Source organism: Streptomyces palmae (assembly GCF_004684805.1).
GTDB lineage: Bacteria > Actinomycetota > Actinomycetes > Streptomycetales > Streptomycetaceae > Streptomyces > Streptomyces palmae.
In genome coordinates this window covers 1-45,247 of sequence record NZ_SRID01000011.1, presented here as the reverse complement: position 1 = coordinate 45,247, position 45,247 = coordinate 1, and the positions used below count along the sequence as shown (strand labels likewise).

The 45,247-nt window shown below is 73.6% G+C and carries 32 protein-coding genes and 1 pseudogene; 16 read left to right on the top strand and 17 right to left on the bottom strand.

What is annotated here, in order from left to right; all coding sequences use genetic code 11:
• A partial coding sequence (locus E4099_RS02660; protein WP_135337263.1) for a serine hydrolase occupies positions 1–382 on the bottom strand: 382 nt, incomplete at its 3' end.
• 14 nt (positions 383–396) lie between these two features.
• Positions 397–704 (bottom strand): annotated as a pseudogene (locus tag E4099_RS34780) (LysR family transcriptional regulator); the annotation flags it as partial.
• A 128-nt stretch (positions 705–832) separates the two neighbouring features.
• On the opposite strand from E4099_RS34780, the gene E4099_RS02650 reads away from it, so the two are divergent.
• From E4099_RS02650 to E4099_RS02640, 3 genes are all read left to right on the top strand, one after another.
• Positions 833–2,461, top strand: a complete 1,629-nt coding sequence (locus E4099_RS02650; RefSeq protein WP_135337260.1) for a penicillin-binding transpeptidase domain-containing protein — start codon at positions 833–835, stop codon at positions 2,459–2,461.
• Positions 2,462–2,536: 75 nt separating this feature from the next.
• Positions 2,537–3,469 carry a class A beta-lactamase gene (gene bla / locus E4099_RS02645; protein ID WP_135337259.1) on the top strand — a complete coding sequence of 311 codons (933 nt, stop codon included), beginning with the start codon at positions 2,537–2,539 and terminating at the stop codon, positions 3,467–3,469.
• 83 nt (positions 3,470–3,552) lie between these two features.
• The gene (locus tag E4099_RS02640; RefSeq protein WP_135337258.1) at positions 3,553–6,129 is read left to right on the top strand and encodes a heavy metal translocating P-type ATPase; all 2,577 of its coding nucleotides are present in this window, start codon (positions 3,553–3,555) and stop codon (positions 6,127–6,129) included.
• Between the two features lie 80 nt (positions 6,130–6,209).
• On the opposite strand, the gene E4099_RS02635 is transcribed toward E4099_RS02640, so the two are convergent.
• From E4099_RS02635 to E4099_RS02625, 3 genes are all read right to left on the bottom strand, one after another.
• Entirely contained in the window at positions 6,210–6,821 is a 612-nt protein-coding gene (locus tag E4099_RS02635; protein ID WP_135337257.1) for a PadR family transcriptional regulator, read from the bottom strand.
• 315 nt (positions 6,822–7,136) lie between these two features.
• Positions 7,137–9,158: an NADPH-dependent 2,4-dienoyl-CoA reductase gene (locus E4099_RS02630; protein WP_135337256.1), complete on the bottom strand. Its 2,022-nt coding sequence runs from the start codon at positions 9,156–9,158 to the stop codon at positions 7,137–7,139.
• A 176-nt stretch (positions 9,159–9,334) separates the two neighbouring features.
• Positions 9,335–9,655: a putative quinol monooxygenase gene (locus E4099_RS02625; RefSeq protein WP_135337255.1), complete on the bottom strand. Its 321-nt coding sequence runs from the start codon at positions 9,653–9,655 to the stop codon at positions 9,335–9,337.
• Positions 9,656–9,728: 73 nt separating this feature from the next.
• Here E4099_RS02625 and E4099_RS02620 point away from each other — a divergent pair, with 73 nt between their 5' ends.
• The 3 genes from E4099_RS02620 (at position 9,729) to E4099_RS02610 (ending at position 13,725) form a co-directional block, all read left to right on the top strand.
• The gene (locus E4099_RS02620; RefSeq protein WP_135337254.1) at positions 9,729–10,076 is read left to right on the top strand and encodes a winged helix-turn-helix transcriptional regulator; all 348 of its coding nucleotides are present in this window, start codon (positions 9,729–9,731) and stop codon (positions 10,074–10,076) included.
• Positions 10,077–10,288: 212 nt separating this feature from the next.
• Entirely contained in the window at positions 10,289–12,247 is a 1,959-nt protein-coding gene (locus E4099_RS02615; protein WP_245244532.1) for a hypothetical protein, read from the top strand.
• A 5-nt stretch (positions 12,248–12,252) separates the two neighbouring features.
• On the top strand, positions 12,253–13,725 hold the full coding sequence (locus E4099_RS02610) for an ABC transporter substrate-binding protein (RefSeq protein ID WP_135337252.1): 1,473 nt from the start codon (positions 12,253–12,255) through the stop codon (positions 13,723–13,725).
• 33 nt (positions 13,726–13,758) lie between these two features.
• Here the strand turns inward: E4099_RS02610 and E4099_RS02605 are convergent, their stop codons facing one another.
• Positions 13,759–14,052 carry a hypothetical protein gene (locus tag E4099_RS02605; RefSeq protein WP_135337251.1) on the bottom strand — a complete coding sequence of 98 codons (294 nt, stop codon included), beginning with the start codon at positions 14,050–14,052 and terminating at the stop codon, positions 13,759–13,761.
• A 260-nt stretch (positions 14,053–14,312) separates the two neighbouring features.
• Here E4099_RS02605 and E4099_RS02600 point away from each other — a divergent pair, with 260 nt between their 5' ends.
• A complete protein-coding gene (locus tag E4099_RS02600) occupies positions 14,313–15,461 on the top strand; it encodes a CapA family protein (protein WP_135337250.1) in 1,149 nt (382 codons plus the stop codon).
• 145 nt (positions 15,462–15,606) lie between these two features.
• Here E4099_RS02600 and E4099_RS02595 read toward each other — a convergent pair whose 3' ends face one another.
• On the bottom strand, positions 15,607–16,149 hold the full coding sequence (locus E4099_RS02595) for a DUF6328 family protein (RefSeq protein WP_135337249.1): 543 nt from the start codon (positions 16,147–16,149) through the stop codon (positions 15,607–15,609).
• Between the two features lie 145 nt (positions 16,150–16,294).
• A complete protein-coding gene (locus E4099_RS02590) occupies positions 16,295–17,278 on the bottom strand; it encodes a helix-turn-helix transcriptional regulator (protein ID WP_135337248.1) in 984 nt (327 codons plus the stop codon).
• A 61-nt stretch (positions 17,279–17,339) separates the two neighbouring features.
• On the opposite strand from E4099_RS02590, the gene E4099_RS02585 reads away from it, so the two are divergent.
• Positions 17,340–18,908 carry an MFS transporter gene (locus E4099_RS02585; RefSeq protein WP_135337247.1) on the top strand — a complete coding sequence of 523 codons (1,569 nt, stop codon included), beginning with the start codon at positions 17,340–17,342 and terminating at the stop codon, positions 18,906–18,908.
• A 218-nt stretch (positions 18,909–19,126) separates the two neighbouring features.
• Here E4099_RS02585 and E4099_RS02580 read toward each other — a convergent pair whose 3' ends face one another.
• The gene (locus tag E4099_RS02580) at positions 19,127–19,633 is read right to left on the bottom strand and encodes a DinB family protein (RefSeq protein WP_135337246.1); all 507 of its coding nucleotides are present in this window, start codon (positions 19,631–19,633) and stop codon (positions 19,127–19,129) included.
• A gap of 501 nt (positions 19,634–20,134) precedes the next feature.
• On the opposite strand from E4099_RS02580, the gene E4099_RS02575 reads away from it, so the two are divergent.
• From E4099_RS02575 to ctaF, 4 genes are all read left to right on the top strand, one after another.
• The gene (locus tag E4099_RS02575; RefSeq protein WP_245244530.1) at positions 20,135–21,454 is read left to right on the top strand and encodes an MFS transporter; all 1,320 of its coding nucleotides are present in this window, start codon (positions 20,135–20,137) and stop codon (positions 21,452–21,454) included.
• 318 nt (positions 21,455–21,772) lie between these two features.
• Entirely contained in the window at positions 21,773–23,407 is a 1,635-nt protein-coding gene (gene abc-f, locus E4099_RS02570) for a ribosomal protection-like ABC-F family protein (protein ID WP_135337244.1), read from the top strand.
• A gap of 373 nt (positions 23,408–23,780) precedes the next feature.
• Positions 23,781–25,499 carry an aa3-type cytochrome oxidase subunit I gene (ctaD, locus tag E4099_RS02565; protein WP_135337243.1) on the top strand — a complete coding sequence of 573 codons (1,719 nt, stop codon included), beginning with the start codon at positions 23,781–23,783 and terminating at the stop codon, positions 25,497–25,499.
• Complete coding sequence (gene ctaF, locus E4099_RS02560) at positions 25,496–25,888, top strand: aa3-type cytochrome oxidase subunit IV (RefSeq protein ID WP_135337242.1); 393 nt, start codon at positions 25,496–25,498, stop codon at positions 25,886–25,888. Before ctaD ends, ctaF begins: the two co-directional genes overlap by 4 nt.
• Positions 25,889–25,890: 2 nt before the next feature.
• On the opposite strand, the gene qcrB is transcribed toward ctaF, so the two are convergent.
• Complete coding sequence (qcrB, locus tag E4099_RS02555) at positions 25,891–27,537, bottom strand: cytochrome bc1 complex cytochrome b subunit (protein WP_135337241.1); 1,647 nt, start codon at positions 27,535–27,537, stop codon at positions 25,891–25,893.
• Between the two features lie 425 nt (positions 27,538–27,962).
• Here qcrB and E4099_RS02550 point away from each other — a divergent pair, with 425 nt between their 5' ends.
• Positions 27,963–29,453: an AMP-dependent synthetase/ligase gene (locus E4099_RS02550; protein WP_135337240.1), complete on the top strand. Its 1,491-nt coding sequence runs from the start codon at positions 27,963–27,965 to the stop codon at positions 29,451–29,453.
• 52 nt (positions 29,454–29,505) lie between these two features.
• On the opposite strand, the gene E4099_RS02545 is transcribed toward E4099_RS02550, so the two are convergent.
• A complete protein-coding gene (locus E4099_RS02545; protein ID WP_135337239.1) occupies positions 29,506–29,784 on the bottom strand; it encodes a YciI family protein in 279 nt (92 codons plus the stop codon).
• 98 nt (positions 29,785–29,882) lie between these two features.
• Between E4099_RS02545 and E4099_RS02540 the strand changes: the two genes are divergently transcribed.
• The gene (locus E4099_RS02540) at positions 29,883–30,764 is read left to right on the top strand and encodes a LysR family transcriptional regulator (RefSeq protein ID WP_245244528.1); all 882 of its coding nucleotides are present in this window, start codon (positions 29,883–29,885) and stop codon (positions 30,762–30,764) included.
• A gap of 90 nt (positions 30,765–30,854) precedes the next feature.
• Here the strand turns inward: E4099_RS02540 and E4099_RS02535 are convergent, their stop codons facing one another.
• Both E4099_RS02535 and E4099_RS02530 read right to left on the bottom strand, forming a co-directional pair.
• Complete coding sequence (locus tag E4099_RS02535) at positions 30,855–32,462, bottom strand: ABC-F family ATP-binding cassette domain-containing protein (RefSeq protein ID WP_167828276.1); 1,608 nt, start codon at positions 32,460–32,462, stop codon at positions 30,855–30,857.
• Positions 32,463–32,680: 218 nt separating this feature from the next.
• Positions 32,681–33,319, bottom strand: a complete 639-nt coding sequence (locus E4099_RS02530) for a ScbR family autoregulator-binding transcription factor (protein ID WP_135337237.1) — start codon at positions 33,317–33,319, stop codon at positions 32,681–32,683.
• 112 nt (positions 33,320–33,431) lie between these two features.
• Between E4099_RS02530 and E4099_RS02525 the strand changes: the two genes are divergently transcribed.
• Together E4099_RS02525 and E4099_RS02520 are read left to right on the top strand one after the other, a co-directional pair.
• The gene (locus tag E4099_RS02525; protein ID WP_245244527.1) at positions 33,432–34,352 is read left to right on the top strand and encodes a ScbA/BarX family gamma-butyrolactone biosynthesis protein; all 921 of its coding nucleotides are present in this window, start codon (positions 33,432–33,434) and stop codon (positions 34,350–34,352) included.
• A 280-nt stretch (positions 34,353–34,632) separates the two neighbouring features.
• The gene (locus E4099_RS02520) at positions 34,633–35,448 is read left to right on the top strand and encodes an HAD family hydrolase (RefSeq protein ID WP_135337236.1); all 816 of its coding nucleotides are present in this window, start codon (positions 34,633–34,635) and stop codon (positions 35,446–35,448) included.
• Here E4099_RS02520 and dhaL read toward each other — a convergent pair.
• The 4 genes from dhaL to E4099_RS02500 form a co-directional block, all read right to left on the bottom strand.
• A complete protein-coding gene (gene dhaL, locus E4099_RS02515) occupies positions 35,400–36,092 on the bottom strand; it encodes a dihydroxyacetone kinase subunit DhaL (RefSeq protein WP_135337235.1) in 693 nt (230 codons plus the stop codon). The genes E4099_RS02520 and dhaL overlap by 49 nt on opposite strands.
• A complete protein-coding gene (locus E4099_RS02510; protein WP_135337234.1) occupies positions 36,014–37,117 on the bottom strand; it encodes a dihydroxyacetone kinase subunit DhaK in 1,104 nt (367 codons plus the stop codon). Before E4099_RS02510 ends, dhaL begins: the two co-directional genes overlap by 79 nt.
• A gap of 599 nt (positions 37,118–37,716) precedes the next feature.
• Positions 37,717–38,409 carry a class I SAM-dependent methyltransferase gene (locus E4099_RS02505; protein ID WP_135337233.1) on the bottom strand — a complete coding sequence of 231 codons (693 nt, stop codon included), beginning with the start codon at positions 38,407–38,409 and terminating at the stop codon, positions 37,717–37,719.
• A 40-nt stretch (positions 38,410–38,449) separates the two neighbouring features.
• Positions 38,450–45,247: type I polyketide synthase (locus E4099_RS02500; RefSeq protein ID WP_135337232.1), on the bottom strand; the 6,798-nt coding region annotated here is incomplete at its 5' end.

Genomic DNA, 45,247 nt, shown 5'->3' with positions numbered 1-45,247 from the left:
GGGTGGGGGTGAGCCCGAGGCGGCGCGTGGTGCGGTTGACGGTGTGCAGGCCGACGCGTCGCAGCAGGAGGTCGGCGGCGGCGTTGTCGCTGACGGCCGTCATCAGGTACGCGGCGTCGCGCAGCGACATCCGGACCGGGTCGAGCATGGCAGCCGGCCCGGTGGGGCCCCAGGTGCGGTCGGCCGGCGCGCATTCGACCTGTTCCCCGAGGTCCAGACGGCCTTCGGCGGCCTGCTGGTGGAGGGTGACCAGCAGGCAGAGTTCGTGGACGCTGGCGGTGGGGACCGGCTGGTCCGCGCCGGCGTCGAGCTGCGCGCCGGAGCCGATGTCCAGCGCGTGCAGCCAGCCGGTGACTCCGGCTTCGGTGAAGGCCGCGCGGATCCGGCCGAGGGTGTCGAGATGTCGGGTGGCAGTGCGGCGCGCAGCAGGCCGGTCTCGCCGTCCCGTATCCGGCGGGCGGTGGCCAGGAACGCCTCGGAGCGGGCGAGCAGTTCACGGGCCTCGGCCAGCAGCAGGGTTCCGGCCTCGGTGATCACCACCGCCGGCTGGTGCGCTCGAACAGCCGGACGCCCAGCTCCCGCTCCAGGCACTGGATGCGCTGGGACAGGGGCGGCTGCGCCATGCCCAGATACGCCGCGGCACGTCCGAAGTGTGACTGTTCTGCAACAGCCGCAAAGCACTCCAGGTGCCGTACCAGGTCCATGACCAGCCACCATATCGTCGATCGAATGATCCAAGATCGATAGCGAACTTGGACAGGCGCCTTGGGGCGTTGCTGTCCTCGGGGCAGCACCACGCCGTTCGAGAGCATCGACTGACAAGGACTCCCCCATGCCGGAATTCGGGCCCGCCACCTCCGTCCGCCGCACGCCGCGCACCGCGGTTCGGGCCGCCACCGCGGTGGCCGTGGTGCTCGCGCTGGCCGCGGGCGGGACGTATCTGGCCGAGGCCGGCCCCTTCGCCCCGGGCTCCGAGGACCTCGATCCCGCGGCCCTGGCCCAGGCACGGGCCTTCCTCGACGACTGGGCGGCCGGCCGCCTGCCGAGCGCCGCCGCCCGCACGACCAGCCCCGGCAGGGCGCGGGAGGTGCTGCGCAATTTCACCACCGGGCTGGACATCGGCAAGCCGAAGCTCACGGCGGCGGAGCCCGCCGAGGCCGAAGGCGGCGCCGTCCAGGTGCCGTTCACCGCCAAGATGCCCGTCACCGGCCTGGGAACCTGGACATACCGCTCGGAACTTCCGGTCCGCAAGCAGGATGACGGCCGATGGAAGGTGGACTGGTCGCTGCCGCTGGTCCATCCGCGTCTGAGCGCGACCAAGAGGTTCCACCTCCGTCGAGAGGAGCCGCGCGTCCCCGAGGTCACCGACCGGCGGGGAGTGGCGCTCTCCGGCGAGGACCTCCCCTCGCTGCGCCCCGTGCTGACCCAGCTCGACGGCGGCGGGAGCGCGGGCCCGCGCGGTGCGATCGAGCTGGTCGACCGGGCCACCGGGCGGGTCGAGCGCACCGAGGCCTCGTTCGGGGCGAGATCCGCCGCGCCGACCGGCCGCCCCGTCCGTACCACCCTCGACGCCGGCTGGCAGTCCGCCGCGGAGAAGGCCCTGGCCGCCAAGACCGGCGGAAAGAACGCCGCGCTCGTCGCGCTGCGGATCGACAACGGCGAGATCCTGGCCATGGCGAACTCCCCGGCATCCGGGTTCAACCGCGCCGTCCTCGGCACCTACGCCCCGGGCTCCACCTGGAAGATCGTCACCAGCGGCACCCTGCTGCTCAAGGACGCGGTCGCGCCGGAGGACGTCGTGGACTGCCCCAAGTACCTCACGGTGGGGAAGGAGTTCCACAATGTGGAGACCTCCGAGCACCGCGGCGCCACCTTCCTGAAGGACTTCACGGAGTCGTGCAACACCGCGTTCATCAGCCTGCGCGGCAGACTCGGTGACCAGGAGCTGGGCGACACCGCCCGCACGTACTTCGGGGTCGGCCAGGAGTGGCACGTCGGCATCCCCTCCTACGACGGTTCGGTGCCCGTGCCGCGTGACCAGACCGAGAAGGCCGCCTCGATGATCGGGCAGGGCCGCCTCCAGGCCAACCCGCTGATCATGGCGTCGGTCACCGCCACCGCGGTCTCCGGCCGATTCCACCAGCCCTCGATCACCCGCGGGAACAAGGACACCACCAGCACCACTCCGCTCCCACCGAAGGTCGTCGACCAACTGCGCCGGCTGATGCGCGCCACCGTCACCGACGGCACCGCCAGGGTCCTGTCCGACCTTCCCGGCGCGATCGGTGCGAAGACCGGCACCGCCGAGGTATCCGAGGAGGAACCCAACAATGGCTGGCTCGTCGCCTACCGCGGCAACGTTGCCGTGGCCTGCGTGGTGGAGCAGGGCGTCACCGGCGGCGGCTCCGCCGGGCCGGTCATCCGCGACCTGCTGGCCGCCGTCCCCACCGACCCCGCGTGACCGGCCCGCCGGGCGCGGCCGCTCCGTCCGAAGCGCCTCCGTCCCGCCCACCGTTCCCAAGGCAGGTGCCATCCCATGTCCGTCTTGCCGTCCGGCCCGGCCCGCCGCGCCCTGCTGGCAGCGACCGCGCTGCTGCCACTGGCGGGGTGCGGGGACGACGATCGCCCGGCCTCCCGCTCGTCCTCGTCCCCGGCGCGCGGCAACCGCCCCGCCACCCGCTCCCCGGACCCCGCGCGGTTCGCCGCGCTCGAACGCGAGTACGGTGCCCGCCTGGGCGTGTACGCGCTGGCCACCGGCAGCGGCGCCGCGGTCGCCTACCGCGCGGACGAGCGTTTCGCGTTCTGCTCCACCTTCAAGGCGCTCGCCGCGGCGGCGGTCCTGGACCGGAACCCGCTCAGCCACCTGGACAAGCGCGTCACCTACAGCAGGGCCGATGTGGACTCCATCTCGCCGGTCACCGAGAAGCACATCGCGACCGGAATGACCATCCGGCAGCTGTGCGACGCCGCCGTCCGCTTCAGCGACGGTACGGCCGGCGATCTGCTGATGCGCGACATCGGTGGCCCGGCCCGGTTGACCGCCTATCTGCGGGGGCTGGGGGACACCGTCAGCCGCATGGACGACCACGAGCCCGAGCTGAACCGGATCCCCCCGCACGACCCGCGCGACACCACCACCCCCCGCGCGATCGCCGCCGACTACCGCGAGCTGATCCTGGGCAGCGCGCTGGCCCCCGAAAAGCGCGCCCTGCTCAAGGGCTGGCTCCAGGGCAACGCCACGGCTGTCGGCGCCAAGCGCGTCCGGGCCGGACTTCCCCGGGGCTGGGTGGCGGCCGACAAGACGGGAACCGGCGACTACGGCAGGGCCAACGACATCGCCGTCGTATGGCCGCCGCACGCCGCCCCACTCGTGCTGGCCGTCATGTCCGACCGCCGCGGGTACGGCGCCTCGCCCAAGGACGCCCTGCTCGCGGATGCCGCCCGGCTGGTCGTCTCCGACCTCACCTGAGCCGGGGGCCGGTCATCCCTCGGCTATCGGGTACCCGTGTCCGCGAGCGAGCCCGGGAAGCAGGGGGAAGGGAAAGGCCTGCCATGAACAGCCTGGATCTTGTGGTCATCGCCGCCGCCGCTGCCCTGATCGCCGGGCTGGGCGGATACTTCTTCGGGCCCCGCCGGGCCCGCGCGGCAACCGTCGAGGACGGGGTGCAGCGCGTCGGCATCACGGTGCGCGGCGGCTACCGGCCGAACGTCGTCCGGGTGCGCCAGGGAACGCCGGTGGAGCTGGTCTTCGACCGGCAGGAGTCCGGGGAGTGCACCTCGCGCGTGGTCTTCCCCGACCTGCGGGTCAGCGCGAGCCTGCCCGCCCACACGCGCACCACCGTCCGGCTGAGGCCCGAGAGAGCCGGCTCCTTCGGGTTCGCCTGCGGGATGAACATGATCCACGGCACCCTGCTGGTCGATCCGGCCGCGCCCCCGCGGGACGGGCAGACCTCCTCGGAGACCGGCCAGGCTCCGCCCGCGGCGGCCAGGCCGGCCGGCTCTCCGGCGCAGGACGAGAGCGGGGCGGACGCGCAGGCCGCGGAGGCCGCCGAGCGGAGCGCGGAGATCGCGGACCTGACCCGGCGGGTCTCGGTGGGCGCGGTGCTGACACTGCCGGTGCTCTTCGCGGTCATGGCGCACGAGCTGTTCGGCGCTTCCTGGGTACCGGGATGGATGCTGAACCACTGGCTCCAACTGGCACTGATCACGCCCGTGATGTTCTACGTCGGCCGTCCGATCCACACCACCGGCTGGCCGGCCCTGCGGCACCGCTCCGCCGACATGAACTCCCTGATCACCCTGGGCACGTCCGCCGCCTACGGCTACAGCCTGCTGGTGACCCTGGCCCCCGGCTGGTTCCCGCCCGAGGTGCGCGCGGTGTACTTCGAGGCGGTGGGAGTGATCCTCACCCTGATCCTGCTGGGCCGGCTGCTGGAGGCCCGGGCCAGGGCGGGCACCGGCGAGGCCATTCAGGCCCTGCTCGGGCTGCGGGCCCGCACCGCACGTGTGACGCGCGGCGACACCACGGCGGAGATCCCGGTCGACGATGTCGCCGTGGGCGATGAGCTGCTGATCCGCCCCGGGGAGAAGGTGCCGGTCGACGGCGATGTGCTGGCCGGCTCCTCGGCGGTGGACGAGTCCATGGTCACCGGCGAACCCATGCCGGTGACCAAACGCCCCGGGGACACCGTCGTCGGCGCCACCGTCAACGGCACCGGGTCCCTGCGGGTACGCGCGGCCAAGGTCGGCGCCGACACCATGCTGGCCCAGATCGTCCGGCTGGTTCAGCAGGCCCAGGCGTCCAAAGCCCCGATCCAGCGGCTCGCCGACGCCGTCTCCGCCTACTTCGTGCCCTCCGTGATCGCCGTCGCGGTCGCCACCTTCGCCGTCTGGTTCACCGTGGGGCCCTCCCCGGCGCTGACCCTCGCACTGGTCTCCGCCGTCGCCGTACTGATCATCGCCTGTCCCTGCGCGCTGGGTCTGGCCACTCCCCTGTCGGTCATGGTCGGCACCGGCAAGGGTGCGCAGGCGGGCATCCTCATCCGCTCCGCCGAGGCCCTGGAGACCGCCCACAAACTCGACACCGTGGTCCTGGACAAGACCGGGACCGTCACCGCGGGCAAGCCCGTCCTCACCGACGTACGCCCGGCCGGCGGCTACCAGGAGAGCGAACTGCTGGCGCTGGCCGCGGCCACCGAGGAGATGAGCGAGCACCCCCTCGGGACGGCGATCACGGCCGGCGCCCGGCAGCGGGGCCTGGAGCTGCCCTCGGCCGAGGCCTTCGACTCGGTCACCGGCAAGGGCGTCCGCGCCACGGCCGGCGGCCGCGCCGTCCTGGTCGGCAACGCCCGCCTGCTCCGCGACGCCCGGGTCGACACCGGTCCGCTCGACCGCGTCGCCGCCGAGCTGTCGGCCCAGGGCAAGACCCCGGTACTCGCCGCTGTCGACGGGGCACCCGCCGGGGTGCTCGCCGTCGCCGACACCGTCAAGGAGGACTCCCCCGCCGCCATCGCCGCCCTGCGGCGGCTCGGCCTGGACACCGTCCTCATCACGGGCGACGACACCCGCACCGCCGAGGCCATCGCCCGTCAGGTCGGCGTGGCCCGGGTGCTGGCCGAGGTACTGCCCGAGCACAAGGCGGAGGAGATCCGCCGCCTGCAGGGTGAGCACCGCACGGTCGGCATGGTCGGCGACGGTGTCAACGACGCCCCGGCCCTGGCCGCCGCCGATGTCGGACTCGCCATCGGGACCGGCACCGACGTCGCCATCGAGGCCGCCGACATCACCCTTGTCTCCGGCTCCCTCAGCGGTGTCGCCACCGCGATCCGGCTCTCCCGGGCCACCATGCGCAACATCCGCCAGAACCTGTTCTTCGCCCTGATCTACAACGCCGTCGGCATCCCCGTCGCCGCCGGGGCCCTCTACCCGCTGTGGGGCATCCGCCTCAGCCCTGTCCTCGCCGCCGCCGCCATGGCCCTGTCCTCCCTGTCGGTCGTCACCAACTCCAACCGCCTGCGCCGCTGGCACGCCGCCCCGCCGCCACCCGCCGTCGCCGGGCCTCGAACGGAGCCCGCACCGCATCACACCGACGCCGCGAGCGGCACGGGCGAGACGGGGCCACCTCGATGACCCCGCTCACCGCGCGCCGCCCGCGTCCACCGTCCCCACGCCCGACCTGACCGGGCTCCGGCGCGGACCACGGGGCGCGGTCACGCCGATCCGTCGACCTCGGCGGGTTCCGTGCTTCCCTCGTCCGCTGCGTCCCGCGCGTCCTGCGCCTCCTCCGCGGAGAGTTCCCGGAGTTCGCCGAGGGCCTGGGTGAGCCATTCGATGCGCATGACCTCCAGCCCGATGCCCGCTCGCAGCACCAGATGGCGCAGCCGGTCCTCCTGAGCGTTCCGCTCCGGCGGGAAGTGCCTCCGCTCGATGTCCTGGTACTCGGCCAACTGGTCGCGGTGCAGCTCCAGATGGCGGTCCAGCTCGGCCTCCAGACCCTGCGGTCCCACCACCGCGGCGGCCCGCAGCCGCAGCAGCAGGGGGTCGCGGACGGGCTTGGGGTCCTGGCTCTCGGCGGTCCAGGCGGCCAGTTCCACCCGGCCCGCGGGCAGTACCTCGTACTCCTTCTTCTGCCCGCGGGTGGGCTGTGCGGCGGGCAGCGCGCGGATCAGCCCGGTCTCCTCCAACTTGCCCAGCTCGCGGTAGATCTGCTGGTGGGTGGCCGGCCAGAAGTAGCCGATCGACTTGTCGAATCGGCGGGTCAGCTCCAGCCCCGAGGACGGCTTCTCGAGCAGGGCGGTGAGGATGGCGTGCCGAAGGGACATGCCCGCATCCTAGGCGCCGCACGAGCGGGCGGGCCCCGCCCCGTAGCCGCGTCCGGGCAGGGGCGACCTGAGATCACCGGGCACCCGGTGCCGCGGGTGCGGGGTACGGGGCGCGGCTGCGGAACGGCGGGGGCGAAAGCGCGGGCCCGGAGGCGCAAGGTGCGAAGATGCGGGTACGGACGCGCGGGCCCGGATGCGCAGGTGCGGAGGCAGGCCCGGAGGCGCAAGGTGCGAAGGCGCGGGTGGGGGCCGCGGAACGTGCCACCGCTCCCGCCGGAGGTGACGACCCCGGCGGGAGCGGTGGACGCTGCGGCCTCAGAGCGCGGCGGCCAGTTCGGTGCCCTGCCGGATGGCTCGCTTCGCGTCCAGTTCGGCCGCCACGTCGGCACCGCCGATGACGTGCACGGTGCGTCCGGCGGCCCGCAGCTCCTCGTACAGCTCGCGGCGCGGTTCCTGTCCGGCGCACAGCACCACGGTGTCCACCGGGAGCACCGAGGAGACGCCGTCGACGGTCAGGTGGAGCCCGGCGTCGTCGATGCGGTCGTAGCCGGCGCCGGCGACCATGGTGACGCCGCGGTGCCTCAGTTCGGTGCGGTGGATCCAGCCGGTGGTCTTGCCGAGTCCCGCGCCGACCTTGGTGGTCTTGCGCTGGAGCAGGTGGACGGTGCGCGGCGGCACGGGGCGGCGGGCCTCGCCCAGGCCGCCGGGGGCGCGGTAGTCGGTGTCCACGCCCCAGCGGCGCAGGTACTCCTCGGCGTCCGGGGCCTTGCCCTCGTCGCTGTCGGTGAGGAATTCCGCCACGTCGAAGCCGATGCCGCCGGCGCCGATGACGGCCACCCGCTCGCCGACCGGGGCGCCGTCCCGCAGCACGTCGAGGTAGCTGAGCACGCTGGGGTGGTCGACGCCGGGGATGTCGGGGGTGCGCGGGCGGACGCCGGTGGCGATGACGATCTCGTCCCAGGGCCCCGCGGCCAGCTCGGCCGCGTCGACCGGGGTGTTCAGGCGCACCTCCACCCCGTGCTGGTCGAGCTGGGTGCGGAAGTAGCGCAGCGTCTCGTCGAACTCCTCCTTGCCCGGGATCCGCCGGGCGATGTTCAGCTGGCCGCCGATCTCCCCGGCCGCCTCGAACAGCGTCACCGCGTGTCCGCGCTCGGCCGCGGACACCGCGCAGGCCAGGCCCGCGGGTCCGGCGCCGACCACGGCGAGCCGCTTGCGGTGGCGGGTCGGGCCGAGGACCAGTTCGGTCTCGTGGCAGGCCCGCGGGTTGACCAGGCAGGAGGTGATCTTGCCGCTGAAGGTGTGGTCGAGGCAGGCCTGGTTGCAGCCGATGCAGGTGTTGATGGCCTCGGCGCGGCCGTCCCGGGCCTTGGCCACGAAGTCGGGGTCGGCGAGCATCGGGCGGGCCATCGAGACCAGGTCCGCGCGGCCCTCGGCGAGCAGTTGCTCGGCCAGCTCGGGAGTGTTGATCCGGTTGCTGGTGACCAGCGGGATCGAGACCGCGCCCATCACCTTCCGGGTCACCCAGGTGTAGGCGCCGCGCGGCACGGAGGTCGCGATGGTGGGGATGCGGGCCTCGTGCCAGCCGATGCCGGTGTTGATGATGGTGGCGCCGGCCGCCTCGATCCGCCGGGCGAGTTCGATCACCTCGTCCAGCGTGGAGCCGCCGGGCACCAGGTCGAGCATGGACAGCCGGTAGATCAGGATGAAGTCGGGGCCGACCCGCTCGCGGGTGCGCCGCACGATCTCCAGCGGGAAACGGATCCGGGCGCCGAAGTCGCCGCCCCAGCGGTCGGTGCGCCGGTTGGTCCCGGCGGCGATGAACTCGTTGATCAGGTAGCCCTCGGAGCCCATGATCTCGACGCCGTCGTAGCCGGCCAGCTTGGCCAGTTCGGCGGCCCGGACGAAGTCCTCGATGGTCGCCTCGACCTCGTCGTCGGTCAGCTCGTGCGGTACGTACGGGCTGATGGGGGCCTGCAGGGCGCTGGGCGCCACCAGGTCCTGGTGGTAGGCGTACCGGCCGAAGTGCAGGATCTGCATCGCGATCCGGCCGCCCTCGCGGTGCACCGCGGCGGTCACCGCGGCGTGCTGGGCCGCCTCCGCCTCGGTGGTGAGCTTGGCGCCCAGCTCCCAGGGCCGGCCGGCCTCGTTGGGGGCGATGCCACCGGTGACGATCAGGCCCACGCCACCGCGGGCCCGGGCCGCGTAGAAGGCGGCCATCCGCTCGAAGCCGTGCTCGGCCTCTTCCAGCCCGACGTGCATCGAGCCCATGATCACCCGGTTGGGGAGCGTGGTGAACCCCAGGTCGAGGGGGCTCAGCAGGTGGGGATACCGACTCATCCGGCGCCTCCTCGCGCAGTTGTCCTGCGGAAGTTTGTAGTCCACACGGACCGTTTTTGCAACTTGTTGCAAAAACGGTCCGTGTGGTGAGCGCGCTCAGCCGGCGACCACCGGCCCCTCCCCGGCCTCCGGGATCCGCCGCGTCCCCCTGAACGCCTCGACGCCTCCGGACTCGCTCACCCGGCGCCGCCCGCTCCTTCCCCTTCGATCCCGGTCGGTTCGTAGTGCCTCATCTCCTCGATGGACTCCACGTACGGCCTGATCTCCGCGAGGAAGGCACCGAACCCCGGGCTGCCGCGGAAGCCCTTGAGGTGATCCTCGGCCGAGGTCCAGCGGATGCGCAGCACATAGGCGGACGGGTCCTCCGTGCAGCGCGCGAGCTCGTAGTCCACGCACTGGACGGCCTGGGACAGGGGGACCGCCGCCCTGCGGTACGCGTCCTCGAAGGCGGTGCGCCGCGGTGCGGCGATGCGGTAGCGGATGTATTCGACGATCATGCCGGAACGGAATCGCACCACCCGCCCCGCGGCAAGGACTGACTTGCCGGTTAGCACCTGGAACAGGACAGCCATGGAGAACACGACCCGGCGCTACCACTGCCCGGTGGAACTGACCCTGGACGTGATCGGCGGCAAGTGGGCGGTGGTGCTGCTGGCACACCTCAAGGAGGGCGCGCTGCGCTATGGGGCGCTGCGCCGCCGGACCCCCGGGATCAGCGAGAAGGTGCTGGTCCAGCGGCTGCGCGAGCTGGAGGCGAAGGGGCTGGTGGCGCGCACCGAGAACGACGGGCGCCCGCCGGGAGTGGAGTACCGGCTGACCGAGGAGGGGCTGAGCCTGGCGCCGGTCCTGGAGGCGCTGTACGGATGGGGAGAGCGGCGGGCGGCGCGTACCGGAGTGCGTGTCGAACCGGCTGGATGACGGCCCTCCGACCGCCCTCCCCTCCGGCCCGCCGGCGCTCGCACGAGGCCACTGCCTGCCGGGGCGTACGCGCCGGAGTGGAGCCCGGTCGGCCGGATATTCCGCGCCAATCCGGGTGCACGGTCCGCCGCGGCGGGGCATCCTGCCTTCACTGAGTGGCAGTCAGTTCGAAGGCACCGGGGGGACGGGGCGTGTCGGAGTCGGCGGTGGGCATGGGTCTCAGAGGCCGCAACGGGGTCATCTCCCTGGTGGACGAATGCCTCGCACTGCCACCGGACGCCGAGCGGCCGGTGGTGATGCTGCTGGGACCGCGCGGCAGCGGTGCCAGCGAGGCGCACAGCGCGCTGATGGAGCGGTTCGGCGCGGAGCACCCGTTCGCCTATGTGAGTTCGGCCGGCGAGCAGCCGCTGCTGCCCCGCTACGCGCTGGGCCTGCTCGCCCGGCAGCTGGAGCGCAAGCTGCCCCGGTACCGCCGCTCCGGCTTCCCCCGGCTGACCCTCGGACTGCTCGCCTCCGACCACCAGCTGCGGATGGCCAGTCTGGCCGACCAGCGCCGCAGCATCAGGCGCGAGCTGGACCACTTCCAGGAGCGGAGCGAGGAGCGCTACGGCGACTACCTCGCCGCCTTCTTCGAGGTGGCCGGGAGCGCCGTGGGTGCGCCGGCCGGTGCCTCCACGGCGGCGCTCGGGCTGCTGCGGGACGCGCTGCGCCGGGGGCACCGCCGGTTCCCGGGCCGGAAGGCCACCGGCAGCGCCGCCTGGTACGGCGAGCATCCGCTGATCCGCAGCCGGGACCCGTGGGAGGCCCTGGTGGAGCTGAACCTGTGGCGGCACGAGGGGGACGAGGAGGACCAGCGGCGGCTGGACCGGGTGCTGTTCTCCGCGTTCCTGGCGGATCTGCGTGAGAACGCGGCCCGCTCCTTCATGCCCCGTTCCTATCTGCTGCTGCTCGACAACACCCACACCCAGCACGGCCGCCGCGTCCTCGACCTGCTGATCCGGGCCCGGCACGACGACACCGTGGTCGCGGGCGCCCCCTGTGATCCGCTGACGGTGGTGGCCAGCGCCAACCGCTGGCTGCCGCGCTGGGGCCCGGCCACCGGGGACCAGTGGCCCTGGCTGCTGCGCGGACCGGACCGGGCGGGGCTGCGCGACTGGCGGGAGCACCGTCCCGGCCGGGACAGCGACGACACCTGGTGGTATCCGCTGCGGCTGCGCGACCTCACCCTGGACGAGGTGCGGGTCCGCATCGAGCTGGAGTTGCACCGCCACCCGGACCTGGCACCGTTCACCCGGCTCGCGCCCTTCGTCCACCGGCTCACCGGCGGCCTGCCGCAGGGGGTGGGGCAGGTGCTGGCGGTGCTGCGGCAGCCGGGAGTGCCCACCGAGGAGGGCCTGGACCAGGACCGCTGGCTGCGTGCCCTGCCGGCGCGGGCGCTGCGCGAGGGCGAGGAGGCCCGCCCCCTGGTGGACGCCGCGCTGGACCACCTGCTGCACGGCTTCGACGCCCCCGGGCGCGACGCCTTGGCCGAGTGCGCCGCGGCGTACGACCTGTCGGTGGGCACCCAGGTGCTGGGCCGCGGGGACCGGTTGTTCGGCGAGGTCCGGGCGCGTTGGCTGCTCAGCCCGCAGACCGCGACCTCCATCCTCCATCCCTGGCTGCGGCGGCTGCTGCTGTGGCGGCTGGCCGAGCGGCCGGACGACTGGGACACGGTGCACGAACTGCTCGCCGAGCACTTCCAGTCGGAGCGGCGGCCGGTCCAGGAGATGTACCACCGGCTGGCCTCGCGCCAGGTGGACCTGGTCACCGAGCACCTGGTGCGGCGCTTCCCCCAGGTCCCCGCGGTGCAGTGGATCGCCGAGTTCAACACGATCAGCGCGGCCCCCAACGCCCTGCCCAGCGGGGAGACCGCGGTCGAGCTGCTGGCCGGCCTGGTCCCCGCGGAACCGGCCGCGGCGGTGGACGCGGACTCGGTGATCCGGGAGCTGGTGCTGACCCGCTGGGTGTGGAGCGATCCGCTGGCCGACCCCGGCATGCGGCTGAACGACATGCTCGCCGACGGCTTCAACCAGCTGTCGCGCATACGGAGGAGTGACATCGTGGCCCTGTTCAACGAGGCGGAGAGGTACCGCCACTGGCGCCATCCGCTGACGTCCGGCGGTGAGGCATGACCCCGATGCCCAGGCTCGAATGGCCGCTGCACATCGTGCGCCGGGTGGTGATCGCGGTGGTGGTGCTGGCCGTGGTGGCGGTGGCGGTCCCGCTGATCGTCGACCGCGTCCAGGACTCCCGGGAGCGGTGTGCGGACGGGGTGGTGAAGAGGGGCCCGGCCAAGGAGTGCGTCGGGGTGTCCGACGGCGGCTTCGAGTTCGCGGACCACCTGGCCGGGGTGCTGGCGAAGATCAAGGCGGAGAACGACCGGGTCGCCGCCCACGCCGACGAGGAGCCCTACGTCAGCGTGGCGTACATGACCTCCCTGACGCTCACCGACGACGACAGCAACTCCGAGGAGTCGGTCCGGCACGAGCTGGAGGGCGCGTACCTGGCGCAGTACCGCCACAACCGGGGGGACCTCGCCGCGTCCCCCAAGATACGGCTGCTGGTCGCCAACACCGGCAGCAGCGCCAAGCAGTGGCAGTACACGGTGGACGAGCTGATCGACCGCAAGAGCTCCAAGGACCGGCTGGTCGCGGTGGTCGGCCTGGGGCCCAGCACCGACCGGACCCTGGCCGCGGTGCGCCGGCTCTCCCAGCACGGGCTGGCCATGGTCGCCAGCACCATGACGGCCACCAACATCCACGACATCAACGGTTTCGTACGGGTCTCGCCCACCAACAACGACGAGGCGTACGCGGCCGCCGCCTACCTCAAGCGGGAGCACTTCCGTACCGCGGCGGTGGTCCAGGACGTGGCGAAGGGCAATCTGTACGCCGAGACCCTGGCCGCCGCGTTCACCCGGGCCTTCCCCGACAAGGACGGGCACCGGCTCGTCCCCCCCGACAAGAAGACCTTCAACTCCTCGGTGTCCTCCGCATGGGAGAACGAACTCTCCTTCATACCGGGGCAGTTGTGCGACAAGAAGCCGCAGGTCGTCTACTTCGCCGGCCGTGGACAGCACCTCACCGCCTTCCTGAACGCGATCGCCAACCGCCCCTGCCAGGAGCAGGAGTTCACGGTGATGACGGGCGACGACACCACCAACCTCACCGCCGCGCAGATCAAGAAGGCCGCGGAGACCAAGGTACGCGTGCTGTACACGGGCCTGGCCCACCCGGCGATGTGGTCCAAGGACGAGTACGGCGTCGCGGCGCCGTCCGCCCGGGCCTTCCAGGAGGGCGGTCTGCTGGCCCGCTGGTTTCCCAACGACCCCCGGGACGACGGGCAGGCGATCATGGCCCATGACTCGGTGCTCACCGCCGCCCGAGGCATCTGGATGGCCGCCCGCGGGGAGAAGGTGACCGGTGAGGCCGTCGGCCGGATGTTCCAGCAGATGGACAGCGAGAAGGTGCCCGGGGCGAGCGGCTTCCTCTCCTTCGGGAACGACGGCAACCCGCTCGACAAGGCCGTGCCCATCCTGAGCCTCGACGAGGACGGTCGAGCCGACTTCGTCGAGGTGTCGCCCGCCCACGGCGAGCCGGCCCGGCGCTGACCCCGCCTTCCGGGCGACCGGAGCGCCCCGGGTTCACACCCCGGCGCGCTCCGGAATCGGCTGCTGGGTGTCGTCCATCTCCAGGGTGCAGCGCGGCACGCTGGAGCCCAGCCGCGGCTGGTGGACCAGGACCCGGAACGGGCGGGGCGGCTCGCCCGGCAGTTCACCGCCGACGACGGTGGTGCCCCTGCCGCGGACGTGCTGGAGCGAGATCTCCTTGCCGTCGACCAGTACCTCGATCTCGCTGGTCCGACTGCCTTCATTGCGCACGGTCACGGTGATCGAGTGACCTCGTTGGTCGATGTGGAAGTGGTGGCTGGGGCCCATGGCGTACCTCCCCGGTGCCGGTGTACGCCCAGGGTAGGCCGGAAGCGGCCGGTGCGCCCCGGGCTCCAGCCCGCGGCGGCGCGTTCGGGTGCGATCGCGCCGCCGAACCGGTGAATCGCGGGCCCGCGCCGACGCGGCGCGCCGGCCGGGGCGCATACATAGGGCTGTCTGAAGGGTTCGCGGCCTCCCCGGGCCTCCCGGATTCCCCTCCGGCCCTCCGGCCGCGCCCCTGCTCACCCCCCACGGATGCGATCTCGACCATGGCCCACCACATACGACTGCGCACGGCGCTGCTGTTCTCCACCCTGTTCGGTCTCGCCGTCGGGTGCTCCGGCCTGGACGACGGGGCGGATCGGCGCGCCGCGCCCCCGCCGGCCGGGGCCCGCCGCGGGTTCACCCTGCTGGCCACCGGCGATCTGCTCATCCACGCCTCGGTGATCCGGCAGGCCCGCGCGGACGCCGGGGGTGAGGGCTATGACTTCCGCCGGATGCTCGCCGGTGACCGGGACCTGGTCTCCCGCGCCGACCTGGCCCTCTGCCATATGGAGACGATCACCGGCCGGAAGGACGGGCCGTTCAGCGGCTATCCGGCCTTCAAGAGCCCGCCGCAGGTCTCGGCGGCGGCCCGGAGCCTGGGCTACGACTCCTGCTCCACCGCCTCCAACCACACCCTGGACGACGGACCGGAGGGGGTCGGCCGCACCCTCGCCGCCATGGACGGGGCCGGGCTGGCGCACGCCGGATCGGCGCGCTCGGCCGCGGAGGGCCGGGCGGTGACGATGCTCCGGGCCGGCGGCGCCAAGGTCGCCCAGCTCGCCTACACCTACGGCACCAACGGCATCCCGGTGCCGGACGGCAAGCGCTGGCTGGTCAACCTCATCGACCCGGCGCGCATCGTCGAGGACGCCCGCGCCGCCCGCCGGGCCGGGGCCGAGGTGGTCGTGGTGAGCCTGCACTGGGGCACCGAGTGGCAGCAGGCCCCGGACGATCTCCAGCGCTCGGTGGCCCGGGAGCTCACCGCCTCGACGGCCGGCGGACGCAAGGACATCGACCTGATCATCGGCACCCACGCGCACATACCCCAGGCGTACGAGAAGGTGAACGGCACCTGGGTGGTCTACGGCCTGGGCGACCAGATCGCCGGCGTCATGCCCGACCCGCGCGGGCAGATGGGCTCCGCCGCCCGTTTCACCTTCGCACCGCCCACCGCGGCCGGCCGGTCGTGGACGGTGGCCCGGGCGGAGTACATCCCGCAGATCGTGGCCAACGACCCCATCGGGGTGGTGAACCTGCCCCGGGCGCTGCGCGAGGACCCGGACAACGCCCGATACCGCGAGGCGCTGCGGACCATCAAGGACGCGGTGCTCAGCCGGGGCGCCGCCAAGGACGGACTGATCATGGGGGGCTGACCCCGCGGCGCGGCGTACATCGAGCCGCCGTGCGGCGCGGCACCGAGGAGAACCCCGCCGAGCAGGAGGAGCCCAGAGGGCGCGGCTACCGGCCGGCCCGCCGAGACCGTACGGCCCCCAGCGGCCGGAGTGCCCGGCGGAGGTCTCAGCGCCCGGGCCGTTCGGCGGACCGCTGCCGGCTGACATGGCGGCGGGCCCAGGCGGGCAGGACGAACCACCACAGGACGAACCAGGCCACCATGGCCGCGACCAGCCATGCGGCGAGGGTGTCGCGCACCACCAGACGCAGGATCAGCAGCAGCGCGCAGGCCATGGTGCACAGCAGCAGCACCAGTGCCAGCAGGGTGAGCCGGGACGCCCAGACGACCGTCTCGGGCTTGACCCGCAGGCCGGTGAGGAGCCGGTGGAAGGAGACCGGGCCGATGAGCACGCCGGTGGTCGCCGCGCCGAACAGGACCGTGATCACGTAGATGGTGCGGTCGGTGTGCGACAGCTGCGGGAAGCGCTGCTGGAAGACGACGGTCAACAGGAAGCCGAACAGCACCTGCACCCCGGTCTGGGTGACCCGCAGCTCCTGCAGGATGTCCCCCCAGCGGCGGTCGGCCCGCTCCTCGGGGGACTCGTCCCGGCCCCGCCGCGGGTGCCCGGGAGCCGGGGCATCGCCGGGTGGGTCGGTTCCGTTCGCCATCGTGGCGCCTCTCCTCCTCGCCGTTCCTGGGGAGTCACCCGCCCCCGATCGCCGGGGGCCGCCCGCCCAGGCTCGCGCCCGCCGGCCGCGAGCACGAGCCGGGCCGCGCCATCCGGGGGTCGGCCGCCCCCGCGGCGACCGCCGGTCAGCCGTCGGCCGGTACGCCCGCGGCCTCCCGCAGCCGGGTGCCGAGGTCCGCCAGATGGTCGACGAGGACCGCGGGCGTATGGACCGTGAAGGCGCAGTCGACCAGGGCGAGCCGTACCGCCAGCCACTCCAGCGAGTCGGTGGCGGTGGTGCGCAGCCGGCAGGAGAGGCGGCCGGTGGGTTCCGGGACGCCCAGCGTCGCGGGCAGCCGGGCGGCGACGAACTCCGCCGGGGCCGCGAAGCTGACGTCCAGCTCCAGATCGGGCTGGAGCCGGGCCAGGGAGCGGCTGACGAACTCCGCCGCGCCCCGGCCGCCGGGGAGTTCGCGCGGGGTGAACCGGGCCCCGGTCGGGCACGCCTCGGTCACCCGGTCCACCCGGAAGGTGCGCCAGTCCGCGCGGTCCAGGTCGTACGCCACCAGGTACCAGCGGCGCCCGGTGGACACCAGCCGGTGCGGCTCGGCCTGCCGGCGGCTGGGGGTGCCGTCGCCCGAGCGGTAGTCGAACCGGAGCCGCTCATGGCCGGTGATCGCCGCGGCCATCACCGACAGGAGGTGCGGGTCCACGGTGGCCGCGTCCCCGCCGGCCGCCACCAGCGGGATGGTGGCCGCCTGCAAGGTGGCCACCCGGTGCCGCAGCCGGGCCGGCAGCACCTGCTCCAACTTGGCCAGGGCCCGTACGGACGCCTCCTCGATGCCCTCCACCGCGTGGCCCGCACCCGCCCGCAGGCCGACCGCGATGGCGACCGCCTCCTCGTCGTCCAGCACCAGCGGCGGCATGGCCTTCCCGGCCACCAGCCGGTACCCGCCGTCCGCGCCCATGCTGGCCTGCACCGGGTAGCCCAGCTCACGCAGCCGGTCGATGTCGCGCCGGATGGTGCGGCGGCTGACGCCGAGCCGCTCGGCGAGCTCGCCGCCCGGCCACTCGCGGGGGGTCTGGAGCAGGGAGAGCAGGTTCAGCAGCCGTGCCGGGGTGTCCGTCATGGCTCCAGCATGCCCGGGTTCTAGGACATCATCTGACCTAGATGGGGGTTAGCTTCTCGTTATGACTTCCGCAGCACCCCCGACCGACCGTCGCCGCTGGTTCGCGCTCGCCATCGTGATGACGGCGGCCTTCATGGACCTGGTCGACGTCACCATCGTCAACATCGCCATCCCCAGCATCGAGCGCGATACCGGCGCCTCGTTCAGCTCGATCCAGTGGATAACCGCCGGCTACGCCCTCGCCTTCGCGGCCGGTCTGATCACCGGTGGCCGGCTGGGCGACATCCACGGCCGCAAGCGGCTCTTCCTGATCGGTGTCGCCGGCTTCACCCTGGCGTCCGCGTTGTGCGGGTTCGCGGCCAACCCGGAGATGCTGGTCGCCTCCCGCATCCTGCAGGGTGCGGCGGCCTCGCTGATGGTGCCGCAGGTGCTCTCCATCGTGCACGCCACCTTCCCGGCACATGAGCGCGGCAAGGTGTTCGGCCTGTTCGGGGCGGTGGTGGGGCTCGGCGCGGTCTCCGGCCCGATGCTGGGCGCGCTGCTCACCCAGTGGAACCTGTTCGGTCTCGAGTGGCGGCCGATCTTCCTGATCAACCTGCCGATCGGGGTGGCGGGGCTGCTGCTGGGCCGCGCCTTCATCACCGAGTCCAAGGCACCGCGGGCGCTCCGCCTGGACCTGGTCGGTGTCGCCCTGGTGACCCTCGGGCTGCTGATGCTGGTCTACCCGCTGACCCGCGGCCGCGAGCTGGGCTGGCCGCTGTGGGGGTACCTGTCGATGGTCGGCAGCCTGCTGGTGCTGGCGGTGTTCGCTGTGTACGAGCGCCACAAGGCCCGCAGGGACGGCTCTCCGCTGGTGGAGCTGGACCTGTTCCGGGTCAAGAGCTTCGCCGCCGGCATCGCGGTGCAGCTGACCTTCGGGGTGGCCTGCGGCATCTTCTTCCTGGTCTGGACGCTCTACATGCAGGTCGGGCTCGGCTGGAGCCCGCTGCGGGCCGGGGCGACCGGCATCCCGTTCTCGCTGGCGGTCTCGGCCGCGGCGGGGATCTCGGTGCAGAAGCTGGTGCCGCGGTTCGGCCGCCGGGTGCTGCAGGCGGGCGCGCTGCTGATGATCTGCGGCCTGCTGCTCTACATCTGGGAGGCCGGCCACTACGGCACCGGCATCAACCCCTGGCAGATGATCCCGCCGCTGCTCCTGATGGGCGCCGGCATGGGGCTGATCGTCGCGCCGCTGACCGACGCGGTGCTCTCCGAGGTGCCGCGCGAGCACGCCGGTTCGGCCTCCGGGCTGATCAACACCACCCAGCAGATGGGCAACGCGCTCGGGCTGGCGCTGGTGTCGGTGGTCTTCTTCGGCACGGTGGACGAGGACCGGCTGAAGGCCGTCCCCCAGGAGACCGGCCGCACCTTCGCCGACGCCTTCCAGAACTCGCTGTGGTGGGTGGCGGGTGTGCTGGCGTTCATCCTGCTGCTGATGGTCGCGCTGCCGGCCCGCCCCAAGCAGCACCTCGAGGGCGCGGACGATCAACTCGATGAGACTCCGGCCCCGGCCCCTGCCGCGGACGCCGTCCCGGCACCGGACGCCGCCGGGCGGCAGTCGCCCGCCGAGCAGCTGCCGGAGCCCGTCGCCTGAGCAGCGCTCCACCCGTGCGGGGGCGGCCCGAAACCGGGCCGCCCCCGCGCGTCTCTCCTCCTCCGGGGCGAAACGGGCGGCCAGGTCTCCGGCGCTCGGCATCCGCACCCCGGGGCCGACCCCGGCGTCCAGCAGACCGGGGAAGAGCCGGTAGAGCCCACCCCGCTCCCAACGCTGTGCGGGCGGTCGCCGGCCGGTTGGTGATCGTATGTCGGCGCTCAGGCCCCGACGGTCCCGTCCACGCCCTCGCGCAGCAAGTCGGCGTGCCCGTTGTGCCGGGCGTACTCGTGGATCAGATGGTGCATCACCAACCGGAGTGAGACCGTCTCGCCCCAGCGCGGCTGGTAGCCGGTCACCTCCAGCGACTCGGCCGCCGCCTCGATCCGGCGCGCGTGCTCGACCTCGGTCCGCCAGGCGTCGAATGCCTCGGTACGGGAGGCTCCGTCGGCGTCGTAGGCCGCCTGGAAGTCGCCCTCGGCCGACCAGACCAGCGGGATGTCCTCGCCGTTGATCACTCTGCGGAACCAGGTCCGCTCCACCTCGGCCATGTGGCGCACCAGTCCGAGCAGGGAGAGCGTCGAGGGGGGCATGGACTGGCGGCGCAGTTGCTCGTCGTCGAGTCCCTCGCACTTCATGGCGAGGGTGGCCCGGTGGAAGTCCAGGAAGGCGCGCAGCGTCTCGCGCTCTCCCGCGAGCAGGGGCGGCGCGATGCGTTCGGTGGTCACCTGGGGTCCCTTCGACGTCGTCCCCGGACCCGGACTCAGGCCCCGGCACACGGAGTTCGGCCGGTCCTCGGGCGGACCGGCCCCGTGCGGCCCCGAGCGTACGTCAGCGGTGGGGACCGGCCCCGCCCCACCCGGTGGTGCGGGGCCGCACGCCGGGTTCCGCTTCCCGGGGTGCTCGCGGCCGTTTCGGCACCCGGGAGCCGGTACCGGCCCTGCCACCGCCCGCCCGAGGAATCCCCCGGGGGCCGGCTTCCGGCGCCCGAGGCCCCTGCCGGAGGCCCCTGCCGGAGGCCCCTGCTGGAGGCCGCTGCCGGAGGCCGCTGCTGGAGGCCGCTGCTGGAGGCCGCTGTTAGCCTGTGCCGATGCCGAAAACAGACAAGGTGCGCCGCCGCTGAGAGCGGCGGCGCTCACCCCCGGTTCTCGCCGCCGCTCCTGACCATCGGCCAGGAGCGCCCTCGTGGTGCTCGGATTCCTTTGTTCCGGAGCACACTCTTGTTCGTCTTGTCTGTTCGTCAACGCCGGCGTGTCCTGGTGGCCGCCCTGATATCCGACGCGGTGTTCCCGCTCGCCATCACCGGCGCCACCGCGGTCGTCCCCGAGGTGACCGCGCAGGTGCCCGGTCCGGGCGTGCTGGGTCCGTGGATCGTCCTCGCCTACAACGGGCTGTTCGCCGCCGCCCTGCTGCTGGCCGGGGCGATCGCGGACCGCTCCGCCCGCACCCGCTTCTTCGCCGCCGGCAACATCGTGGTGGCATCCACCGGGATCCTCTCCGCGCTCGCCCCGGACCTGGTGTCGCTGGTGGCCCTGCGCACGCTCGCCGGAGTGGGCGCGGCGATGTGCGCCGCCGGTGGATCGTCGATGGTCCTCGCCGTGTACCCGCCGGAGGAGCGGCGGCGGGTGTACGGCTACGCGGGCGCCGTGCTGGGCAGCAGTCTGGCGCTGGGGCCGGTCGTCGCCCAGGCCCTCATGGCGGTCGGCGGCTGGCCCCTGGTCTTCGTCGTACCGGGCTCCGTCGCCGCGCTCGCGGCCGTGGCCACCCTCGGGCTTCCGGGCCTGCGCGGCCCCGAGCCGTCCGAGGACTTCGACCGGGCCGGCGCCGTCCTCTTCGGGCTGACCGTCGCCGCCGTGGTGACCGCGTTCGGGCTGGGCTTCGGGGCGGGCGTCCCGTGGTGGGCGCCGAGCGGGCTGATCCTCGCCGCGGCGGTGAGTGCCACCGCCCTGATCCGTGCGGAGCGGCGCGCGTCCAAGCCCGTGATCCCCATGGACCTGCTGCGGATCCCCGCCTACCGGGCGTACGCCCTGGCGACCGGGGCCTTCATGGGGATGCTGGTGGTGGGCCTCACGGTGCTCCCCCGGCTGGGCTCGCTGCGGAGTGTGGGCCCGGGCGAGGCAGCGGTCATGCTCGCGCTGCTCACGGCTCCCTCGACGGTGCTGCCGCTCCTCGCCGCCCGGCTCGCACGTCGGCTGGCACGGCAGCTGGTGACCTGCGCGCTGTTCGCCTGCACCGCCACTGCGGCCGTCCTCCAGGTGACCGGCGACCGCGCCGCCCTGTTCGCCGCGGCCGGGGTGATCGGGCTGTCCTTGGGGCTGACCGAGGGCGTTCCGGACGGGCAGGCGCTCAGATATGTGCCCGCCCAGCGCGGAGGCGCCGGCGCCGCGCTGTTCAGCACCGCGCGCATGAGCCTGGAGACGGTCACCCTGGCCGCTGCCACCGGGGTGATGGCGGCCCTCGGCCCCGCGTCCGGAATGGCGGTCGCCGGCGCCGTGTGCCTGGTCGCCGCCCTCGTCGTCCGGCAGGCCGTCCCCTCTCGCGACGCGTAGGTCCCGTCCCGGACGGCCACCGCATCGCTCCGGTGGCCGTCCGGGCCCGAGACGGGGCATCGAGCGCGCCGGTCGAGGGAGCGGGCATGGGCTTCCCCGCCCATGGCGCGGGCGGAGGGTGTATCGTGAGCGGATCTGGCAGCGGATCAAGGAGATTCCGACGTGGTGGGTGAAGACGACATCTCGGGGTGAGCCCCGGGTAGGCAGGCCGCCGGCTGGTGCATGAGGGCATCGGGGCGGTCATCTCGTCGTCCCCTGATTCCGTCCTCTGGGTAGAGCCCTGATCGGGCGCCCGTCTCCTTGTACGAGGTCTTTTCCATGTCTCTCGCCTCCATCACGTGCACCAACCTGTCCTTTTCCTGGCCCGACGACACTCCCGTCTTCGAGGACCTGTCCTTCACCGTGCCCAGGGGCCGGACCGGCCTGGTGGCGCCCAACGGCTCCGGCAAGAGCACCCTGCTCAAGCTGATCGCCGGTGACCTGCGCCCCTCCTCCGGCGCGGTGTCCGTCTCCGGATCCCTCGGCTACCTCCCGCAGAACCTGCCGCTGGCCGCGGACCTCACCGTGGCCGAGGTCCTGGGGGTCGCCGAGGTGATCCGGGCACTGAACGCGGTGGAGTCGGGCGATGTCGCGGAGGAGCACTTCGCCACCATCGGCGACGACTGGGACATCGAGGAGCGCACCCGGGCGCAGCTGGACCGGCTCGGCCTCACGGAACTCACCCTCGACCGCGGCCTGCGCACCCTCAGCGGCGGGCAGATCGTCTCCCTGGGCCTGGCGGCCCAGCTCCTCAAGCGGCCCGATGTGCTGCTGCTGGACGAGCCGACCAACAACCTCGACATCGACGCCCGGCACAAGCTCTACGACGTGCTGGAGGAGTGGTCGGGCTGCCTGCTGCTGGTCAGCCACGACCGCGCGCTGCTGGACCGGATGGAGCGCATCGCCGAACTCGACCGCGGGGGGCTGCGCCTGTACGGCGGCGACTTCACCGCCTATGAGGAGGCCGTACGGGCCGAGCAGGAGGTGGCCGAGAAGAACGTCCGCAACGCCGAGAAGGAACTCAAGCGGGAGAAGCGGGAGTTGCAGCAGGCTCGGGAGCGTGCCGAGCGGCGGGCCGGCAACGCCTCCCGCAACCTCAAGAACGCGGGTCTGCCCCGTATCTTCGCCGGGAACATGCAGCGGGGCGCGCAGGAGTCGGCGGGGCGCGCGGGGCAGATGCACGCCTCGCGGGTCAGTGCGGCCAAGAACCGGCTGGACGAGGCGGAGCGCGCGGTCCGCGACGAGCAGCGCATCACGCTGGACCTGCCCGACACCAACGTGCCGGCGGGCCGCAACCTCTTCCTCGGCCAGGGTCTCCAGATCGGTCGCGGCGAGCGCGCCCTCTTCGGCACGGAGGGCGTCGACCTGACGGTCCGGGGGCCCGAACGCATCGCGCTGACCGGCCCCAACGGCGCCGGCAAGACCACGCTGCTGCGCCTGCTCGGCGGCGACCTGGCGCCGGACGCGGGGGAGGTCAGGCGGGCCGATGGCCGGGTCGCCTACCTCTCGCAGCGGCTGGACCTGCTGGACGCCGACCGGAGCGTCGCCGAGAACTTCGCCGTGTCCGCCCCGCACCGCACCGAGGCGGAGCGGATGAACCTCCTGGCCCGCTTCCTGTTCCGCGGCGCCAAGACGCGGCTTCCGGTGCACGCGCTCTCCGGCGGGGAACTGCTGCGCGCCACCCTGGCCTGTGTGCTGTGCGCCGAGCCGGCCCCCCAGCTGCTGCTGCTGGACGAGCCGACGAACAACCTCGATCTGGTCAGCGCCGGGCAGTTGGAGAGCGCGCTCGCCTCCTACCAGGGTGCTTTCGTCGTCGTCAGCCATGACGAGCCCTTCCTGGCCCGTATCGGCGTCCAGCGGTGGCTGCGGCTGGCCGACGGCACGCTCACGGAGGTGGGCGCGCCCCAGGAGTGACGCCGCGGGGCGGGCCCGCCCCGGCCACCAGTCGGGCCGGGGCAGGGCCGCCCGGTCAGCCCCTTCGCCACTGAACGCCGGGGCGGCTCGCGGCCCGGGCCGGGGGCGTCCGCCGTGCGGCGGATCGCGGCCCGGTGGGCGCCGGGCCGTCGGGGCTGCCCGCCCGGGGACGGTCCGGTGGCGACGGGAACCTCGGTCGCGGGCCATCCGGCGGCGAGGACCGCCGCCCGCCCGTGCGGCCTTCCGGTGAGCCCGGCGGCGTGCCATGCCTCCCCGAACCGTGTTGGGCCGAACGGAGCAGTGGCGGTTTGGGCCCGGCGCCGACAGGGCTACAGAGCACACGCCCGCAGTTGGGCCTGCCCGAGGAGACCCGATGGTGCAGTTGGACCGAGCGCGGCCGGACCCGGGAGCCGAGCCGGACCCGGACCGCCGGTACCGGACCGGTGTCCGGATCAGGGAATGGCTGACCACCACCGACCACAAGACCGTGGGCAATCTCTATCTGGTCACCGCCTTCGCCGTCTTCCTGTTCGGCGGGGTGATGGCGATGCTGATGCGGGCCGAGTTGGCCCGGCCGGGCCTCCAACTGCTCTCGAACGCGCAGTACGACCAGATGTTCACCTTGCACGGCACGATCATGATGCTGCTGTTCGCGACGCCGATGTTCGCCGGGTTCGCCAACGCGATCATGCCGCTGCAGATCGGCGCCCCGGATGTGGCCTTCCCCCGGCTGAACGCCCTGTCCTACTGGCTCTACCTGTTCGGCGGGCTGATCGTGGTCTCCGGCCTGGTGGTGCCCGGCGGAGCCGCCGCCTTCGGCTGGTTCGCGTACTCCCCGCTCACCAGCGCGGTGTACTCCCCCGGCGCCGGTGGCGATCTGTGGGTCATGGGGCTGGTGCTCTCCGGGCTCAGCACCACGCTGAGCTCGGTGAACTTCGTGGCCACCATCGTCTGCCTGCGCGCCCCGGGGATGACGATGTTCCGGATGCCCATCTTCACCTGGAACATCCTGTTCACCTCGATCCTGGCGCTGCTGGCCTTCCCGGTGCTGACCGCGGCGCTGCTGGCGCTGGAGGCGGACCGGAAGTTCGGGGCGCGCATCTACGATCCGGCCAACGGCGGGGCGCTGCTCTGGCAGCACCTGTTCTGGTTCTTCGGCCATCCCGAGGTCTACATCGTGGCGCTGCCCTTCTTCGGGGTGGTCACCGAGATCGTCCCGGTGTTCAGCCGCAAACCCGTCTTCGGCTACACCGGGATGGTCGGGGCCACCATCGCCATCACCATGCTGTCCGCGGTCGTCTGGGCGCATCACATGTTCGCCACCGGGGCGGTCCTGCTGCCGTTCTTCTCCCTGATGTCCTTTCTGATCGCGGTGCCCACCGGGGTGAAGTTCTTCAACTGGATCGGCACCATGTGGCGCGGCAGCCTGTCCTTCGAGACCCCGATGGTGTGGGCCGTGGGCTTCATGGTGACCTTCCTGCTGGGCGGACTGAGCGGGGTGCTGATCGCCTCGCCGCCGCTGGACTTCCACACCACCGACAGCTACTTCATCGTGGCGCACCTGCACTACGTGCTGTTCGGCACGGTGGTCTTCGCGATGTTCGGCGGCTTCTACTTCTGGTGGCCGAAGCTGACCGGCCGAATGCTGGACGAGCGGTTGGGGAAGATCCACTTCTGGCTGCTGTTCGTCGGCTTCCAGACCACCTTCCTGGTCCAGCACTGGCTGGGTCAGCAGGGCATGCCGCGCCGCTACGCCGACTACCTGGTCTCCGACGGCTTCACCACGCTCAACACCGTCTCCTCCATCGGGGCCTTCCTGCTGGGGCTGTCCACCCTGCCGTTCCTCTACAACGTCTGGCGCACCGCCCGGTACGCGCCGCCGGTCGAGGTGGACGACCCCTGGGGGTACGGCCGCTCGCTGGAGTGGGCCACCTCCTGCCCCCCGCCGCGCCACAACTTCACCGCGATCCCGCGGATCCGCTCCGACTCGCCGGCCTTCGCGCTGCACCATCCGGAGATGGCCGAGCACCCGGAGCGGTCCCTGACCGCCGGCGGTCCCCGTTCCGGTGCCCCGAAGGAGCGGCGCCCATGAAGCAGGAGGCCGCGCTCTTCGCGGGTGTCGCGCTGTTCTTCGTGATCAGCGACATCGGGTACGCGCTGTTCTCCGGCCCGGAGCCGGCCGGTACCGCGGCCCTGACGGTGGCCGCCCTGATGTCCTCGCTGATGAGCTTCTTCTACCTGGTGAACTACCGCAAACGGGGTCTTCGCCCGGAGGACCGCAAGGAGGCGGACATCGTGGAGCGCAGCGGGGTGCTGGCCTTCTTCCCGCCGTCCAGTGCCTATCCGGTGGCGACCGCGCTGGGTGCGGCGCTGACCGCGCTGGGGGTGGTCTTCGGCCTGTGGTTGTTCCTGATCGGGCTGGTCCCCCTGCTGTGCGGGGTGCTGGCGCTGGCCTTCCAGTACCTGGGGCACGAGGGCTGAGATCAGTCTTGGGTGTCCGCGGCCCGTTCGGTCGGTTCCGCGGCGTCCTGGGGCGCGGGCCGCCGGTCGACCGCGGGCCGCGGAAACTCCACCCGGTCGCGGTAGTACCAGCTGCTCAGCGCGGTGCGCAGGCGCTGCCGGCGGGTCAGCGGGCCGGCGTCGGCGGGCGGGCTCAGCGGCTCCGGCACCTCTCGGCCGATCAGCCGGGCGCGGTGCCGGGCGCCGAGGGGGCGGTGGGCCTCGGTCAGATGGCCGTAGGGGCTCTGCGCGACCATGCCGGTCTCCTCGCCCTGGGTCAGCAGCCGGCGCTCGTGCGCCTGCATCGCCAGGCAGATCCGTTTGGTGATCATGAAGGCGAGCGGCGGGCCGGCGAGTACGGCCACCCGCAGGATCCAGGTGAGGGTCTCGATCGACACTCGGAAGGTGTAGGCGATCACGTCGTTGCCGCCGGCGATCAGCAGCACCGCGTAGAAGACGATGCCGGCCACTCCCAGGCCGGTGCGGACCGGCCGGTCCCGGGGCCGGTCGCACAGATGGTGCTCCCGCGGGTCCCCGGTCACCCACTGCTCGAGGAAGGGGTAGAGGTACAGGGCCAGGAACAGCGCCGCGGGCAGCAGGACGGTGGGTACCAGGACGTTCCACATCAGGGTGTGGCCGGCCACCGTGTTCTCCCAGGGCGGCATGATCCGCAGTCCGCCTTCCAGGAAGCCCACGTACCAGTCGGGCTGGGCGTCGGAGGAGACCTGGTCGGTGCGGTAGGGGCCGTAGCTCCAGACCGGGTTGATCTGGGCGATCGCCCCCATCAGCGTCAGCGCCCCGAAGACCAGGCAGAACCAGCCGGTGGACTTCGCGGCGAACTGCGGGAACATCGGCTGGCCCACCACGTTGCGCTGGGTCCTGCCCGGCCCGGGCCACTGGGTGTGCTTGAGGTAGAAGACCAGCACCAGATGGGCGGTGATCAGCGCGATCAGCAGCCCGGGGATGAACAGCACATGGATGATGTACAGCCGCGGGAGGATGGAGTGCCCGGGGTAGGAGCCGCCCCACAGGAAGAAGCCGAGTTCCGTGCCGACCACCGGGATCGACATCACGATGGTGTTGGCGGTGCGCATCCCGGTGCCGGAGAGCAGGTCGTCGGGGAGGGAGTAGCCGCAGAAGCCCTCCAGCATGGCGAGCGCCAGCAGGGTCACGCCGATGACCCAGTTGCCCTCCCGGGGCCTCCTGAAGGCTCCGGTGAAGAAGATCCGGAGCATGTGCACCAGGATCGAGGCGACGAAGACCAGCGCCGCCCAGTGGTGCGTCTGACGGACCAGCAGCCCGCCGCGGACCTCGAAGCTGATGTGCAGGGTGGTGGCGTACGCCTGGGACATCCGCAGGCCGCGCAGGGGAGCGTAGGCGCCGTCGTAGATCCCGGTGGCCATGCTGGGGTCGAAGAACAGGGTGAGGTACAGGCCGGTCAGCACCAGCACCATAAAGCTGTACAGCGCCATCTCGCCGAGCAGGAAGGACCAGTGGTCCGGGAACGCCTTGCGGAGCAGCGCCCGTCCGCCCTCGGCGGCCGGCAGCCGGCGGTCGAGCGCGATGAAGCCCGCGGTGGCCCGTTGCCCGGCGCGCGCCCGGGGCGCCTCCTTTCGCTTGCCGAACAGCATGGACCACGCTCCCAGTCGCATCCCTCGGGTACGGCTGCCGCTCCGCACCGCGGCTTATGGGTAACCGAGGGCGCGGTGCGCCACCCGCGCCGGGCGGAGGATTCGCCGAATGGGGTACCCGGCGGCCTGCCGCGGGGTGGGCTCGGTCGGGCCGCACCGCGCTCGGCGGCCTCGGGGAGCGGCGAGTGCGCCTGACGGGCCGTCCGGTGGCGCCGTGGATCGGCGAGCCCGCCGGGGCCCGCGGAAGACCTTAGGCCCAGGGGGTGAAATCCCCGGCGGCCTGGGGAGTCGGCCCGTTTCCCGCCCGTCGCGGCGCGCCCGACCGCATACATTTCGTCATATATTCTCCGGCACCGCCGGGCGTGACCCCCGGCGCCCCGGCAGCCTCACACGCTCCCCAGCCCTGGCCTCTCGGTGGAGGAACCATGACAGCGACGGACACGGGCGCCCGGCTGGACGCCCCGCAGAGAACCCTGCTGGACCTGCTGGCCGGTGTCTCCGCCCGGGCCCCACGGCAGGTGCTGGTCCGCGCGCCGGAGGATGGCACGCCCATCACCACCTGGGAGTTCGAGGAGAACGTCCGGCGTGTCGCCAAGGGGCTGATCGCCGAGGGAGTACGTCCCGGGGACCGCGTGGCGGTGCTGGCGCCGACCGGCTACGAGTGGTTCGTCGCGGAGTTCGCGATCCTGGCCGCCGGCGCGGTGGCGGTACCGCTCTCGCCCGCCGCGCCCCCGGCCGAGCTGGCACGGATCCTGGACGAGTGCGCGGTGGTGGGGCTGTTCGCCCAGGCGCCCGGCCTGCTGGAGCGCGCCGCGCCGTTGCGCTCCCAACTGACCGCGCCGGCCCGCATCTGGCCGCTGACCGACGGCACCTTCGCCGAGCTTGGCGCCCGCGGGGCGGCGGTCCGGGAGCCGGAGCTGACCGGCCGACGGGCGGACACCGCGCCCGGGAGCCTGGCCGCCCTCCAGTACACCGCGGGCACCGGGGGTCGGCCCAAGTGCTGCCGGCTCACCCACGGCGGCCTGCTGGCCCAGGTCCAGGGCCTGGTCGCACGGCTCGGCCCGCCGGACCGGCTCGCCGACCGGGACGGCACCGCGCGCACCGTGCTCTCGCTCCCGCTCGCCGGAGCGTACGGCCGCGTGGCGCAGCTGGCCTGCCTGGCCGCCGGAGTGGAGATCAGCTACTGCCCCGACCCCCAGCGGCTCCCGGAGCTTCTGCGGGAGGTCCGCCCGACCCTGCTCCTGGGCGCCCCCGAGCTCTTCGAGCGGCTCTACGAGGCGGCCCGGATCTCCGCGCAGACCCGGGGCCGGGCCCGTTCCTTCGCCTCCGCGGGACAGCTGGCGACCGCGTTCAACCTGGCGCAGCAGCACGGCAGACCGGGGCTGAACCTCCGGCTGCGGCGCGCCGTGCTCAACCGGCTGGCGCTGGGCGAGCTGCGCGCGGGGCTCGGCGGCCGGGTACGCCTGGCGGTGTCCGGCGGGGCGCCGCTGGGCGAGCGGATGGCACGGGTCTGGCAGGGGGCGGGCGTTCCGGTCTGGGAGGCGTACGGTCTGAGCGAGGCCGGCGGGTTGGTCTCGCTGAACACGCCGGACGCGGGCCGGGTCGGGTCGGTCGGCAGGCCGCTGCCCGGCGTCGAGGTGCGGATCTCCGACAGCGGGGAGGTGCTGGTGCGCGGCCCGGTGATGTGCGCCGGGTACGGGACCGGTCCGCAGGCGGAGGCGTTCGGCGACTGGTGCGGCACCGGCGACACCGGATACCTGGACGCCGACGGCTACCTGTACCTCACCGGCCGCACCGAGGAGCCGGTGATCGCCGGCTACCGCAGGCCCACCGTGCCCGCCCCGCTGGACGACCGGGTGCACGCCCAGCGGCAGCAGGCGGTCCCGGTCGAGGGCGGTCTCCGCCCCGGCACATGACCCGGCGCGGGGCTCCGCGCGCCCCGCGCCGGGTCGCGCCCCCGCGGGGTGGTCAGCCGGTGGTGGGGCGCGGGACGGGCCAGGTCGGGTGGAACTCCACGATCTCGGCCGTCGCCGCACCGCGGGCCACGAACGGGTCCGAGGCGAGCGCGGCCTCGACCTCGGCGCGGTCGCCCTCGACCACCATCAGGCCGCCGGTCCGCGGTTCCAGGCGGCCCGCCAGCCGCACCATGCCGCGGGCGAAGAGGCCGTCGGGGTTGGTGTAGTGCGCCTCCTTGAGCTCGTCGATCACGTCGAGCGGGGCGATGTAGGTGAGTGTGATCAGGAACATGACCTCAGCCAAGCACCCGGGCCCTCCGTCGCGCCAAGACCAGTTCCTCACCCTGCCATAGGATGAGCCCTATAGCCGCAGGTGGAGGTGGGTGTGCAGTGGGTGCGTACGGACTCGGTGGGCCGGATGCGCTGTCCGGGGTGGAGCTGCGGCAGCTGCGCGCCTTCGCGGTGGTCGCGGAGGCGGGCACCGTCACCGAGGCCGCCCGCCGGCTGCGGGTCGCCCAGCCCAGCCTGAGCCAGCAGATCGCCGGACTGGAGCGGCGGGTCGGCGCCACGCTGTTCCACCGCGGGCCGCGGGGTGTGGAGTTGACCGAAAGCGGGCGGGCGCTGCTGTCCGGCGCCCAGCGCGCCTTCGCCGAGCTGGAGGCGGCGCTGACCGCGGCGCGCGGTACGGCTCCGCCGGTCCGGATCGGGCTGTGCCACGGCGTGCCGGACCGGACCCTGGACCTGGTGGAGGAGCTGGTCGCCGGCGCACGGCCGGCGGAGCCCGGCTACGAGCAGCTGACCACGGCCGAGCAGGAGGCCCGGCTGCGCGCCGGGGAGCTGGCCCTCGGTGTGCTGCGACTGCCCGTGGCGGAGGCGGGCCTGCGGCTGCGCACCCTCGGCGAGTTCCCGCTGGGGGTGGTGCTGGACCGCGCCCATCCGCTGGCCGGACGGTCGGCCCTGGACTGGCCGCAGCTGGCCGGTCAGCGGCTGCTGTGGTTTCCGGCCGCACGGGCACCCGGCTACGCGGCCGCGCTGCTCGGGCACCTCGCGGAGCGGGGCTGGACGCCGGAACTCACCGTGCCCGAGAACGCCGGGCACACGCTGTTCCGGCGCGCGCTGCGCGGCCGGCGCGACCTGGTCGCCCTGCGTCCGCGGCACACCGCCGAGGACGACCCGCTGCTGACCTGGCGCCCACTGCCCGATCCGTTCCACGAGACCCTGGCCCTGGCGGCCCTCGCGGACGGCCCCTGGGCGCGGCTGCTCGGTGGGTGACCGCGCGGCACGGCGAGGCCGGTCGGCCGAGCGCCGTCCACTCGGCGGGCCCGGCCGGTCGGCGGACCCCGCCGTGCCGCATCCGCGCCGTCAGGCGAGGGTGACCAGGTCCCGGTACTCCTCGCTCCACAGGTCCTCGTCGGCGTCCGGCAGCAGCAGGACGCGTTCGGGGCGCAGGGCGTCGATGGCGCCCTCGTCATGGGTGACCATCACGATCGCCCCCGGGTACGAGCCGACCGCGGCCAGCACCTCGTCGCGGGAGGCGGGGTCGAGGTTGTTGGTGGGCTCGTCCAGCAGCAGCACATTGGCGCCGGAGTGGACCAGGGCGGCCAGCGCCAGCCGGGTCTTCTCGCCGCCGGAGAGGACCTCGGCCCGCTTGTCGGCGTCCTCCCCCGAGAACAGGAACGCGCCGAGCACCCGCCGCACCTCGCCGTCGGTCAACTGGGGTGCGGCGGCGGCCAGGTTCTCCCGGACGGTTCGCTCCCGGTGGAGGGTGTCGTGCTCCTGGGCGAAGTACCCCAGGCGCAGCCCGGGTCCGTGCACCACCCGCCCGCCGTCCGGCCGCTCGGCGCCGGCGAGGATGCGCAGCAAGGTGGTCTTGCCGGCCCCGTTGAGCCCCAGGACCACCAGTCGGCTGCCCCGGTCCACGGCCAGGTCGACGCCGCGCAGCACCTGGTGGCCGCCGTAGGACTTGGCCAGGCTGACCGCGCCGAGCGGCATCCGTCCGCAGGGCGCCGGTTCCGGCAGCCGGATGCGGGCGGCCTTCTCGGTGCGTCGGGCCGGCTCCAGGTCGGCGAGCATGCGGTCGGCGCGCCGGGCCATGTTCCGGGCCGCCGTGGCGGTGGCCACCCGGGCCCGCATCCGGTCCGCCTGCGCGTGCAGCGCCGCCGCCTTGCGCTCGGCGTTCGCCCGCTCCCGGGTGCGGCGCCGCTCGTCGGCCGCGCGCTGGGCGAGGTAGGTGTGCCAGCCGGTGTTGTGGACGTCGAGGGCGGCGCGCTGCGGGTCGAGGTGCCAGACCCGGTTGACCACCTCGGCCAGCAGCGCGGCGTCATGGCTGATCACCACCAGGCCGCCCCGGCGGGTGGCGAGGAAGCGGCGCAGCCAGGCGACGGAGTCGGCGTCCAGGTGGTTGGTGGGCTCGTCCAGCAGCAGGGTGCCACTGTCTCCGGCGAACAGGATGCGGGCCAGCTCCACCCGCCGCCGCTGGCCGCCGGAGAGTTCGCCGAGCGGTCGGCCCAGTACCCGGTCGGGAAGGCCGAGCCCGGCGGCGACCCGGGCGGCCTCGGCCTCGGCCGGGTAGCCGCCGGCGGCCTGGAAGTCGGCCTCCGCCCGGGCGTAGGCGTTCATGGCCCGGTCCAGGGCGGCGGGGTCGGCGGCGGCCCGCGCCATCGCGGCCTCGGCGGCGCGCAGCGCGTGCAGGGCGCGGTCCAGGCCGCGGGCGGACAGGATTCGGTCGGTGACGGTGGCGGCGGGGTCCGCGGCCCGGGAGTCCTGCGGCAGGTAGCCGACGGGCCCGGTGCTGGTGATGGTCCCGGCCGCGGGCCTGGTCTGCCCGGCCAGCGCGGTCAGCAGGGTGGTCTTGCCGGCACCGTTGCGGCCGACCAGGCCGATCCGGTCGCCGGCGGAGACGGTGAGGGAAAGGTCGGACAGCAGCAGGCGGGCGCCCGCGCGCAGCTCGAGGCCGCGAACAGTGATCATGGAATGACGCTCCGAAACAGCGAAAGGACACACTTCTGGCGTGGAAGCGGGTCCTTGGCTAGGAAATTCGGGGCGTTGACATGGCGGCAGGGTAACCACGGCCCGCGCTCGGCGGCCACTTGTTTTCCGCCGGGGCCCTGGGTGCGCCCCGGCGCGGTCGCCGGGTACGGCGCCCCGGTCGGCCTGGCGCGCGGGCCGGCCGGGGTCGGTGCGGGCCGTCAGCCCAGCGGCGCCCGCTGGGGGGCTCGGGCCCTGGCGAGCAGGGCGTGCGGTTCGGCTCCGGCCTGGAGCCCGGGGAGCAGGAGCTGCCAGAGGTTGGCGAGCCGGTCCTCGATCAGCAGCCGGCTGTCCAGGGCGTCGGAGACGGTGTGCAGGCCGAAGAAGGCGGCGACCAGGCTGTGCGCGTCCCGGCGGGGGTCGCGGTCCGGGGCGAGGTCTCCCTCGTCCCGCGCCTGGGCGAGCATGCCCTCGACGGTCTCGATCCAGTCCGTGAAGGGCGGTGGCATGGTCACCGCGATGCCCTTCCGCTCGGCCCACAGCCGCGCTCCCGCGCGGACCACGATGTCGTCGCGGAACTCCCTGGCCACCGCGAAGCTCAGCCGCACCAACCGCTCCAGGGCCGGCGTGCCGGCCGTCTCATGGCGGGCGACCAGGCCGGGCCAGGTGGCGAAGTGCGCCTCCACCACCGCCAGTGCCAACTGCTCCTTGTTGGCGTAGTGGAAATAGATGGCGCCGCTGGTGCGGCCCGACCGTTCGCTGATGTCATTGATACTGGTTCCGGCGTACCCCCGTTCGTAGAACAGTTGAGCCGCCGCTTCCAGAAGAGCTCTACGCGTCGCTTCCGCACGCTCCTGCACGTATGTCCCCTCGTCTGGGCGTATGGGCTGTCGGGGGGAATCTACTGGTGCCGCCGGGACTTCACGATGCCCAGGCATGCGGAATCGGCAATGGTGTTATTGCCTTTAATTCATGATGCACACACGGCAGGCGGCACCGGACACCGGCGATTCCCGCTCCGGCTTGTTGAGCTGGTCGCGCACGGTCGAACGGGAGTTGGTGCACCGTGCGTCGGTGGCCGAGGTACTGCTGACCGATGTGCACATGTGCGGGCCCGGGGAATTCCTGGCCGCCGCGGCCTGGACGCGCTCGCACCCCACCTTTCGCCGGGGCCGCGACGATCGGCACAGCCCCTGGATGGTCGTGGAGACGCTGCGCCAACTCGGCATCTACATTCCGCTGCGGTACTACGCGGTGTCCGCCACCGCCCGCTTCCTGATCACCGATGTCGCCTTCACCCTGGACCCGGCGGCCGAGCCCCGGGCCCGGCAGGCGGCCAGCGAGATCACCTGCCGGGTGTCGGTCGACGGCGTCCGTACGCCCCGGGGCCGCCCCGCCCCCGCCGGACTGCGGATGCGGGCCCGCTTCTCGGTCGGCGGCCGGGCGTTCGCGGTGGCCTGGGGCGGGGCGCGCTTCGTGGACGCCGCCGCCTACGCGGTCCTGCGCGCCGGAGCCAGGACCGCTCCCCCCGGCGGGGCGCGCCGGCGGCCGCGGCCCGCGGCCGCGGGGGTGGAGTCGCCCGCCGACGTGGTGCTCAGCCTGGGGCGGACCGGCCCGCTGATGGATGCCGCCGACCCCCGGCACCCGTTCCTCTTCGACCACGGCAGCGACCATGTGCCCGGGATGGCCCTGCTGGAGGCGGCCCGGCAGGCCGTCGCCCTGCACAGCGCCGGGCATTTCACCCGACCGACTGCCTGTCATATGAAGGCACTGCGTTTTACGGAGCACTCGCCGCCGGCCCGTGTCGAATGCGTCCAACACGACCGGACCAGCGTCTTCCGTTTTCGTCAGGGTGATTCCGCGACGGCGGTCGGAGTGCTGCGTTACCGGTGAACCGTCACCCACATGTACGTATTGCGACGAGATTGCTCCACGAAATCCACGAACTCGCGTAACGTTCATTATGTTTCGGTTTCCGGGGACGTTCTCCGGCGGACAGCGGGAATCGCTGCCCGGGCCCGAACCTCCCCTGTCCGGTGCGTACCGGCCGATGCCGTACGCCATCAAGCGCCTCTTCGCGCCAGGGAAATCCAGTAGCCCTCCGGACGGCCACGAACCGGCGGTTCGCGTCGCTCTCCGTGGACTTCCGCACCCGAAAAGGAACGGCAGGCACATGACAGTTCATCGTATTCTCGACTGGGCGCCGAAGGCCATCGTCTTCGACTGCGACGGCACCCTGGTGGACACCGAGCGGCACTGGGTGGAGGCGCGCGAGCTGGTCCTGCGGGATCACCGGGTCACCCCCGACGCGGCGTTCGCGGAGAGCGCCAAGGGCCTGCACTACACGGAGTGCGGGGTGCTGATGGCGCGCATCGCCGAGCGGCCCGACCTCACCGAGGAGATGACCCGGCAGCTGCTGGAGAGGTTCCGGTCCCTGGTCGCCCAGGACCCGGCGGCCACCCCCGGGGCCAGGGAGCTGGTCACGGCCGCCGCCCGGTCGGTTCCGCTGGCGGTGGCGAGCAACTGCCCGCTGGACGTGGTGGAGTTCTGCCTGGAGTCCATCGGGCTCAGACGACGCTTCCAGCATGTCGTGGTACCGGCGGAGGGCATCGCACCCAAGCCGCATCCCGATGTGTACGCCATCGCCGCCCAGCGGCTGGGGGCCGACCCCGCCGACACCCTGGCGGTCGAGGACTCGTACTGCGGGCTCCAGGCCGCGCACCGGGCCGGTCTGCGCACCCTGGGCGTCGGCCGGCAGCCGGGTCAGGACGCCGTCGACCTGGCCGATCTGTGGGTGGACACCCTGGACGACGCCCGGGTCACCGCTTGGGCGGCACGTTGGACCGATGAGCCGGTGCCCGTCGGTCGGCCTCCCTCGGGTTCCCGCCCGGTGCCCCCGCCGAGCGGTCCGTCACCCGAGGAGATCCGGACGGTGACCGGTCACAGTGCCGCCTCTTCCCTGCCCGGCCGGCCCGGCTCCACCAGCTGAGCCCGCAGCGAGGTCACTCGTGCGTTGGCCGTGCTGAAGAAGAGGGCCACCCCGACCGCTCCCGGGTCGGGGACCCCTGAAGCGCGCTCACCCAGGTAGCTGGCCCTGCCTCGGTGGGCGCGCAACAGGGCGGTGCTGTGCACGCCCTGCCAGCTGCCCCGGGCCGCCGCGGCCAGCGCCTGGTCCGGCCGCGTGCCCGGCGGGCAGTGCCGCAGCTCCTCGACGGCCGGCACCAGGGCGTCGACCAGGGTCTTGTCACCCGGTTGGGCCTCGCCGACCCGCTGGATGGCCGCCAGCCCGGCCGCGGTGCCCGCCGCCAGGGAGTGGACGTCCAGGGCCGGACCCGCCTGGGCCACGGCGTCGGCGAGTTCCTGGAACAGCAGGCCGAACAGCGGTCCGCTGGTGCCGCCGACACCGTCCAGGAAGGTCCGCGCGGTCGCCTCCAGCGGCGCCGACGCGGGCAGCGGGCCGGCGGGCAGGGCCCGCAGCTCCCGCAGGGTGAGCGCGAGGCCGGTGCGCAGGTTGGTCCCGAAGTCACCGTCCCCCGCGCGCTGGTCCAGCCGGGTCAGTTCGGGCTCAGTGGCGGCGACAGACTCCGCGAAGCGCCGAATCCAGGCTCGGGTGTACGTCCCGTCGTATTCCATCTCGGCAGCTCCTGTCGCCGGTCTCCCTGCCCTGACCACGCCGGGGTGGCCGCGGGCGCGTCGAACAGCTCGACCACCTCGGTGTCGGCCGCGAGGAGGGTGAGGGAGAAACCTCGCATGTCCAAAGAGGTGGCGAAGTCGCCCACCAGACTGCGGGCGAGCACCGCACCGCGGCGGTCCAGGGCGGTGGCCAGCTCGTGGAGGACCGCGTACAGCTCCAGCCGGGTGGTCGATCCCAGCCCGTTGACCAGGGCGATGATCCAGGATCCGCGGCCCAGGCCGGCGGACTTGAGCACCGCGTCGGTCATCCGCCTGACCAGGGCGCGCAGCGGTTCCTGCCGCACCGACCGGTCGGCCCGCTCGCCGTGCAGGCCCACGCCGAACTCCAACAGGCCCGGGGTCAGCTCGAAGGCCGGCAGTCCGGTGGCGGGCAGGGTGTGGGCCCTGGAGGCCACCGCGATGCTGCGGCAGCGCTCGGCGAGCGAGGCTCCCAGGGCGGCCAGGCTCTCCAGGCCCCGGCCGCGGTCCGCCGCGGCCCCCAGGATCTTCTCGATCAGTACGGTGGCACCGGTGCCGCGCCGTCCCACGGCCACCGATTCCGACTCCGAGGCCAGGTCGTCGTCGACCACCACCCGGGCGCAGGGGATACCGCGGTGGGCGAGGCGTTCGGCCGCGATCCCGAAATTGATCTTGTCGCCGGTGTAGTTCTTGACGATGTGCAGGACGCCGTCCTCGCCGGCGACCGCGCACGAGGCCTCGAAGACCTGCCGGTTGTGCGGGGAGGCGAAGACCAGCCCGGGGCAGGCCGCGTCCAGCATGCCCGCTCCCACGAAGCCGATGTGCAGGGGTTCATGGCCGGAACCGCCGCCGGAGACCAGCCCCACCCGGCGGGCCGCCGTGGGCCGCACCGCCCGGATGAATCCGTGCTCCGCGTCGTAGGCGACGAGACCGCGATGGGCTCGGGCGAAGCCCGCGAGCGCGTCGGGGACCAGTGAGTCCGCTGCGTTGGCGAAATACAGGGCCATGGCCGCTCCTGAGTCCATGAATACCGCAGAGCTCGTGAGGCCGTTCCGTCGTAACGCCATGGTGCGGGCGCCCCCGGGCATCGGCAACTCGCACCGGTCTGACCTGGGGGTTCCGCGGTGTCCCCGCCGATCTTCGGCCCGAGGGGCCGCGGTCGCCCCGAGCAGGCCCGGCGGCGCCGGCCCGCATCGGGGCGGCCCGGTGGTTCCGTACCGCCGGACGGGGGACCGGCGCGCCGCGGCGGGCGGCGCCAACGGATCCGGGACCCTCGCCCCTTCCGCCACCTGCCGGACACGCCGCCTCCGGGGCCCTCGCCCCCACCGGCATCAACCCGACACGCCGGCTACCGGGCCTCACCCCCAACCGGCGCCAACCCGACACACCGGCTCCGAGGCATCGCGCCCCCACCGGCACCAACCCGACACACCGGCTCAGGGGCCTTGGCGGCCCCCATCGAGGTCTGCCGGGCACACCGCCCGCCGGGCTGGGCACGCCCGGGTGCTGCCAGGGCCCGCACCCGGCCCCGCCCGCGGGACCGGGTCCCCGAAACCGCCCCCGAGCCCGCGGCCCGGGGGCGGTCACTGGTGCCGCGGCCGCCGGGTCAGGCGGCGGTCCGGGCGCGGAACAGTCCGACGCAGCCGCGTACCACCAGGCGGTGGTCGGCGAAGTTCCGCTCCAACTGGGCGCGCAGGTCGTCCAGGTGGTCCTGCTCGTTGTGGAACACCCCCTTCTTGTTGAGGGAGCGCATCGCCGAGCGGCCGAGCCAGGACACCGGGACGCCCTCGGAGAGCACGGTGCTTCCGAACACCACGCCGCCCGGGCGCACCGCCGCGGCGGCGTGCTTGAGCACCACGCCCTTCTCCCGCAGGTTGCCCGGGATGCAGTGCAGCAGGTAGTTGAGCCCCACCGAGTCGAAGGAGGCGTCGGGCACCGGCAGCGGGTCCAGGGCGTTGGCCTGGATCTTGTCGACCCGGTACTGCGGCAGCCGCCGTGCCACGTGCTCGAGGGTGTGCGGGTTCAGGTCGCACAGGGTGATTTCCGGGTCGCGGGCCGGGAACCGGGTGTTCGCCAGCAGGTAGCCGCTGCCGACCCCGATCTCCAGGTGCCGGGCGCCGACGCTCGCCGCGTACAGCCGCAGGATCCGGCGGCCGGAGCAGCGCCAGGCCAGCGGTGAGGTGCCCTTGTAGACGACGGTGTCGTACCAGTCGAGCCGCCGCGGCAGGTAGGCGGCCTGCCCGTCCAGGACGTTCTGGTCCACGGCAGCGGCCGGGGCGGTTCGGTGTTCCTCGTTCATCGGTTCTCTTTCATCGGGGGTGAGTACGCGTTCGGGTGGCTCAGTCGCGGCCGGCGAGCCAGTCGCGGACCGCCCGCAGGGCGGAACCGCCGTGCTCGCCGAGCACGGTGAAGTGGTTTCCCGGCACGTCGACCGGGGTGTGGGGGGTCTCCCAGGTGGCGTGCCAGTCCTCGGCCGGGAAGCCGGGGAGCGGCTCCGCGGCCCGCAGGTGCAGGGTGGGCGTGGCGATCGGGCGGGGACGCCAGTCGGCGAACAGCCGGGAGTAGCCGCCCATCGCGGTGAGGGCCTCGTCGCCCCAGGACTCGCCGCCCAGCAGCATCCCGGCCCCGCCGTCCAGCAGCATGCGGCCGATCTCCTCGTGGATGCCGGGCAGTGCCGCGTGGCTGGGCCAGTGGCTGTCCAGCAGGACCACGCCGGCCGCGGGGGTGCCCTGGTCCTCCAGGTGCGCCGCCACCTCGTACGCGATCCAGCCCCCGGAGGAGTGGCCCAGCAGCACGCCGGGGGCGCCCTCGGTGATCTGCGCGATGTCGGCCGCGTGCAGCCGGACCAGGGCGTCCAGGTCGGCGGGCAGCCGCTCGCCGGCCCGGAACCCGGGCGCGGGCAGGGCCCACAGCTCCTGCTCGCCCCGGACGCCGGCGGCGAGCCGCGCGTACTGGTGGGCTCCGGAGACCCCGACGAAGGCGGGGAAGCACAGGACGCGCGGCCCGCCGGCCCCGTGGGACAGCCGGACCCCGCCGACGGCCCGGCCCGCCCCCTCGGGCGCGGTGAAGGTGCGCCGGAACCGGGAGGCGGTCTCCAGCAGCTCCTGGAAGGGGCCGAACTCGCCGAGTTCGCCCGCCCGGTGCATCAGGGTGCTCAGCGCGCCCTCCGGACCGGGATCGGTGCCGGTACCGGTACCGGTGTCCTCCGCGGCGCCCGCGGCCTCGGGCGGCTGGGGTGCCTGGGCCTGCTGGGAAGGTGCGGCGGCGGGCTCGGGGAGGTCGTCCGGCAGCTCGTCCAGTGCGGTGCGCAGCTGGTGGGTGAGGGCGGTGAGCGTGGGGTGTTCGAAGACCAGCGTGGCGGACAGCGGCAGGCCGGTGGCCGCGCGGAGGCCATTGCGCAGCTGGACCGCGGTGAGGGAGTCGAAGCCCAGCTCGGGCAGGCCCAGGCTGCTCTCGACCGCCTCGGTGTCCGGATGGCCGAGCACCGCGCTGATGTGGGCCACCAGCAGCTCGCGGACCAGCCGGTCCCGTTCCTCGGTGGAGCGGCCCACCAGGCACCTGCGCCAGGTGGCGGGCTCCTCGGCGTCCTCCGGCGCGGTGCCGGACCACTGCGCCTCGGCCGTGGGCGCCGGGGTGTGGACGCCGTCCAGCCAGTAGCGCCGCCGCTGGAAGGCGTAGCTGGGCAGCGCGACCCGCCGGGGTGCGAAGGGCGCGTACACCGCCTGCCAGTCCACCGGGGTGCCGCGGGTGTGGGCGTGGGCGAGGGCGGTGAGCGTGCTCTCGACCTCCGGCCGGTCGTCGCGGAGTACCGGTAGCGCGGTGGCGGTGCCGCTCTGGTCGGCCAGGCAGTCCTCGATCAGGCCCGACAGTACGGCGGTGGGGCCCAGTTCCAGGTAGGTGGTGACCCCCTCCGCCTCCATCCGCCGGATGCCGTCGTGGAAGCGCACGGTCTCGCGCAGATGGCGCACCCAGTGCTCGGGGGTGCTCGGGTCGGGGTCGGCGAGGTTGGATACCAGCGGGATGCGCGGGGCGTGGTAGGTGAGCCCCTTGAGGATCCGGCCGAACTCCTCCAGCACGCCGTCCATCAGCGGCGAGTGGGAGGCGCGCGGAATCCGCAGCCGGCGGGTCTTGCGGCCCTGCGCGGCGAGTTCGGCGGCGATCGCGGTGACCGTCTCGTCGTCGCCGCTGAGCATGGTGGCGTTGGGTCCGTTGATGGCGCCGATGTTGGCCAGGTGCTCGTGTCCGACCAGCAGCGGCAGCACCTCCTGCTCGGTGGCCCGGACGGCGTACATCGCCACATCGGTGGGGGTGGCCTCCAGCAGCCGGGCGCGGGTCACCACCAGGGTGCAGGCGTCCTCCAGGGAGAGCACCCCGGCCACATGGGCCGCGGTCACCTCGCCGGCGGAGTGGCCGCCGACCCGGTCGGGCACCACGCCCCAGGACTGCAGCAGCCGGGCGAGCGCCGTGCCGAGGGCGAACAGTCCGGTCTGGGCGTACACCATCTGGTCCAGTGCGGCCAGCGGCGAGCCCTCCTCGGCGAAGAGCACCTCCAGCAGCGGTCGCTCCAGGTGGTCGTCCAGCTGTGCGCTCACCTCGTCCAGGGCTTCGGCGAAGGCCGGGAAGGTGCGGTACAGCTCCTGGCCCATCTGCTGCCGCTGGCCGCCCTGTCCGGGGAAGAGGAAGGCGGTCCTGCCGCCGCCCGCGACCCCGCGCAGCACCGAGGCGGCGATGCCTCCGGAGGCCAGCGCCTCCAGCCCGGCGAGCAGCTCCTCCCGGTCGCCGCCGACCACGGCGGCCCGGTGCTCCAGGGCGGCACGGGTGGTGGCCAGCGAGTAGCCGAGGTCCACCGGGTCTACGGCGGGGTGGGCGGCGACATGGTCCCGCAGCCGTGCCGCCTGGGCGCGCAGCCCCCGGGCGCTCCGGGCGGAGACCGTCCAGGACACCGCCGCCGGCGCCGTGCGGTCGCCCGCGGTGCCCTCCCGGCCCTCGCAGCCGTCCGGGGCGGGCGGCTCCGGGACGTGCTCCAGGACGACATGCGCGTTGGTGCCGCTGACGCCGAAGGAGGAGACTCCGGCCCGCCGGGGCCGCTGGCTGTCCGGCCACGGTATGGACTCGGTGAGCAGCGACACCGCGCCCGCGGACCAGTCCACGTGCGGGGTGGGCTCGTCGACGTGCAAGGTCTTGGGGAGCACCCCGTGCCGCATCGCCATCACCATCTTGATCACGCCGGCGACTCCGGCGGCGGCGGCGGTGTGGCCGATGTTGGACTTGACCGAGCCCAGCCACAGCGGGCGGTCGGCGGGCCGGTCCTGGCCGTAGGTGGCGAGCAGCGCCTGGGCCTCGATGGGGTCGCCCAGGGTGGTGCCGGTGCCATGGGCGTCGACCGCGTCCACCTCACTGCCCGTCAGCCCGGCGTTGGCCAGCGCCTGCCGGATCACCCGCTGCTGGGAGGGGCCGTTCGGGGCGGCGAGGCCGTTGCTGGCGCCGTCCTGGTTGGTGGCGGTGCCGCGGATGACGGCCAGCACCGGGTGGCCGTTGCGGCGGGCGTCGGAGAGCCGCTCCAGCAGCAGGATGCCGGCGCCCTCGCCCCAACCGGTGCCGTCCGCGCCGGCGGCGAAGGCCTTGACCCGGCCGTCCGGGGCCAGACCGCGCTGCCGGCTGAAGCCGATGAACGCCTGCGGCGTGGTCAGGATGGTGACTCCGCCGGCCAGCGCCAGCGAGCACTCTCCGGTGCGCAGCGACTGCGCGGCCAGGTGCAGCGCGACCAGCGAGGAGGAGCAGGCGGTGTCGACGGTGACGGCGGGCCCTTCCAGGCCGAAGGTGTAGGCGATCCGGCCGGAGACCACGCTGGCCGCGGTGCCGGTCATCAGATAGCCCTCGATGCCCTGCGGAGCGCTCAGGGCGAGGGTGGTGTAGTCGTGGCCGCTGCAGCCGGCGAAGACCCCGGTCCTGCTGCCGCGCAGGCTCTGCGGGTCGATGCCGGCCCGCTCGAAGACCTCCCAGGAGGTCTCCAGCAGCAGCCGCTGCTGGGGGTCCATGGACAGCGCCTCGCGCGGGTTGATCCCGAACAGGGCGGCGTCGAACTCGTCGGCGTCCTTGATGAACGCGCCACGGGTGACATAGGTCTTGCCGGGGCGGTCCGGGTCGGGGTCGTAGATCGCCTCCTCGTCCCAGCCGCGGTTGTCCGGGAAGGAGGTGACGGCGTCCTCGCCGGCCGCCAGCAGCCGCCACAGCTCCTCCGGTGAGGCGGCGCCGGCCGGATAGCGGCAGGCCATGGAGACGATGGCGATGGGGTCCTGGTCGACCGGCCCGCCGGCCGCGGCGACCGGCACCTCGCCGCCGGCGGTCTCCGCACCGCCCTCGATCCGGGTCAGCAGCAGGCGGCCCAGGGCCTCGGGGGTCGGGTGGTCGAACACCACGGTGGCCGGCAGCCGCACACCGGTGGCGGCGCTCAGCCGGTTGCGGAGCTCCACGGCGGTGAGCGAGACGAAGCCCAGCTCGTTGAACGCCCGCCCGCGGTCGATGGGTTCGGTCCGGCCCAGGACCGCGGCGGCGTGCGCCTCCACCAGGTCGGTCAGCATCCGCGGCCGCTCGGCGGCGGGTCGCGCCGCCAAGCGCTCGCGCAGCTGGGCCGCCTGGGAGCCGAGCTGCTCGGCGGCCTCGTCCGACCGGGCCTCGGGCAGCGCGGCCAGCAGCGGGCTGGGCCGGGAGGCGGTGAACAGCGGGGCGAAGCGCGCCCAGTCGATGTCGGCGAGCAGCAGCGAGGCCGCCGGGCCGGTCGGTGTGGAACGCAGCGTGTGGAGCGCCGAGTGGACGGGCAGCGCGGTCCAGCCGCCGCCCGCCGCCTGGGCGGCGGGTTCGTCGGCCGTCCAGGGGCCCAGGGCCAGCGAGGCCGCCGCGGCCCCGCCCGCCCGGCGCCGCCGGGCCAGCGCGTCCAGGTAGGCGTCCACCGCGGCCTGGCGACCGCGCCCGGGCACGCCCAGGGTGCCGGCGCTGGAGGTGAACAGGACGAAGGCGGACAGCTCCCGGTCGGCGGTGAGCCGGTGCAGCTGCCAGGCGCCGGCCAGGGTCCGGCGCACCGCGAGGTCGGGGTCGGCCGGGTCCGGTGCGGTGCCCTCGCCGGTGCCGTCCACCGCGGTCGCGGTGTGCAGTACGGCGGTCAGCGGACGGTCCGCGGGGATCCGCGCCAGCAGTGCGCCGAGCGCCTCGGGGTCGGCGAGGTCGCAGTGGGCGGCGGTGAGTTCGGCGCCCTGTGCGGCCACCTCGACGTACAGCGGCTCCGGAAGGTCGGCCGCCCCCGGGGTGCGTACCAGCAGCAGCCGGGCGGCGCCGTTGCCCGCCAGCCAGCGGACCGCCTCGATGCCGAGTCCTTCGGGGCCGTCGGTGACCAGGACGGTGCCCTCCGGACGCCAGCCCTGTTCGGCCGGCGCGTCGGGGCGCGGGGCCCGTACCAGGCGGCGGACGTACAGGCCGGTGTCGCGCACCGCGAGCTGGTCCTCGCCGGTGGTGCCGGTGAGGACACCGGTCAGCCGGGTGAGCGCCGACTCGGCCGGCTCGGCCGGCAGGTCGAGCAACCCGCCCCAGCGCTCGGGGTGTTCCAGCGCGAGGGTCTGACCCAGGCCCCACAGCGCCGCCTGCTCCGGGTCGGCCGCCCCGTCCTGGTTCCGGACCGCCATCGCCTCCCCGGTGGCGCACCACAGCGGCGCGTCCAGCCCGGACTCGTCGAGCGCCCGCACCAGGGCCAGCGCGCGTTCGGCGGCGGGTGGCAGCCCCGCCCCGGGCAGCGGGTCGGCACCGTTCGCGGCGGGCAGCAGCAGCAGTCCGCTCACCGGCGGCCGTCCCTCGGCGGCGGCGAGCAGCCGCGCGGCGAGGTCCGCCGGCCCGCTCCTGGCGCCGTCCTCCAGCAGGACCTCCGCCGCCTCGGCGCCGGCCCGGGTCAGGGCCGCCCCGATCGCGGCCGGCCACCGCGGGTCGGCTCCGGTGGGCGTGAGCAGCAGCCAGGTGCCGGAGAGTACGGAGGTGTCGGGGTCCTGGGTCCGCGTCCAGTCGACGCGGTAGCGCCAGGCGTCCGTCACGGCGCGGTCGCGGTGCAGACCGCGCCAGGCGGTCAGCATGGGCAGCACCTGGTCCAGCGCGGCGCGCTGCTCGGGGTCGGCGACGTCCAAGGCGGCGGCGAGCCGGTCGGCGTCCGCCTGGTCCACCGCCGCCCAGAACCCTGCCTCGGCCGGGGTGTCGGCCGCCGGGGTGCCGGCGGGTGCGGCAGTGGTCTCCACCCAGTAGCGCTGCCGTTGGAAGGCGTAGGTGGGCAGGTCCAGGTGGGCGGTGCCGGGCAGCAGCAGCTGCCAGTCCACCGGGAGGCCGTGGACATGGGCCTGGGCGAGCGAGGTCAGTACCCGTCGCAGCCCGCCCTCGTCACGGCGGAGCGAGCCGACCACGACGGCCGGTGCGCCGGCGTCCTCGGCGGTCTCCTCCACGGCCACGGTGAGCACCGGGTGCGGGGTGCACTCGACGAACGCGCCGTGCCCATCGGCCAGCAGCTGCCGGATGGTGGGCTCGAAGCGGACGGGCCGGCGGAGGTTGGTGTACCAGTACTCCGCGTCCATCACCGCGGTGTCCAACACCTCACCGGTCACCGTCGAGTGGAACGGCACCTCGGACGCCCGCGGCGCGATCCCCGCCAGGTCGCCGATCAACCGCTCACGGATCCGCTCCACATGCTCCGAGTGCGAGGCGTAGTCCACCGGAATACGACGGGCCCGCACCCCCACCGCCGTCTGCTCCTCGACGATCTCCTCGATCGCCCGCGCGTCACCGGCCACCACCGTCGAGGACGGACCGTTCAACGCCGCCACCGACAGCCGCCCGTCCCAGCGGACCAGCAGCTTCTCCACCTCCGCCACCGGAAGCGGCAACGAGGCCATCCCGCCCTCACCCGCGATCTCCAACAACGCCCGCGACCGCAAGGCCACCACCCGCGCCGCATCCTCCAGCGACAGGGCACCCGCCACACACGCCGCCGCGATCTCACCCTGCGAATGACCCACCACCGCCGCCGGCTCCACCCCCACCGAGCGCCACACCCGCGCCAACGACACCATCACCGCCCACAACGCCGGCTGCACCACATCCACCCGCTC

Excerpts from the sequence above, each read along its gene's own strand:
- E4099_RS02650 (WP_135337260.1), top strand. The coding sequence starts at position 833 with ATGCCGGAATTCGGGCCCGCCACCTCCGTCCGCCGCACGCCGCGCACC.
- bla (WP_135337259.1), top strand. The coding sequence starts at position 2,537 with ATGTCCGTCTTGCCGTCCGGCCCGGCCCGCCGCGCCCTGCTGGCAGCG.
- E4099_RS02640 (WP_135337258.1), top strand. The coding sequence starts at position 3,553 with ATGAACAGCCTGGATCTTGTGGTCATCGCCGCCGCCGCTGCCCTGATC.
- E4099_RS02635 (WP_135337257.1), bottom strand. The coding sequence starts at position 6,821 with ATGTCCCTTCGGCACGCCATCCTCACCGCCCTGCTCGAGAAGCCGTCC.
- E4099_RS02630 (WP_135337256.1), bottom strand. The coding sequence starts at position 9,158 with ATGAGTCGGTATCCCCACCTGCTGAGCCCCCTCGACCTGGGGTTCACC.
- E4099_RS02625 (WP_135337255.1), bottom strand. The coding sequence starts at position 9,655 with ATGATCGTCGAATACATCCGCTACCGCATCGCCGCACCGCGGCGCACC.
- E4099_RS02620 (WP_135337254.1), top strand. The coding sequence starts at position 9,729 with ATGGAGAACACGACCCGGCGCTACCACTGCCCGGTGGAACTGACCCTG.
- E4099_RS02615 (WP_245244532.1), top strand. The coding sequence starts at position 10,289 with ATGGGTCTCAGAGGCCGCAACGGGGTCATCTCCCTGGTGGACGAATGC.
- E4099_RS02610 (WP_135337252.1), top strand. The coding sequence starts at position 12,253 with ATGCCCAGGCTCGAATGGCCGCTGCACATCGTGCGCCGGGTGGTGATC.
- E4099_RS02605 (WP_135337251.1), bottom strand. The coding sequence starts at position 14,052 with ATGGGCCCCAGCCACCACTTCCACATCGACCAACGAGGTCACTCGATC.
- E4099_RS02600 (WP_135337250.1), top strand. The coding sequence starts at position 14,313 with ATGGCCCACCACATACGACTGCGCACGGCGCTGCTGTTCTCCACCCTG.
- E4099_RS02595 (WP_135337249.1), bottom strand. The coding sequence starts at position 16,149 with ATGGCGAACGGAACCGACCCACCCGGCGATGCCCCGGCTCCCGGGCAC.
- E4099_RS02590 (WP_135337248.1), bottom strand. The coding sequence starts at position 17,278 with ATGACGGACACCCCGGCACGGCTGCTGAACCTGCTCTCCCTGCTCCAG.
- E4099_RS02585 (WP_135337247.1), top strand. The coding sequence starts at position 17,340 with ATGACTTCCGCAGCACCCCCGACCGACCGTCGCCGCTGGTTCGCGCTC.
- abc-f (WP_135337244.1), top strand. The coding sequence starts at position 21,773 with ATGTCTCTCGCCTCCATCACGTGCACCAACCTGTCCTTTTCCTGGCCC.
- ctaD (WP_135337243.1), top strand. The coding sequence starts at position 23,781 with ATGGTGCAGTTGGACCGAGCGCGGCCGGACCCGGGAGCCGAGCCGGAC.
- ctaF (WP_135337242.1), top strand. The coding sequence starts at position 25,496 with ATGAAGCAGGAGGCCGCGCTCTTCGCGGGTGTCGCGCTGTTCTTCGTG.
- qcrB (WP_135337241.1), bottom strand. The coding sequence starts at position 27,537 with ATGCTGTTCGGCAAGCGAAAGGAGGCGCCCCGGGCGCGCGCCGGGCAA.
- E4099_RS02550 (WP_135337240.1), top strand. The coding sequence starts at position 27,963 with ATGACAGCGACGGACACGGGCGCCCGGCTGGACGCCCCGCAGAGAACC.
- E4099_RS02545 (WP_135337239.1), bottom strand. The coding sequence starts at position 29,784 with ATGTTCCTGATCACACTCACCTACATCGCCCCGCTCGACGTGATCGAC.
- E4099_RS02535 (WP_167828276.1), bottom strand. The coding sequence starts at position 32,462 with ATGATCACTGTTCGCGGCCTCGAGCTGCGCGCGGGCGCCCGCCTGCTG.
- E4099_RS02525 (WP_245244527.1), top strand. The coding sequence starts at position 33,432 with ATGATGCACACACGGCAGGCGGCACCGGACACCGGCGATTCCCGCTCC.
- E4099_RS02520 (WP_135337236.1), top strand. The coding sequence starts at position 34,633 with ATGACAGTTCATCGTATTCTCGACTGGGCGCCGAAGGCCATCGTCTTC.
- dhaL (WP_135337235.1), bottom strand. The coding sequence starts at position 36,092 with ATGGAATACGACGGGACGTACACCCGAGCCTGGATTCGGCGCTTCGCG.
- E4099_RS02510 (WP_135337234.1), bottom strand. The coding sequence starts at position 37,117 with ATGGCCCTGTATTTCGCCAACGCAGCGGACTCACTGGTCCCCGACGCG.
- E4099_RS02505 (WP_135337233.1), bottom strand. The coding sequence starts at position 38,409 with ATGAACGAGGAACACCGAACCGCCCCGGCCGCTGCCGTGGACCAGAAC.